Source organism: Streptomyces sp. NPDC055099, from assembly GCF_053607685.1.
Map to the genome: position 1 here is coordinate 54,936 of NZ_JBSGUA010000004.1, position 55,533 is coordinate 110,468.

54 protein-coding genes and 2 pseudogenes (2 of these 56 running past the window's edge) are annotated in these 55,533 nt (G+C 70.6%); 28 read left to right on the top strand and 28 right to left on the bottom strand.

The window, feature by feature from the left end:
* Positions 1–773, top strand: the 3' portion of a protein-coding gene (locus ACWFRU_RS11645; RefSeq protein ID WP_453685946.1) for an NADP-dependent succinic semialdehyde dehydrogenase. It extends 628 nt beyond the left edge of the window; the window shows 773 of its 1,401 coding nt (coding positions 629–1,401); the start codon falls outside the window, past its left edge; it ends in the stop codon at positions 771–773.
* Here the strand turns inward: ACWFRU_RS11645 and ACWFRU_RS11650 are convergent.
* A pseudogene (locus ACWFRU_RS11650) lies at positions 767–1,333 on the bottom strand (TetR/AcrR family transcriptional regulator); the annotation flags it as partial. The gene ACWFRU_RS11645 and the pseudogene ACWFRU_RS11650 overlap by 7 nt on opposite strands.
* On the opposite strand from ACWFRU_RS11650, the pseudogene ACWFRU_RS11655 reads away from it, so the two are divergent.
* A pseudogene (locus ACWFRU_RS11655) lies at positions 1,321–1,569 on the top strand (FAD-dependent oxidoreductase); the annotation flags it as partial. The pseudogenes ACWFRU_RS11650 and ACWFRU_RS11655 sit on opposite strands and share 13 nt — an antisense overlap.
* A gap of 25 nt (positions 1,570–1,594) precedes the next feature.
* On the opposite strand, the gene ACWFRU_RS11660 reads toward ACWFRU_RS11655, so the two are convergent.
* The 3 genes from ACWFRU_RS11660 to ACWFRU_RS11670 form a co-directional block, all read right to left on the bottom strand.
* Entirely contained in the window at positions 1,595–2,017 is a 423-nt protein-coding gene (locus ACWFRU_RS11660; RefSeq protein WP_453685947.1) for a hypothetical protein, read from the bottom strand.
* 78 nt (positions 2,018–2,095) lie between these two features.
* Positions 2,096–3,061, bottom strand: a complete 966-nt coding sequence (locus tag ACWFRU_RS11665; RefSeq protein ID WP_453685948.1) for an LLM class F420-dependent oxidoreductase — start codon at positions 3,059–3,061, stop codon at positions 2,096–2,098.
* Between the two features lie 108 nt (positions 3,062–3,169).
* Positions 3,170–3,868, bottom strand: coding sequence for a glycoside hydrolase family 16 protein (locus ACWFRU_RS11670; RefSeq protein ID WP_453685949.1), 699 nt, complete (start codon positions 3,866–3,868; stop codon positions 3,170–3,172).
* A gap of 498 nt (positions 3,869–4,366) precedes the next feature.
* Between ACWFRU_RS11670 and ACWFRU_RS11675 the strand changes: the two genes are divergently transcribed.
* The 4 genes from ACWFRU_RS11675 (at position 4,367) to ACWFRU_RS11690 (ending at position 9,031) form a co-directional block, all read left to right on the top strand.
* The gene (locus ACWFRU_RS11675; protein ID WP_453685950.1) at positions 4,367–5,182 is read left to right on the top strand and encodes an SAM-dependent methyltransferase; all 816 of its coding nucleotides are present in this window, start codon (positions 4,367–4,369) and stop codon (positions 5,180–5,182) included.
* Positions 5,183–5,332: 150 nt separating this feature from the next.
* Positions 5,333–5,866, top strand: a complete 534-nt coding sequence (locus tag ACWFRU_RS11680) for a 2Fe-2S iron-sulfur cluster-binding protein (RefSeq protein WP_453685951.1) — start codon at positions 5,333–5,335, stop codon at positions 5,864–5,866.
* Positions 5,863–6,858: an FAD binding domain-containing protein gene (locus tag ACWFRU_RS11685; RefSeq protein ID WP_453685952.1), complete on the top strand. Its 996-nt coding sequence runs from the start codon at positions 5,863–5,865 to the stop codon at positions 6,856–6,858. Before ACWFRU_RS11680 ends, ACWFRU_RS11685 begins: the two co-directional genes overlap by 4 nt.
* Before the next feature lie 76 nt (positions 6,859–6,934).
* Positions 6,935–9,031 carry a xanthine dehydrogenase family protein molybdopterin-binding subunit gene (locus tag ACWFRU_RS11690; protein WP_453685953.1) on the top strand — a complete coding sequence of 699 codons (2,097 nt, stop codon included), beginning with the start codon at positions 6,935–6,937 and terminating at the stop codon, positions 9,029–9,031.
* An 89-nt stretch (positions 9,032–9,120) separates the two neighbouring features.
* On the opposite strand, the gene ACWFRU_RS11695 is transcribed toward ACWFRU_RS11690, so the two are convergent.
* Both ACWFRU_RS11695 and ACWFRU_RS11700 read right to left on the bottom strand, forming a co-directional pair.
* Complete coding sequence (locus tag ACWFRU_RS11695; RefSeq protein WP_453685954.1) at positions 9,121–10,143, bottom strand: PHP domain-containing protein; 1,023 nt, start codon at positions 10,141–10,143, stop codon at positions 9,121–9,123.
* Positions 10,144–10,254: 111 nt separating this feature from the next.
* Positions 10,255–10,437, bottom strand: coding sequence for a hypothetical protein (locus tag ACWFRU_RS11700; protein WP_453685955.1), 183 nt, complete (start codon positions 10,435–10,437; stop codon positions 10,255–10,257).
* Positions 10,438–10,689: 252 nt separating this feature from the next.
* Here ACWFRU_RS11700 and ACWFRU_RS11705 point away from each other — a divergent pair, with 252 nt between their 5' ends.
* Positions 10,690–11,964, top strand: a complete 1,275-nt coding sequence (locus ACWFRU_RS11705) for a PP2C family protein-serine/threonine phosphatase (protein WP_453685956.1) — start codon at positions 10,690–10,692, stop codon at positions 11,962–11,964.
* Between the two features lie 129 nt (positions 11,965–12,093).
* Positions 12,094–12,585, top strand: a complete 492-nt coding sequence (locus tag ACWFRU_RS11710; RefSeq protein WP_453686761.1) for a DUF5709 domain-containing protein — start codon at positions 12,094–12,096, stop codon at positions 12,583–12,585.
* 75 nt (positions 12,586–12,660) lie between these two features.
* Here ACWFRU_RS11710 and ACWFRU_RS11715 read toward each other — a convergent pair whose 3' ends face one another.
* On the bottom strand, positions 12,661–13,233 hold the full coding sequence (locus ACWFRU_RS11715) for a GNAT family N-acetyltransferase (protein ID WP_453685957.1): 573 nt from the start codon (positions 13,231–13,233) through the stop codon (positions 12,661–12,663).
* 351 nt (positions 13,234–13,584) lie between these two features.
* On the opposite strand from ACWFRU_RS11715, the gene ACWFRU_RS11720 reads away from it, so the two are divergent.
* The 7 genes from ACWFRU_RS11720 (at position 13,585) to ACWFRU_RS11750 (ending at position 20,933) form a co-directional block, all read left to right on the top strand.
* Positions 13,585–14,235: a carbonic anhydrase gene (locus ACWFRU_RS11720; RefSeq protein ID WP_453685958.1), complete on the top strand. Its 651-nt coding sequence runs from the start codon at positions 13,585–13,587 to the stop codon at positions 14,233–14,235.
* A gap of 54 nt (positions 14,236–14,289) precedes the next feature.
* Positions 14,290–15,900, top strand: coding sequence for a SulP family inorganic anion transporter (locus tag ACWFRU_RS11725; protein WP_453685959.1), 1,611 nt, complete (start codon positions 14,290–14,292; stop codon positions 15,898–15,900).
* A 273-nt stretch (positions 15,901–16,173) separates the two neighbouring features.
* The gene (locus tag ACWFRU_RS11730) at positions 16,174–16,341 is read left to right on the top strand and encodes a hypothetical protein (RefSeq protein ID WP_453685960.1); all 168 of its coding nucleotides are present in this window, start codon (positions 16,174–16,176) and stop codon (positions 16,339–16,341) included.
* Between the two features lie 154 nt (positions 16,342–16,495).
* Positions 16,496–17,722 (top strand): hypothetical protein, encoded by a 1,227-nt coding sequence (locus ACWFRU_RS11735; protein WP_453685961.1) that lies wholly within the window; start codon positions 16,496–16,498, stop codon positions 17,720–17,722.
* Between the two features lie 54 nt (positions 17,723–17,776).
* Positions 17,777–18,352 (top strand): hypothetical protein, encoded by a 576-nt coding sequence (locus tag ACWFRU_RS11740; protein ID WP_453685962.1) that lies wholly within the window; start codon positions 17,777–17,779, stop codon positions 18,350–18,352.
* A gap of 40 nt (positions 18,353–18,392) precedes the next feature.
* Positions 18,393–19,736, top strand: a complete 1,344-nt coding sequence (locus ACWFRU_RS11745; protein ID WP_453685963.1) for an MFS transporter — start codon at positions 18,393–18,395, stop codon at positions 19,734–19,736.
* A 33-nt stretch (positions 19,737–19,769) separates the two neighbouring features.
* Positions 19,770–20,933 (top strand): ATP-grasp domain-containing protein, encoded by a 1,164-nt coding sequence (locus ACWFRU_RS11750; RefSeq protein WP_453685964.1) that lies wholly within the window; start codon positions 19,770–19,772, stop codon positions 20,931–20,933.
* A 124-nt stretch (positions 20,934–21,057) separates the two neighbouring features.
* Here the strand turns inward: ACWFRU_RS11750 and ACWFRU_RS11755 are convergent, their stop codons facing one another.
* The 4 genes from ACWFRU_RS11755 to ACWFRU_RS11770 all read right to left on the bottom strand — a co-directional run bounded on the left by ACWFRU_RS11755 (position 21,058) and on the right by ACWFRU_RS11770 (position 25,786).
* Positions 21,058–23,127: an iron ABC transporter permease gene (locus tag ACWFRU_RS11755; protein ID WP_453685965.1), complete on the bottom strand. Its 2,070-nt coding sequence runs from the start codon at positions 23,125–23,127 to the stop codon at positions 21,058–21,060.
* A gap of 6 nt (positions 23,128–23,133) precedes the next feature.
* The gene (locus tag ACWFRU_RS11760; protein WP_453685966.1) at positions 23,134–24,114 is read right to left on the bottom strand and encodes an ABC transporter substrate-binding protein; all 981 of its coding nucleotides are present in this window, start codon (positions 24,112–24,114) and stop codon (positions 23,134–23,136) included.
* Complete coding sequence (locus ACWFRU_RS11765) at positions 24,111–24,914, bottom strand: ABC transporter ATP-binding protein (protein WP_453686763.1); 804 nt, start codon at positions 24,912–24,914, stop codon at positions 24,111–24,113. The genes ACWFRU_RS11760 and ACWFRU_RS11765 overlap by 4 nt, the downstream gene beginning before the upstream one ends.
* Positions 24,915–25,192: 278 nt before the next feature.
* Positions 25,193–25,786, bottom strand: coding sequence for a hypothetical protein (locus ACWFRU_RS11770; RefSeq protein WP_453685967.1), 594 nt, complete (start codon positions 25,784–25,786; stop codon positions 25,193–25,195).
* A 329-nt stretch (positions 25,787–26,115) separates the two neighbouring features.
* Between ACWFRU_RS11770 and ACWFRU_RS11775 the strand changes: the two genes are divergently transcribed.
* The 5 genes from ACWFRU_RS11775 to ACWFRU_RS11795 all read left to right on the top strand — a co-directional run bounded on the left by ACWFRU_RS11775 (position 26,116) and on the right by ACWFRU_RS11795 (position 29,839).
* Positions 26,116–27,057, top strand: coding sequence for a YihY/virulence factor BrkB family protein (locus ACWFRU_RS11775; RefSeq protein ID WP_453685968.1), 942 nt, complete (start codon positions 26,116–26,118; stop codon positions 27,055–27,057).
* A 185-nt stretch (positions 27,058–27,242) separates the two neighbouring features.
* Positions 27,243–27,656 (top strand): hypothetical protein, encoded by a 414-nt coding sequence (locus ACWFRU_RS11780; RefSeq protein WP_453685969.1) that lies wholly within the window; start codon positions 27,243–27,245, stop codon positions 27,654–27,656.
* 235 nt (positions 27,657–27,891) lie between these two features.
* Complete coding sequence (locus ACWFRU_RS11785) at positions 27,892–28,779, top strand: DUF2382 domain-containing protein (RefSeq protein ID WP_453685970.1); 888 nt, start codon at positions 27,892–27,894, stop codon at positions 28,777–28,779.
* Between the two features lie 186 nt (positions 28,780–28,965).
* Positions 28,966–29,358 carry a helix-turn-helix domain-containing protein gene (locus ACWFRU_RS11790; RefSeq protein WP_453685971.1) on the top strand — a complete coding sequence of 131 codons (393 nt, stop codon included), beginning with the start codon at positions 28,966–28,968 and terminating at the stop codon, positions 29,356–29,358.
* 70 nt (positions 29,359–29,428) lie between these two features.
* A complete protein-coding gene (locus ACWFRU_RS11795; RefSeq protein ID WP_453685972.1) occupies positions 29,429–29,839 on the top strand; it encodes a VOC family protein in 411 nt (136 codons plus the stop codon).
* Between the two features lie 16 nt (positions 29,840–29,855).
* Here the strand turns inward: ACWFRU_RS11795 and ACWFRU_RS11800 are convergent, their stop codons facing one another.
* Positions 29,856–30,245 carry a hypothetical protein gene (locus ACWFRU_RS11800; RefSeq protein WP_453685973.1) on the bottom strand — a complete coding sequence of 130 codons (390 nt, stop codon included), beginning with the start codon at positions 30,243–30,245 and terminating at the stop codon, positions 29,856–29,858.
* Between the two features lie 133 nt (positions 30,246–30,378).
* Positions 30,379–30,795 carry a hypothetical protein gene (locus tag ACWFRU_RS11805; protein ID WP_453685974.1) on the bottom strand — a complete coding sequence of 139 codons (417 nt, stop codon included), beginning with the start codon at positions 30,793–30,795 and terminating at the stop codon, positions 30,379–30,381.
* Between the two features lie 329 nt (positions 30,796–31,124).
* On the opposite strand from ACWFRU_RS11805, the gene ACWFRU_RS11810 reads away from it, so the two are divergent.
* Positions 31,125–32,702 (top strand): carbohydrate-binding protein, encoded by a 1,578-nt coding sequence (locus ACWFRU_RS11810; RefSeq protein WP_453685975.1) that lies wholly within the window; start codon positions 31,125–31,127, stop codon positions 32,700–32,702.
* A 62-nt stretch (positions 32,703–32,764) separates the two neighbouring features.
* On the opposite strand, the gene ACWFRU_RS11815 is transcribed toward ACWFRU_RS11810, so the two are convergent.
* From ACWFRU_RS11815 to ACWFRU_RS11835, 5 genes are all read right to left on the bottom strand, one after another.
* Positions 32,765–33,964, bottom strand: coding sequence for an exo-alpha-sialidase (locus tag ACWFRU_RS11815; protein WP_453685976.1), 1,200 nt, complete (start codon positions 33,962–33,964; stop codon positions 32,765–32,767).
* Positions 33,965–34,012: 48 nt separating this feature from the next.
* The gene (gene arfA / locus ACWFRU_RS11820) at positions 34,013–35,533 is read right to left on the bottom strand and encodes an arabinosylfuranosidase ArfA (RefSeq protein ID WP_453685977.1); all 1,521 of its coding nucleotides are present in this window, start codon (positions 35,531–35,533) and stop codon (positions 34,013–34,015) included.
* A 53-nt stretch (positions 35,534–35,586) separates the two neighbouring features.
* Entirely contained in the window at positions 35,587–36,474 is an 888-nt protein-coding gene (locus ACWFRU_RS11825) for a carbohydrate ABC transporter permease (RefSeq protein ID WP_453685978.1), read from the bottom strand.
* 2 nt (positions 36,475–36,476) lie between these two features.
* Positions 36,477–37,385 carry a carbohydrate ABC transporter permease gene (locus tag ACWFRU_RS11830; RefSeq protein WP_453685979.1) on the bottom strand — a complete coding sequence of 303 codons (909 nt, stop codon included), beginning with the start codon at positions 37,383–37,385 and terminating at the stop codon, positions 36,477–36,479.
* A 102-nt stretch (positions 37,386–37,487) separates the two neighbouring features.
* Complete coding sequence (locus ACWFRU_RS11835; RefSeq protein WP_453685980.1) at positions 37,488–38,855, bottom strand: extracellular solute-binding protein; 1,368 nt, start codon at positions 38,853–38,855, stop codon at positions 37,488–37,490.
* 314 nt (positions 38,856–39,169) lie between these two features.
* On the opposite strand from ACWFRU_RS11835, the gene ACWFRU_RS11840 reads away from it, so the two are divergent.
* Positions 39,170–40,186, top strand: coding sequence for a LacI family DNA-binding transcriptional regulator (locus ACWFRU_RS11840; RefSeq protein ID WP_453685981.1), 1,017 nt, complete (start codon positions 39,170–39,172; stop codon positions 40,184–40,186).
* Positions 40,187–40,295: 109 nt separating this feature from the next.
* Positions 40,296–41,066 (top strand): NAD(P)H-dependent oxidoreductase, encoded by a 771-nt coding sequence (locus ACWFRU_RS11845; RefSeq protein ID WP_453685982.1) that lies wholly within the window; start codon positions 40,296–40,298, stop codon positions 41,064–41,066.
* Here ACWFRU_RS11845 and ACWFRU_RS11850 read toward each other — a convergent pair.
* Both ACWFRU_RS11850 and ACWFRU_RS11855 read right to left on the bottom strand, forming a co-directional pair.
* A complete protein-coding gene (locus ACWFRU_RS11850) occupies positions 41,055–41,648 on the bottom strand; it encodes a hypothetical protein (protein WP_453685983.1) in 594 nt (197 codons plus the stop codon). The two genes, ACWFRU_RS11845 and ACWFRU_RS11850, sit on opposite strands and share 12 nt — an antisense overlap.
* On the bottom strand, positions 41,645–42,280 hold the full coding sequence (locus tag ACWFRU_RS11855; RefSeq protein WP_453685984.1) for a TetR/AcrR family transcriptional regulator: 636 nt from the start codon (positions 42,278–42,280) through the stop codon (positions 41,645–41,647). Before ACWFRU_RS11855 ends, ACWFRU_RS11850 begins: the two co-directional genes overlap by 4 nt.
* Positions 42,281–42,375: 95 nt before the next feature.
* Here ACWFRU_RS11855 and ACWFRU_RS11860 point away from each other — a divergent pair, with 95 nt between their 5' ends.
* Positions 42,376–42,981, top strand: coding sequence for a GNAT family N-acetyltransferase (locus ACWFRU_RS11860; RefSeq protein WP_453685985.1), 606 nt, complete (start codon positions 42,376–42,378; stop codon positions 42,979–42,981).
* 10 nt (positions 42,982–42,991) lie between these two features.
* Here the strand turns inward: ACWFRU_RS11860 and ACWFRU_RS11865 are convergent, their stop codons facing one another.
* Complete coding sequence (locus tag ACWFRU_RS11865) at positions 42,992–43,612, bottom strand: LysE family translocator (RefSeq protein WP_453685986.1); 621 nt, start codon at positions 43,610–43,612, stop codon at positions 42,992–42,994.
* Positions 43,613–43,723: 111 nt separating this feature from the next.
* Between ACWFRU_RS11865 and ACWFRU_RS11870 the strand changes: the two genes are divergently transcribed.
* Positions 43,724–44,176, top strand: a complete 453-nt coding sequence (locus ACWFRU_RS11870) for an Lrp/AsnC family transcriptional regulator (protein WP_363206872.1) — start codon at positions 43,724–43,726, stop codon at positions 44,174–44,176.
* Positions 44,177–44,372: 196 nt separating this feature from the next.
* On the opposite strand, the gene ACWFRU_RS11875 is transcribed toward ACWFRU_RS11870, so the two are convergent.
* The 3 genes from ACWFRU_RS11875 to ACWFRU_RS11885 form a co-directional block, all read right to left on the bottom strand.
* Positions 44,373–45,224: a helix-turn-helix domain-containing protein gene (locus ACWFRU_RS11875; RefSeq protein WP_453686765.1), complete on the bottom strand. Its 852-nt coding sequence runs from the start codon at positions 45,222–45,224 to the stop codon at positions 44,373–44,375.
* A 104-nt stretch (positions 45,225–45,328) separates the two neighbouring features.
* Positions 45,329–46,474 carry a galactonate dehydratase gene (gene dgoD / locus ACWFRU_RS11880; protein WP_453685987.1) on the bottom strand — a complete coding sequence of 382 codons (1,146 nt, stop codon included), beginning with the start codon at positions 46,472–46,474 and terminating at the stop codon, positions 45,329–45,331.
* Between the two features lie 64 nt (positions 46,475–46,538).
* On the bottom strand, positions 46,539–47,315 hold the full coding sequence (locus ACWFRU_RS11885) for an SDR family NAD(P)-dependent oxidoreductase (RefSeq protein ID WP_453685988.1): 777 nt from the start codon (positions 47,313–47,315) through the stop codon (positions 46,539–46,541).
* Positions 47,316–47,581: 266 nt separating this feature from the next.
* Between ACWFRU_RS11885 and ACWFRU_RS11890 the strand changes: the two genes are divergently transcribed.
* Both ACWFRU_RS11890 and ACWFRU_RS11895 read left to right on the top strand, forming a co-directional pair.
* Positions 47,582–47,947, top strand: coding sequence for a hypothetical protein (locus tag ACWFRU_RS11890; RefSeq protein ID WP_453685989.1), 366 nt, complete (start codon positions 47,582–47,584; stop codon positions 47,945–47,947).
* Positions 47,948–47,991: 44 nt separating this feature from the next.
* On the top strand, positions 47,992–48,426 hold the full coding sequence (locus ACWFRU_RS11895) for an SMI1/KNR4 family protein (protein WP_453685990.1): 435 nt from the start codon (positions 47,992–47,994) through the stop codon (positions 48,424–48,426).
* Between the two features lie 25 nt (positions 48,427–48,451).
* Here the strand turns inward: ACWFRU_RS11895 and ACWFRU_RS11900 are convergent, their stop codons facing one another.
* The 4 genes from ACWFRU_RS11900 to ACWFRU_RS11915 all read right to left on the bottom strand — a co-directional run bounded on the left by ACWFRU_RS11900 (position 48,452) and on the right by ACWFRU_RS11915 (position 53,368).
* Positions 48,452–49,000 carry an N-acetyltransferase family protein gene (locus ACWFRU_RS11900; protein ID WP_453685991.1) on the bottom strand — a complete coding sequence of 183 codons (549 nt, stop codon included), beginning with the start codon at positions 48,998–49,000 and terminating at the stop codon, positions 48,452–48,454.
* Positions 49,001–49,105: 105 nt separating this feature from the next.
* A complete protein-coding gene (locus ACWFRU_RS11905; RefSeq protein ID WP_453685992.1) occupies positions 49,106–50,203 on the bottom strand; it encodes a hypothetical protein in 1,098 nt (365 codons plus the stop codon).
* A gap of 131 nt (positions 50,204–50,334) precedes the next feature.
* The gene (locus tag ACWFRU_RS11910; protein ID WP_453685993.1) at positions 50,335–52,341 is read right to left on the bottom strand and encodes an RICIN domain-containing protein; all 2,007 of its coding nucleotides are present in this window, start codon (positions 52,339–52,341) and stop codon (positions 50,335–50,337) included.
* A 397-nt stretch (positions 52,342–52,738) separates the two neighbouring features.
* Complete coding sequence (locus ACWFRU_RS11915; RefSeq protein ID WP_453685994.1) at positions 52,739–53,368, bottom strand: hypothetical protein; 630 nt, start codon at positions 53,366–53,368, stop codon at positions 52,739–52,741.
* 128 nt (positions 53,369–53,496) lie between these two features.
* Between ACWFRU_RS11915 and ACWFRU_RS11920 the strand changes: the two genes are divergently transcribed.
* Positions 53,497–55,533, top strand: partial view of a tetratricopeptide repeat protein gene (locus ACWFRU_RS11920; protein ID WP_453685995.1) — the 5' portion only. It continues 582 nt past the right edge of the window; the window shows 2,037 of its 2,619 coding nt (coding positions 1–2,037); it begins with the start codon at positions 53,497–53,499; the stop codon falls past the right edge of the window.

Consider the following 55,533-nt stretch of genomic DNA (forward strand, 5'->3'; position numbering starts at 1 on the left):
TCACCGGCAGCGAACCGGCAGGACGCTCGGTGGCCTCCACCGCGGGCGACGAGATCAAGAAGACCGTCCTGGAACTGGGCGGCAGCGACCCCTATCTCGTGCTGCCGAGCGCCGACGTCGAGCGTGCCGCCGCGACCGCGGTGACCGCCCGGGTGCAGAACAACGGCCAGTCCTGCATCGCCGCCAAGCGCTTCATCGTGCACACGGACGTCTATGACGCCTTCCGGGAGCGTTTCGTCGCGGGCATGCGGGAGTTGACCGTCGGTGACCCGGCGAGCGAGGACACGGACGTCGGTCCGCTCTCCACCGAACAGGGCCGCGCCGACCTGGAGGAACTCGTCGACGACGCGCTCACCCACGGCGCCACCGCGCTGTGCGGCGGCCAGCGCCCCAATGAGCAGGAGCGGGGCTGGTACTACTCCCCCACCGTCCTCGCCGACGTGACCGAGCAGATGCGCATCCACCGCGAGGAGGCGTTCGGCCCGGTCGCCACGCTCTACCGCGTGGCGGACCTGGACGAGGCCGTGACCCTGGCCAACGACTCGCCGTTCGGCCTCAGCTCGAATGTGTGGACGCGCGACGACGCGGACATCGAACGCTGCGTACGGGACCTCCAGGCAGGCGGCGTCTTCTTCAACGGCATGACCGCCTCCCACCCCGGCCTGCCCTTCGGCGGCATCAAGCGCTCGGGCTACGGACGCGAGCTGGCGGGCCACGGCATCCGCGAGTTCTGCAACGCCACGACGGTCTGGCACGGCCCGACCGATCAGTGACCGGCCGTGACGCCGGTCAGGATGAGGTCGATCCCGGCGAGGAACTCCGCCCGGTCGTCGTGCACGCGTAGCTGGTCCGCGACGCTGCGGAGGAACGCGTACTCCTCGGGGTCGAGGTCGGACCACGCGGCCGCGGCGGCGTCGAGGAAGTCGGTGCGGCTCGTGTCGGGTCGGCGTGCCTGGTGTGCGCGTGCGTCGGCCGCGTTCTGGCCGCCCACGCCGAGGATGTAGTTCAGGAACGCGGACGCGGCCGTGAACTGGGCCGGGCGAGGTACGTCGAGCGCCTGGGCCTGGCGTCCGATGTGTTCGAAGACCCGCAGCATCGGCGACTGCCCCGGGGCGCGGGAGAGTTGTGTACCGACCCACGGATGCGCCTCGATCGCGTCGAACACGCCGAGCGCGAGGGCGCGGATCGCCTCCTGCGGCGTCGCCTCGGTGGTGTCGGCGGCCACGGTGTCGGCGATGACGGCGTCGGTGGCGGCGTTGAGCAGCTCCTCCTTGCCCGCGACATGCCAGTAGATCGCGCCGGGTCCCGTGGCGAGGCGCCCTGCTCGGCGACGCCGCCCACCTCGCCGCGCCGACCGGCGAGGGCGCCAACCTGGCCATGTACGACGGCGCCGAACTCGGCAAGGCCATAGCCACGAACCCGCGAGACATAGAGGCCGCCCTCACCTCATACGAGCAGGCCATGTTCCCCCGCAGCGCCGCCGCCGCGGACGGCGCCCGGCTCCACGAGCTCCTCTTCGGCGACGACGCGCCGCACGGCCTGGTCGCCATGTTCGACGGAGGCGAGTGACCCCCGCCGGAGTACGCCCTGCCGCTCAGTGGCCCGGCAGCGGCGGCTCACCCTCTTCGGCGCCCGTCAGGCGCAGTTGGACCTGCACCTCCTGGTCACCCGACACGTTGCCCCGCGGCGAGACCACGAAGGCCGATTCGAGCGTGGACCGCAGCCGGTCCACCGCCACCGGGCTGCCCTGGAGGTCGGCGGTGACCGGCCCCGCGAGCAGCACACCGCGAACCGGTCCCGTACTTTCGGCGGCGAGGAAACCGCCGGTCCAGACGGCGGGGCGGGGCTGTTCCGTGCGGTGGGGCGCGTCCTCGCCGCGGTCGGAGGGGAAGTGGGTGCGCAGCACCCCGAAGACGGCGTCCGCGTCGGCCGCGGAGCACTCGCCGAGTACCACTTGCACCAGGTCCGGGGAGTCGGACTGGGCGGTGGGGGTTGCCGGGTCGGGTGTGTCGTTCACGCTGTGCTCCAGTGGGGTCGCGGGGCCTGATGTGTGATCACGGGTACCCGATGTGCGGGCAGGTATCTGAGGTGATGCTCAGAGCTCGCGCAGCGCGGGCAGCAGCTTCTTCTCCGCCCAGTCGATGAAGGGGCGCTGCTGGTCGCCGCCGACCTGGACGAGGGCGACTTCCGTGAAGCCCGCCTCGACGAAGGGGCGTACGGCCTCCACGAAGGTGTCGACGTCGTCGCCGCACGGGACCTGCTTCGCCATGTCCTCGCGGGTGACGAACTGGGTGGCGCCCGCGAAGCCGGAAGGACCGGGGAGTTCGGAGTTGACGGGCCAGCCGCCGACCGACCAGCGGAACTGGTCGTGCGCGCGGGCGATGGCCGCGTCCTTGTCGGTGTCGTAGCAGACGGGGAGCTGGCCGACGCGGGGCTTGCCGCTGCCGCCGTGCCGGTCGAAGGATTCGACCAGGTCGCCCTTGGGCTCGGTGGCGATGACCAGGTCGGCCTTGCGCCCGGCCAGCGCGCAGGACCGTCCGCCGGAAACGGCCACTCCAATGGGCGGCAGCTTGTCGGGGACATCCCACAGGCGGGCGTTCGACACGTCGAAGTGGGTGCCCTGGTGATTGACGTTGTCGCCGGTGAACAGCGCGCGGATGATGTCCACCGCCTCCTCCAGCATCTCCAGGCGCACCTGCGGCGACGGCCAGCCCGCGCCGACGACGTGCTCGTTGAGGTTCTCGCCCGAGCCGAGGCCGAGCCGGAAGCGGCCCTCGGAGAGGAGCTGCATCGTCGCGGCCTTCTGCGCCACCACGGCGGGGTGATATCGCACCGTCGGGCAGGTCACGTACGTCATGAGCGGAATCCGCGAGGTCGCCTGCGCCGCCGCGCCGAGCACGCTCCACGCGTAGGGCGCGTGTCCCTGCGAGTCGAGCCAGGGGAAGTAGTGGTCCGAGGTGACGGAGAAGTCGAACCCGGCCTGCTCCGCCGCGACGAGGTCGTCGACGAGGGCACGGGGGCCCGCCTGCTCGGTCATCATCGTGTAGCCGATTTGCACCATATTTGTACGCTTTGCCGAACTGCTCCCGCTGAAACCTCACCGTTCGCGCACGCGTAAGACCGCCACGCCCGCCCCACGGCAGCACTCGGGCTCGGGTGCCCTCCCGATCTACTTCCAGTCGTACGCGTAGGCGGCGACCCAGGTGATCTCCAGCTGCGCGCTGCTGCCGGGCGCCGCGCCCGGGCCTTCCAGCGCGCTCTCGTTCTGCAGGATCCAGGAGAGCGGCCGGTCGGGGACGCCCCGGGTGTCGTGTCCGGTCTCCCGTCCGTCCACGAAGAAGCGCACATGTCCCGGGGTCCATTCGGTCGACACCGTGTGCCATTCGGTCCACGTGTCGGCGCCGCGGAAGTAACCCTGTTCGCCGCCGCCGCACGGATGATGGAAGGCGGTGAGGGACCCCGACCAGTTCCCCTCGGGGTGGTCCATCTCGCAGCCTCCGCCGTAGTGCAGCCAGGCCGACTTGTAACCGGGGGCCGGCTTGGTCACCTTGATGCGGGCGCTGTACTTGCCGTACTTCATCTGCATGACAGCGCGCGGTACGACAGCGGCGGCGTGCACGGGACCTCCGTCGGCGGGCCGCCACATGCGGATGCGCATACGGCCGTCACCGTTCTCCGCAGGGCCCACGCTCACGGTGTCCTCCGGGTGGTAGACACCGACGACATCACGCCCGCGATCGTTGGAGGTGTCACGCCAACCGGTCGGGTAGGCCCACCAGTTGTCGCGATAGGCGCCGTCGAGGCCGTCGCAGTAGGCGGCGGAGGTATCGGCATGATGATCACAGTCACTGAATGCCCCCAGCGGCACCCGATCACCATTGAAGTCCTCGGCCACGACCTGCCAGAACGGCCCACAGTCGCCACGCGGCAGCTCGGTCCCGACGCTGCCACAAGCATCGGCCGAACGCGGCGCTCCCCCCGCACTCGGAATGGACAACAGGGCGGCGAGCATCGCGCCACCAAGCGCCACAACGATGACCGGCCTACGCCGCCGCCCGGCCGCCGCGTGTAATCCCATCGCGATGCCCTCCCTACCGGGCACCCAGACCCCACAGAGCCTGACGGGGCGCCCGCGCGAGGGAGACATCTTCGCGGAGGCGGCGGGGTCCCGCCATGGAGCCGACACGACCGGCTGCCGCAACGTCCGATTCTCCTGCTCGTCGTGCCCGGGATCGTGTTGGCCTGGGGAGAAACGGAACAGGCAGATGCCGCGCCGAGAGCATGAACTGGTGTACGCGTTCGTGCGGTTGGGACGTAGGTTGTGTGTTGAACAGTTCTCGCCTCGGTGGAAAGACGGACGCTACCCATGACCGACCACGCCACGACGCCCGGACCTGCGGCGCATCAGAAGATCGACTCATCGGTGCCGCACTCGGCCCGGATCTGGAACTACTGGCTTGGCGGGAAGGACAACTACCCCGTCGACGAAGAGGCCGGCGACGCCTACAGCGCTGTTTTCCCCGGCATCGTCACCGTTGCCCGCAGCAGCCGCGCCTTCCTGCGCCGCAACATCACCTATCTGGTGTCGGAGGCGGGCATCACGCAGTTCCTGGACATCGGGACCGGGCTGCCGACTGTAGACAACACCCATGAGGTGGCCCAGCGGCTCGATCCCAGCACCAGGATCGTGTACGTCGACCACGACCCGATGGTCCTCGCGCACGCCCGTGCCCTGCTGACCTCCACGCCCGAGGGCGCGACCGCGTACGTGGACGCCGATCTCTCCGACCCCGACCGCATCCTGGCGGCCGCTGCGGAGACGCTCGACCTCTCCCGCCCCACCGCGCTGATCCTCAGCAACATCCTGGGCCACGTCGCCGACTACGACCAGGCGCGTGCCATCGTCACCCGCCTGGTGGACGGCCTGCCCTCCGGCAGCTATCTCTCCATCAACGACGGCTCCCGAGGCACCGACACCGCCTACGAACAGGCCCAGGACGCCTACAACGAGACGGGCGCCGTCCCCTACTTCCTGCGCCCCGTCGAGCAGATCACGGCGTTCTTCGACGGCCTGGAACTCCTTGAGCCCGGTGTGGTCTCGGTTCCCTTCTGGCGCCCCGCCCCCGACTCCCCCACCCCGGAGCCCATCGGCGAGCACGGCGGCCTCGCCCGCAAGCCGTGACGTACGTGACGTGACGTGATGTGACGTGACGCGTCCGCGGGCCGTGAGCGGCGGCCCGCGGACGCGCACGACATGCCGGAACGTGTCTCCTGACCCAGGCTGGATACGCGGTCAACCGCAGATCCCGCTTCGACGAGGGAGCAGAGCGCCATGGGGACCGATGTGTACCGGTCGCAAGTGCCCCTGACGGTGAACGGCACGCCCTGCCGTCCCACCGTCGACCACCGTTCGACGCTGCTCGACGTCCTGCGCGAGCAGATGGGCCTGACCGGAGCCAAGAAGGGCTGCGATCACGGCCAGTGCGGTGCCTGCACCGTCCTCGTCGACGGGAGGCGCGCCAACAGCTGTCTGCTGCTTGCCGTCGCCCATGAGGGGTGCGAGATCACCACCGTCGAAGGGCTGCGCGACGGCGACGGCGAGGACGTGCACCCCGTACAGCGTGCCTTCCTAGAGCGCGATGCCTTCCAGTGCGGCTACTGCACACCGGGTCAGATCTGTTCCACCGTCGGCGTACTGGCAGAGGCCGCTGCCGGCCACCCCTCGCACGTGACCGATCCGGGCGCGGACACCGGCGCCCCCGTGGAGCTGACGCGGGACGAGATCCGTGAGCGGCTCAGCGGCAACCTGTGCCGCTGCGGCGCCTATCCGCACATCGTCGAGGCCGTCGAGGACGTGACCCGGTGAAGCCCTTCCGGTACGTGCGCGCCTACAGTGTCGAAGAGGCGACCGCCGCCCACGCGGGCCGCCCCGGCTCCCGTTACCTGGGTGGTGGCACCAATCTCGTCGACCTGATGAAGCTGGGCGTCGAACGCCCCGGGACGCTGATCGACGTCAGCAGGCTGCCGCTGGACGCGGTGGAGGAGCTGCCCGACGGGTCCGTCCGCGCCGGCGGGACGGTCCGCAACAGCGATCTCGCCGCCCACCCCCTGGTGCGCGAGCGCTATCCGGTGCTCTCCCAGGCCCTGCTCGCGGGAGCGTCGGGTCAGCTGCGCAACGTCGCCACGACCGGCGGTAATCTTCTCCAGCGCACCCGCTGCCCCTACTTCCAGGACCTGGGAAAACCGTGCAACAAGCGCGAGCCCGGCACCGGCTGCGGCGCACGCGACGGCGTCCACCGCGACCACGCGATCCTCGGCCATTCGCCGCAGTGCATCGCCACGCACCCCTCCGACATGGCGGTCGCGCTCGCCGCGCTCGACGCCCAGGTGGAACTGCACGGCGTGCGGGGCCGACGCACCCTGCCCGTCGCCGAGTTCCACCGCCTGCCCGGCGGCCGTCCGGAGCAGGACACCGAGATCGCGCCCGGCGAGCTGATCACCGGAGTGCTGCTCCCGCGCGCCACGGCGGGACTGCCCTCGGCCTACCGCAAGGCCCGCGACCGCGCCTCGTACGCCTTCGCGCTCGCCTCGGTGGCCGTGGTCCTGGACGTCGAGGACTCCGTCGTACGCGAGGCACGCATCGCGTTCGGCGGCCTGGCCCACCGGCCCTGGCGTGCCCGGCGCGCCGAGGAGGAACTGCGCGGCGGTGCGCCGAGCGACCAGGCGTTCTGGGCGGCCATGGACGCCGAACTCGCCGCGGCCGAGCCTTTGCACGACAACGCGTTCAAGGTGCGGCTGGCCCGCAACCTCGCGTGTGACGTCCTTCGGCACCTGGCGGACTCGCCTCCTGTCGCCTGAACCCAGCCCCGCCCGCGGACTCACCCCCGCCGCCTGACCCCAGCCCCGCCTGCCCTCCGCTTCCAGGGAGAATCCCATGCCGGACACCGTCAGCGCCCTCGGAGCGCCCGCCGAGCGCAGGGAGGGCCCCCTCAAGGTGACCGGGGCCGCCCGCTACGCCGCCGAGCACACCCCCGAAGGGTGCGCCTACGCCTGGCCGGTGCCGGCCACGGTGGCGCGCGGCTCGGTCAGCGCCGTGGACGACGCGGCGGCCCGGGAGGTGCCCGGCGTCGTCGAGGTCCTCACCCACCTGAACGCGCCTCGCCTGGAGAAGCCGGACGACGCGACGCTCGGCGTGCTGCAGGACGCGCGCGTGCCGCACCGGGGCTGGTACGTCGCGCTGGTCGTCGCCGACAGCCTGGAGGCGGCGCGCGAAGGCGCCGCGGCCCTCCGCGTCACCTACGCCGAGGAACCGCACGACGTCACCCTCAAGGCCGACCACCCCGAGGCCTTCGTGCCCGAGGACCAGGACGGCACATCGGGAGAACACGTGCGCGGCGACGCGGAAGGCGCCTTCGACTCCGCGCCCTCCCGCGTCGACGTCACCTACCGGGTGCCGCCGCTGCACAACCACCCCATGGAGCCGCACGCGGCCACCGCGCAGTGGCAAGACGGGCGGCTGACGGTGCACGACAGCAGCCAGGGCGCCACCACCGTCCGCGATGTCCTCGCGTCCTTGTTCGCGCTGCCCAAGGAGCAGATCACCGTCGTCTCCGAGCACGTCGGCGGCGGCTTCGGCTCCAAGGGCACGCCGCGCCCGCACGTGGTCCTTGCCTCCATGGCTGCCCGCGCGACCGGACGGCCCGTCAAACTCGTGCTGCCGCGGCGCCAGTTGGCGGCCGTGGTGGGCCACCGCTCGCCGACCCTGCACCGGCTGCGGCTGGGCGCGGAACGGGACGGGAGGCTCACCTCGGTGATCCACGAAGTGACCGCGCACACCTCCCGCATCAAGGAGTTCACGGAGACGGCCGCCGCCGCCACGCGCGTCATGTACCCCTCGCCGCACGCCCGCACCACCCACCGCGTGGTGCCCCTCGACGTGCCGAGCCCCTCCTGGATGCGCGCCCCCGGCGAGGCGCCCGGCATGTACGCCCTGGAGTCGGCGATGGACGAGCTGGCCGCGACCCTCGGCATGGACCCCGTCGAACTGCGCCTGCGCAACGACACCGACACCGAGCCCGACTCCGCCAAGCCGTTCAGCAGCCGTCACCTCGCCGAATGCCTGCGCGAGGGCGCCCGCCGCTTCGGCTGGTCCGAGCGCGACCCGGGCCTCCGCTCGCGCATGGAGGGCACCGTCCTCGTCGGCAGCGGGGTCGCCTCGGCCACCTACCCGGTGGTCGTCGCGCCGAGCCGGGCGAGCGCACACGCCTACCCCGACGGCAGCTTCGTGGTCCGCGTCAACGCGACCGACATCGGTACGGGCGCCCGCACCGTGCTCGCCCAGGTCGCCGCCGACGTGCTCGGCGTCCCGCTGGACTCCGTACGCACCGAGATCGGCAACAGCGACCTTCCCAACGCGCCGCTGGCGGGCGGCTCCTCCGGGACGGCCTCGTGGGGCTGGGCCGTCCACGAGGCCTGCACACGACTGGCCGCGCGCCTGGCCGGGCAGCGGGACCAGCAGCTGCCTCCGGAGGGCGTCGGGGCCACCGCCGACACCGCGGGCGACGCCGACGCGGACAGCGACTACGCCCGGCACGCGTTCGGTGCCCACTTCGCCGAGGTCGGCGTCGACACGGTGTCCGGGGAGGTCAGGGTGCGCCGGCTGCTCGGGGTGTACGCGGCCGGGCACATCCTCAACTCCCGTACCGCGCGCTCGCAGTTCATCGGGGCGATGACGATGGGCCTCGGCATGGCGCTGACCGAGGGCAGCACCATGGACGCGACCTTCGGCGACTTCACGGAGGCCGACCTCGCCGCCTACCACGTACCCGCCCACGCGGACGTGCCCGCCATCGAGGCGCACTGGATCGACGAGGACGACCCCCACCTCAACCCCATGGGCAGCAAGGGGATCGGGGAGATCGGCATCGTCGGGACGGCCGCGGCCATCGGCAACGCGGTGCACCACGCGACAGGTCTGCGGCTGCGCGAACTGCCCCTCACCCCGGACCGGCTGCTGGCGGCCGGCCTGTGAGCCGAAGGCTGCCGGCGGCCAGCTTGTGAACCGGAGGCTATTGGCGGCCCACCTGTAAAGCGCAGACACCCGGGGCCGTCGCGCCTCGCTCAGGCCGCCGCCCGCTTCTCCCGCGTCCAGGTCAGCAGTTTCTCCGCCGTCCAGGTCGTGACCACGCGTTCGGCGGGCACCCCGCACTCCTCGGCCCGCTCGCACCCGATCACCTGCCAGTCGAGCTGGCCGGGCGCGTGGGCGTCGGTGTCCACCGAGAACAGCACTCCGGCGTCCACGGCCCGGCGCAGCAGCCTGCGCGGCGGGTCGAGCCGTTCCGGGCGGCTGTTGATCTCCACCGCCGTGCCCGCTGCCGCGCACGCGGCGAACACCTCGTCCGCGTCGAACTGCGACTCCGGTCTGCCGCGCCCGGTGACCAGCCGGCCGGTGCAGTGGCCGAGCACGTCGGCCCGGGGGTTGCTGACGGCGGCGACCATGCGCCGGGTCATCGCGGCGGCGTCCATCCGCAGCTTGGAGTGCACGGAGACGACCACCACGTCCAGGCGGTCGAGCAGCTCCGGCTCCTGGTCGAGCGAACCGTCGTCCAGGATGTCGCACTCGATGCCGGTGAGCAGCCGGAAGGGCGCCCAGCGCTCGTTCAGGTCCGCCACCACCGCCAACTGCTCGCGCAGCCGCTCCGGCGAGAGGCCGCGCGCGATGGTCAGCCGTGGCGAGTGGTCGGTGAGCACGGCCCACTCGTGGCCGATCGCCTGGGCGGCACGGCCCATCTCCTCGATCGGGCTGCCGCCGTCGGACCAGTCGGAGTGCAGGTGACAGTCACCGCGCAGGAGTGCCCGCAGCTCGGCTCCGCCCCCGGTGAGCGGGGCGTCCGCCTCGCCTTCGAGCCGCTCCAGGTACGCCGGCACGGCGCCGCCCAGCGCCTCGCCGATCACACCTGCGGTCTTGGGGCCGATCCCCTTGAGCGACTCGAGGGTTCCGTCGGCGACGCGCCGCGCGGCCTCACCCTCGGCAAGACCGCCCACCACGGCGGCCGCGGTACGAAAGGCCCGCACCCGGTAGGTCGGGGCACGGCCGCGCTCCAGCAGGAAGGCGATCCGTTCCAGCGCCTCGACGGGATCCATCAGCACCTCCGGCCGTCAGGGACCACGACGGCATACGTGTGCTTCCAGCGTCGCCCACAAAGGACGGCGGGGCATGTGAGGGCCGGAGCCCTGCCCGCCCCGGAGTGACGTCTACGCCGCGGGTTCGGCGGACGGCTCGTCGGGCACGACCGTGATCGGCCCCCGGAAGTCCAGCACGGCCTCGGCTCTCTGCTGGGTTTCCTCGGCGGCCTTGCGGGCTGTCGCGAGGACGTCGCCGTGCTCCTGGACGAGGGTTTCGTAGATCGGCGCCTCAGCGGCGTCATTGGCTGGCATGACCAGCGGCTCCTTGTTCGGGTGGCGGTAATGGTTCAGAGCGGCCGCATGCGGCCGGTCCGCGACCTTACGCTGCCCGCGCGGGCCTCCGCGGACCGGGGTCGACCGCTGAGACGGCCTCCCCCGGGCCCCGCGGAAAGCCCGGGAAGGCCGGGATTCCGGCGGGTGTAGGCGAGATGGGCGCCCCGCACCGCTGAGGCCGGGCGGGATCAGCGGGCCGATGTGAGACTGCTGGTGAGGCGGTGATCACACATGGCGAGCCATTCCAGGGGACCCGGACCCGGGGTCCCGGGCCCCGGAGACCTCGGCCCGGGGAGCCCGGAGCCAGGAAAATCGAGTCCTCGGCAGCCCGGCCCCGGGGAGCAGCTCTTCGAGCAGTTGCTCGCCTCGGCGCACGCGGCGGCGCCGATGGAGCTCCCCGTCCTGGCGCGGCGCTTCGCCGACGCCGTGGGGCTCGACCGGATCGACGTCTACCTGGTGGACATCCAGCAGCGGGACCTGGTGCCGCTGGCCGACGGGCCGCCCACGCTCGGTGTGGACACCTCTGTCGCCGGTTCGGCCTATCGGGCGCACGCGCTGCGCGTCGAGGAACTGGACCACGGCAGCATCGTCGCCTGGCTGCCGCTGATCGACGGCGCAGAACGCCTCGGCGTGATCGGCGCCACGGCCTCGGTCCTCGATGTCGCGCTGCTGCGCCGCTGCCGCATGCTGGCGTCCGTACTGGCCATGACGATCACCTCGAAGCGGGCGTCGAGCGACAGCTTCGCGCGCCGGACCCGGTCCGAGCCCATGCGGCTTCCCGCCGAGATGCTCCGGGCCTTCCTGCCGCCCAGGACGATCGGCAACTCCCATGTGATCTCGACGGCAGTCCTCGAACCGGCGTACGAGATCGGCGGCGACGCCTTCGATCACTCGCTGACCCCCTCGACCCTGCACGTGACGATCCTGGACGCCATGGGCCACAACCTCGCGTCGGGTCTGACGACCGCCGTGGCCATGGCCGGCTGCCGCAACGCCCGGCGTGCGGGCGTCGATCTGCCCGAGCTGGTCGACACCGTCCAGCAGGCGCTGGCCCAGTGGCTGCCCGAGCAGTTCTGCACGGGGATCCTCGCCCAGGTCGACCTGGCCCGCGGGGTGCTGCGCTGGTGCAACTGCGGCCATCCGCCGCCCCTGCTGATCCGGGACCACCGGGTGCTCGACCGGGCCCTCGAGCGGCCGTCGCAGCCGCCCATGGGGACGCCCGCGCAGTTGGCCGGTGTGGAGTGGGAGGTCCACGAGCAGGCGCTCGAGCCGGGTGACCGGGTGCTGATGTATACCGACGGCGTCACCGAGCTGCGTACCGGTGGCGGGTCCCAGTTCGGCCTGGAACGGTTCACGGACAGCATCATCCGCGCGACCGCGGCGGGTGAACCGGCGCCCGAGGCCCTGCGTCAGCTCATCCACTCCATCCTCGACCGGCAGGACAACCAGTTGCGCGACGACGCGACGCTGCTGCTCCTTGAGTGGCGTCCACCGCGCACGCGCTGACTTGCCGCTGCTCCCCCGTTGCTCTCCCGCGTGCCGGAACGTGTGTTCTGGATCAGGGTGGATACACGGCAGGACACCAGCGACAGTCGCGCATGAAGGAGGACGAGCACCGTGGGAAACGACGAGGTCATGGGCGACGAGGTCTACCAGCCCGACACGGACGAGGCCGAGGTCCGCGAGGACGAGGGCATCCTCGACGCGGAGGACACGCTCAGCGATCGCGCGGCGGATCCGTACGACGAGGGCTGGTCGCCTCCCGAACGGCCTCTTGGAGTGGGCCACACGGGCACCACCGCTCAGGAGCAGCAGGAGGGCGAGAGCCTGGACGAGCGCCTCTCCGAGGAGCGGCCCGACCCCGCGCTGGAGGTTCCCGACCCCGCCGAGGAGGACGACGGCATCGGTGACACGACCGACACCGACGGCGAGCCGATCGAGGACGCTGAGGTGGGAGACGCCCGCGCCGGACGTCTGTTCGCGCCGGACGACGGGGCGGACGGGGACCCGGAGGACGACGCCGAGCAGGACATGATCGGCGAGGACATGGGCATCGACGGCGGGGCGGCGTCCGCCGAGGAAGCCGCGGTGCACGTCATCGACGAGGACGCCGACACGGCGCGGTGACCGCGTCCCGCACGGCTGACCGGCGGGGCAGTCCGGGCCGTTGTGCCCCTCCCCGCCGCAGCCGGTGATGTTCCGTCAGCGCAGATCGAGCCGCATCAGAACGCGGGGGTGACCGGCCAGCACGGAGGTCGTGTCGGCGGCGTGGACGAACCCGGCGCGCTCGAAGTTCTTGCGGATCCCCGCGTACGCCATCGTCAGGTCGACCTTGGCGTCACCGTTGTCGAGCGGATACGCCTCGACCGCCGGCGCCCCGTGGGAGCGGGCGAAGTCGACCGCGCCGGCGATGAGGGCATGCGAGATCCCCTGCTTCCGATGGCCCGGACGCACCCGAACGCACCACAGGGACCAGACGGGCAGATCGTCGACGTGGGGGATCTTGCGATTGCGCGCGAACGAAGTCTCCGAACGCGGCGCCACGGCGGCCCAGCCCACGGGTTCGTCCCCGTCGTAGGCGAGCACTCCCGGCGCGGGCCGCGCACGGCACAACTCGGCGACGTACTCCCCGCGCTCCGGCCCCCGCAAGGCGTTGTTGAGCTTGGACGGAACGCGATAGCTCAGACACCAGCACACATTGGCGCCGGGCGACTTGGGCCCCACCACGGCACGAACGTCCTCGAAGACCGAGGCGGGGCGCACTTGAACGGCCATGGCGACAGAGTGTCACGCGTGCAGAAGTTCCCGCATGTCGCGCCTGCAATGAATCGTGAACGGAACCGCCCCATGGGCTGCACATGATCTCCACGTGAACCCTTGACCAATGGTTGAGGTTTCGACTAACTCCCAGCTCAGGGGCACTTATTACTCATTCTTTGGCAGAATTTTGCTCTGTCATCCGAGGTTAATGCGATGGCAAAGTGAGAGACACAGCCGCCGTTCAGGCTGTTGCCGGGGCGACGCGGTGCCCGCTGTCCTTCAGCGGTCCGCGCCGCCTCACTGTCACCATCGACCCGACCACACCGCGTCCCGGCCCCGCCGCAGCGACGCAGGAGGCAGGCCAGCATGAAGTCCCTGATCGACAACGCCCGTTCCTTCGCCACGACACACGTCGCGGCCCCTCAGAACGCCGCGGCCTTCGAGGCCCTCGGCGCCGGGCAGTCGCCCGAAGTCCTGTTCGTCACGTGTTCCGACTCACGCGTCGTGCCGTCCCTGATCACCGGCGCACGCCCCGGCGAACTCTTCGAACTCCGTACGGCGGGCAACGTCGTACCGATCTACCCCGCCGGCAACGAAGCCGGCCGGGCCGACCACCCCATGAGCGAGGCGGCCACCATCGAGTACGCCGTACGCGTGCTCGGAGTCCGCGACATCGTCGTCTGCGGACACTCGCACTGCGGCGCGGTAGGCGCCCTGGTGCGGGGCGAAGACCTGTCGGCCGTACCGGCGGTGCGCGACTGGCTGAACCACTCCGTCGCCCCCGACGCCGCCCTGCGCTCCCTCGACGAGGCCTCCCAGGCCGCCGCGGACGTCGCCGAAGCCGTGCAGACGCACGTACTCGCCCAGGTGCAGAGGCTGCGCGCCTACCCCTGCGTGAGTGAGCGCCTCGCCGACGGCTCACTGAACCTGCACGCCTGGTACTACGAAGTACACACCGGCGCCGTCACCGCCCACGGTCAGTCGTTCGACGACCGGCCGGCGTTCGGTCCCTTGTGAGAGCTGCCACGCCCCACCGACCGGCCCGCTCCCACGACAGGACCCCCCACCCTCATGTCCTCTTCCTCTTCCTCTTCCCTCTCCTCCCTCCGCTCCTCCTTCGGCCCGCTACGTGAACCGGGCGTCCGGCGCAAGGACTTCCTCGCCTCTCTCGTCGTCTTCCTCGTCGCTTTGCCGCTGTGCGTCGGCGTGGCCGTCGCCTCCGGAGTGCCCGCCGAACTGGGTCTGGTCACCGGCATCGTCGGCGGTCTGGTCGTCGGCTTCCTGCCGGGCAGCGCCCTGCAGGTGAGCGGGCCCGCCGCCGGACTGACCGTCCTCGTCTTCGAGGCGGTACAGGAATTCGGGCTCGGCATGCTCGGCGCCATCGTGCTCCTCACCGGCGCCCTGCAGATCATCCTCGGCCTGCTGCGCTGCGGCCGGTGGTTCCGCGCCATCTCCGTGTCCGTCGTGCAGGGCATGCTGGCGGGCATCGGACTCGTCCTGATCCTCGGTCAGCTCTACACCATGGCCGGGGCCGAACAGCCGCGCTCCGGGATCGACAAGATCGCCGGGCTGCCCGGACTGCTGGTCGACGTGCTCGGCGACACCGCCGCACTGACCGCCGCCGCCCTGGGCATCGGCACCATCGCGGTGCTCATGCTCTGGCCGAAGCTGCCCGCCGCCGTACGCGTGGTGCCCGCCCCGCTGGCCGCCGTCGCCCTGGCCACCGCCGTGGCCGCCGGACTGCGCCTGGACGTGGCCAACGTGACGGTACGCGGCCTGGTCGACGCCATCCAGCCGCCGGGGCTCGGTGACCTGGCGGCCCTGGGCAGCGTGGCCGTGCTCGGCACGGTCCTCGCGTTCACCCTCATCGCATCGGCCGAATCGCTCTTCAGCGCCGCGGCCGTCGACCGCATGCATGACGGGCCCCGCACGCAGTACGACAAGGAACTCGTCGCCCAGGGCATCGGCAACGCCACCTGCGGCGTCCTCGGCGCGCTGCCGATGACGGCCGTCATCGTCCGCAGCTCCGCCAACGTCGAGGCCGGCGCGCGTACTCCGCTCTCCCGCATCCTGCACGGCGCGTGGCTGCTGCTGTTCGCCGTGCTGTTCCCGGCCGCGCTCGGCATCATCCCGCTGGCGGCGCTCGCCGGCGTCCTGGTCCACGCGGGCTTCAAGCTGATCCCCGTCAAGGAGATCGTCCCGCTCGCCCGCGCCCACCGGGGCGAAGCCCTGGTGCTTGCCACCACGGCGATCGCCATCGTGGTGACCAACATGTTCGAGGGCGTGGTCCTCGGTCTGGTGCTCGCGGTGATCAAGTCCGCCTGGGACACCTCGCATGTGCACCTGGACGTACGGGAGTTGACCGGCGGCCGGATGGTCGTCACCCTCACCGGCAACGCCACGTTCCTGCGGCTCCCCCGCATCCTGGAGACGCTGGAGGCCCTGCCCAAGGACCAGCCCATCGAGCTGGACCTGACGGCCGTACGGCATCTGGACCACGCCTGCCGCACGACGCTGGAGAACTGGGCGCTGCGGCACAACGACAGCGGCACGGAGGCGGTCCGCATGAAGACGCCTCCGGTGGCCTCTTCCGGGGCCGATGCCGGGACCCGTGCCGGAACCGAGGCCGGGACCGGCGCCGGAATCGAGAGCTCCGAAGCGCGAGCCCGCACGCGGCTCTGATTCCGGGCACCCACCGGCACTGACGCCGGACGCGCCCACCCCCGAACGCCGTCTGCCGCCCGCCCCGGCGGCAGACGGTGCGGGCCGGTGGGCCCGTCGGCGTGCCCATCACCGCGCAACAGCCGGGACCAGGCGTGCGGTTACGCCATCCAGTCCGCCCCCATTGACACTCCTTTGACCATCTCTTTACGTTCAAGGGGATGGGGCGAAAGCACATAGACCCGTCGATTCATCAGCTATTACCCAATAGCAACCACGCATGGAGGTTTCACCATGGAGCAGCTCATCAAGCGCATGACCGAGGAGTCCGTGTGGCAGAAGTGGGTCGACGCCAACTCCGCCCAGGCAGGCTCCGGGCAGGGCGCCAAGGAGGGCTGCATCAGCTCGTCGCCCAAGAGCGGATGCATCAGCGCCACCGGCAAGGGCGGCTGCATCTCTTGACCCGCTGTTCCCCTGAGCAGCTGAAGTCCTGAGCAGCTGAAGCTTGGAGCAGCTGATCTCCTGAGCCGCTGAGGCCGCGGGGCCGTCGCCGCACCCTTCTCGGCGGCGGCCCCGCCCCCGCTCACCCCCCACCCCCACCTGCACCGGAGCCGCCGTGAACCGCCTGCCGAGCGCCGACGTCCTGGACCGCGTACGCGACATCCCCCTCTACCGCGCGTCCGCCGAGCGCGGCGACTTCCCCGTCCTGGAGAAGCCGGACATCGCCCGGGGCTTCCCCGACAACTGGATGACTCCCGAGCTGGCCCGGGCCCTGGAGACGGGCGAAGCCGAGTTCGTGCTCTCCACCGGGACCAACCACGCCCGTATGCAGATCATCCGGCCGCCGTATTTCCTGCTCCGCTCCTACTACCGCCTGTGGAGCGAGCACCCCGACCTCGGCCCCTCCTGGCACAGCGGCGCCCGGCGGGTCTCGCTGACCACCGTCCTCGCCACCGAACACGTGGCGCGCGTCAATGCCCGCAAGCCTGGAGCCACTCCGGGCGAACGCTGGCTCGACGACCGCACCCTGTACCTCAACCAACGGCTCGATCCGGCCGGTTGGGAGCGTCCGGAGGTCGAGCCGATGCTCGCCGAGATCCGTGAGGTCAGCGCCGCACACCCCGACGGCTCATACCTCCTGGACTGCTCCGGCTATCACCTGGCGCATCTGGTCCGCAAAGTGACCAAGTGGGACCTGTGGGACGGCTTTCCGCAGCCGACCGGCATCGTGCACGCCTACGAGTACACGCCGTCGAACGTCCGCGACTACCTGCGCGCCCACTTCGACTGCCCCGTGGTCGACCTCTTCGGCAGCACGGAACTCGGTTACCTCTTCTACAGCGATGCCGAGGGCCGCTATCAGCCCTATCTGCACGACATGAGCGTGGAGTTGATCCCGGTGGAGGAGGGCAGCGGCATCCACAGCCTCATCGTCACCAGCATCCGCAACCCCTACATGCCGCTCGTGCGCTACCGCTCCGGGGACTGCGTGCGCACCCGCGACGGCAGCACCGACCCGCGGCAGATCGTCTCCTTCTGCGGCCGCGAGAAGGAACTCCTGCCCGCGCCCGGCGGCCCCGTCGCCCAGGCCGACCTCGACACCCGCATCGCAGCCGCCTGCCCCCGCGTCTTCCTGCACCAACTGCGGCTGACCGGCGACGACCAGTGCCGGCTGTGGTGCACCACGTTCGACGGCGCGCCCCTCACCCCCGGCGAGGAGAGCGAGTTGGCGGCCTCCGTCAGCGCCCTGACCGGCCGCTCCTGTCACGTCGAGCACCGCACCCACGTACCGATCGGCCGCTCGGGCAAATACGCCTGGCTGGCCACGCCCGGCCCCGCCTGACCTCCCGCTCTCCCCCACGCCCGCCCGCAGCGCCACCGCCGACAGGACAACGCCATGCACACACCCGCCGCCGCCCCCTCCTCTCCCGGAGACGGCACCGAAGCAGCCCCCACCGCCCGCGAGTTGCTCGGCAACGCTCTGCACGACGAGGTGGTGGCCCACTTCGCCGCGAAGCCCGGCGCATCGGCCGCCTCCGTCGTCACCCACCAGGTCCGCGAGTGTCTGCGGTATCTCTACCTGCTCTCGCGCCACCCCGACCGGCTCGGCGGCCTCTTCCTGCCCGTCGAGCAGGACATCGACGAGATCTGGCACTACCTCATCCTGCAGACGCGCGAGTACCGGCAGCTGTGCGAACAGCGGCTGCCCGGCGGCCACTTCATCCACCATCGCAGCATCTCGTACGACGCCTACCAGGCGGACCCGGGGCGCGAGACGGCCGCCGAGGAGGCCCTGCGGTGGATCCCCCTCTACACCGCCGCCTTCGGGCCCTTCGACGAGGCCGCGCTGCCGCACTGGACGGTCGTACGGTTCCTGCACGAGGAGTTGGAGCTGTCCCTGGAGCAGATCGCGGACCTCGACGCAGGCGAGCAGACCTCCGCGCCCAGCCCTCGCCCGCTCGCCACACCGTGACGGCCGCGCCAGCGACGAGACCGCCGGTGCGGGGAACGGCATGACCGCCGCCGTCACGCGCACCGGAGAAGAGGCCTCGCCCCGCGTGCTGCGGCGCGTGTTGGCCGTACTCGTCCTCTCGCAGGCACTGGGCGGCGCGGGCATGGCGGCGGGCATCACCGTCGGCGCGCTGCTCGCCGAGGATCTGCTGGGCTCCACCGGCCTCGCGGGCCTTCCGGTCGCCTTGTTCACCGCGGGCGCCGCCCTGGGGGCCGCGGTCATCGGGCGGGTCTCGCAACGCCTGGGCCGCCGCCCCGGCCTGGCGCTCGGGCACGCCGTCGCCGCGCTCGGCAGCGTCGGCGTCGTGGCGGCCGCTGCGGGCGCGTGGGCGGGGCTGCTGCTGTTCTCGCTCTTCGTGTACGGAGCGGGCACGGCCACCGGGCTGCTCGCCCGGTACGCGGGCGCCGACCTCGCCCCGCCCGAGCGGCGGGGCCGCGCCACCGGCACGGTGCTCCTGGCGACGACGCTGGGTGCGGTCGCGGGGCCCAACCTCGTCGGCCCGACCGGCGCACTCGCGCACGCGTACGGCATCCCGCGGCTGGCGGGCCCCTTCTTGCTGGCGGCTTTCGCCTATACGGCAGCGGGCCTTGTGCTGCTGGTGTGGCTGCGTCCCGATCCCTTGCACCTGGCCCGCCGCAGGCCGGGGCACGGCCCTCCGGCCGCGGCGACACAGTCGGCCACTGCTGCGGCACCGGGGACAAGGGAGGCGCGAGAGCGCTTCTCCCCCGGTGTCGTCACGGGCGCCACCGTGATGATCACGGCCCAGCTCGTGATGATCGCCGTGATGACGATGACTCCCCCGCACATGACCGGGCACGGCCACAGCACGCAGGCGGCGGGCTTCGTGATCGCCCTGCACGTGGGCGCGATGTTCCTGCCCTCGCCGCTCAGCGGTCTGCTCACCGACCGGCTCGGACGGCTGCCCGTGGCGGCCGCTTCCGGGGCCGTCCTGCTGAGCGCGGGTGTGCTCGCCGGCCTCGCCCCGCCGGACAGCGTGCCGCTGCTGTCCTGCGCCCTGGTCCTGCTCGGCCTGGGCTGGAACCTCGCGCTGGTCAGCGGCACCGCCCTGATCACGGATGCCGCCCCCGCCGACAGCCGTGCCTCGGTGCAGGGCCTGGCCGACGTCGGCATGTCCCTGGCGGGCGCGACGGGCGGCATGGCCTCGGGTCTGGTGGTGGCGGGCGGCGGTTATCCGCTCCTGGCGGTGGCCGCGGGCACGCTGGCCGTCGCAGTGATCCCCGTCATGGCCCGTTTTCCCATGGTGGCCCGTTGGGAGAATCGAGCAACCGTGCAACGATGCCCGCGAGTTGACCTCGGTCACAGCGACAGACCGCGAGACGTGTGACGCACATCCGGGCCCTCACGCATGGAGACGTAAATGCCGACCATGGTTGTCATCGGATACAGACCGGATCTCGACCAGGCTCTGCGACGCCGGGGACTGAGCCCCTATTACCTCGCACAGGCACCGTCGGTTCCGCCCGCCGACCGAAGACGCACGCTCGTCGCCGACATGGAGAACGCCCAGGAGATAGCGCGCGCCGTACTCGTCGCGCGCCTCGATGATGTGGCAGGTGTTCTCACCGTCCACGAGATGGGTGTCTTCGGGGCGGCCTATCTGCGAAAGGAATTCGGTCTTCCCGGGAACGCGGACCCGAAGTCCACGCTCTGCTTCCGGGACAAGTTCCTGCAGAAGAGCCGACTGCCGCCCCATGTGCGACGCGCGCGCTGCCGGTACGCGTCACACGAGACGTCCTTCGCGGATCTCGCCCGTGATCTGGGCGAGGTCTTCGTGGTCAAACCGGCGACCGGAGCCGGCTCCCTTCGCACGAACATCGTCCGTTCCGCGGAGGAGTACGCGCGAGCGCTGGAACTGTTCTCCGGCCGGTCGGACGTCGAGGTCGTCGCCGAGTCCTTCGTCGATGCCCCGGAGGTCTACATGGACGGCATCTGGCACAACGGCTCTCTTCGATGGTCGTCCATGACCCGCTATCACCTGTCGCCGCTCAGCGCGGCACAAGGCGGCGTCCTGGCCGCGCACTTGCTGGACCGGAGAAGGCACCCGGACCTCTTCGCCCGCATGGAGACGCTCGCCGGAGACGTTCTCGCAAGCCTCGGCGCACCCGACTGTGTCTTCCATCTGGAGGCATTCGTGGAAGAAGCGGGGCTGACCTTCGGCGAGTGCGCGATCCGCCTCCCCGGCGCGCTGTCGCCGCAGATCAACCAACTGACCTACGGTGTGGACCTGTTCGACGCCGAGATCAGCCTCGCGCTCAGGGAGGAGCTCGCCCAGCCCCTGGAGCACATCCCCCCGCAGCGCCTGCACGGCTACATCCTTCTCCGCAGGCCCGCCGACGGGACGCTGACGCGGGAGGACTTCGAACGCCGCTTCTCCTTCGACGACATCGCGTACTCCTCGTCGCCCCACACACCACCGGGGCCGTACGGCAAGGTGGGGCACGCGATCGTCTCCGACCCCGACGAGCTCGAACTCCAGAAGACGATCGAGGAGATCGTGCGCTTCAACGAGCTGGGCGTCTGATCGTCGGCGAGCGCGGCTGATCGTCGGCGAACGCGGCGGAATCCGGATGCGTGACATGCGTTTTCCGGGGCACCCGCTTCCTAGGTCCCGCCGCGTCCCCCCGTCGCGGCGGGGCCGCTGTCCGTCATCGGCGGCTGCGCACCAGCAGGTACACGAAGTACGGCGTTCCGACGGCCGCCGTCATGAGGCCCGCGCCCAGTTGCGCCGGGGCGATCACGGTCCGGCCCAGCAGGTCCGCGAGGCAGACGAGCGTCGCGCCCAGCATGATCGCCACCGGGACCACCCGCAGGTGGCGCCTGCCCACCAGCGCGCGGGCCGCGTGCGGCGCCACGAGTCCCACGAAGCCGATCGTGCCGGCCGCGGCCACCGCGGTGGCGCTGAGCAGCACGCTCAGGACGAGGAAGCCGAGGCGTCCACGGGCCAGATTGAGGCCCAACAGCCGCGGGGTGTCCTCGTCGAGCGACACCAGGTCCAGTTCCTTGCGGCGCGAGACCGCCACGACCGTCGCGGCCACGAGCACGGCCGCGACCGGCAGGACGTCGGTGCCGGAGCGTCCGTAGGTGGAGCCCGAGAGCCAGATCAGGGCCTTGGTCGCGCTGAACCGGTCGGTGAGCACGATGACCAGGCTGATCAGCGCCAGGGAGCCCGAGGACACACCCATGCCGACGAGGACGAGCCTGCTGTTCTGGAAGCCGCCCTTCGCCGCGAGCCCGAAGACGATCAGGGAGCTGACCATGGCGCCCGCGAACGCGGCGCCCGCGATGCCCCACGAGCCGACGCCCGGTGCCGAGGTGACGAGGATGATGGCGCCCAGCGCCGCTCCTCCGGACACGCCGAGGGTGCCGGGTTCCGCGAGCGGATTGCGGGTCACGGACTGCACGAGCGTGCCGGCCAGCGCGAGCGCGGCGCCCGCGAAGAGCGCGGCGAACACGCGGGGCACACGGGTGTCGAGGATGAAGGTGATGGCCTGACCCGACTGGCCCCGGACCCAGTTGACGACGTCGCCCAGCAGGAACGTGCTGTCGCCGACGAGCACCGCGGCGATCGTGACGCCGACCAGCGCGGCGACCAGGAGCAGCACGGTGACGGCGTAGGCCGTGCGGCTCGGGATGCGCAGCTTGTCCGGCGCGCTGGCGTTGGCGCCGTCGCGGGTGCGCATCGCCATGACGACGAGGAACACGGCGCCGACGACGCTCGTGATGACGCCCGTGGGCACGGTGACGGCGGTCTGGGCGGAGGTCACCGCGCGCAGGAGCACGTCGGAACCGAGCACGAGGGCGGCGCCCACGAGACCTGCCACGGGGATACGGATGCGGTGGCGCACCAGGGCGCGGAAACGGCCGGCCAGCGGCCGCACGAGAGCCGGGGCGCACAGTCCCACGAAGGCGATCGGCCCCGCGAGGGTCACCGTCGCGGCGGCGAGCAACGAGGCGAGGACGACGGACGTGACGCGCGTTCCGCGGACCGGGACACCGAGTCCGTGCGCGGCGTCGTCGCCGAGGGCCAGGGCGTCGATGCGGCGGGCGATCAGCAGGAGGCCGGCGAGCGCGGCCACGATGACGGGCGCCATCTGGATGACGCCGTCGAAGCCGTTCTGGCTGATGCTTCCCTGGCCCCACTGGTAGAGGCCCTCGGTCCGTTCGGGGAAGAGCAGGAGCAACGCCTCGGTGATGGCGTTGAGTCCAAGGGCGAGCGCGCTGCCCGCCAGGACGAGGCGTACGGTTCCGGCGCCCCGTCCCGACACCGCGAGCACGACGGCGGCGGCCGCGAGACCGCCGAGGAACGCCACTCCCGATGAGGCGAGCAGCGGAGCCGTGGCGCCGCTGGCGACCAGGATGGTCACCGCGAGGTACGCACCGGTGTTGACGGCGAGGGTGTCCGGCGCGGCGAGCACGTTGCGGGTGACGGCCTGCAGGGTGGCGCCCGCCGCGCCGAGCGCGACGCCGATGAGTATCCCGGCGACCATGCGCGGCATGCGTGAGGCGATGACGACGGAGGAGTCGCCCTGCTCGGCCTGGCCGGTGAAGGCCTTCCACACCTGGCCGGGGCCGACGGACGCGGTGCCTTGCGTGATGTCGATGACGGCGAGAACGGCGACCAGAAGAACCAGACCGGCCGTCACCGCGACCGCGCCCGTCGGGGAGGTCCCGACGGTGCGCTCGGGTGTGGCTGAGGGTGTTGCGGTGACGGCCACGGTCTCCTACTTCTTCAGGCTGTCGATGAGGGCGTCGATGTACGCCTCCATCGCCTGCGGGCCACCGAACATCCAGATGCCGTCGGGCAGACGGTGGACCTCGTCGTCCTTGACGAACGGCAGCGACTTCCACACGGAGTTGTCGGCGAGTTCGTCGGTGAACACGTCGGAGCTGTCGTCGCCCTTGTTGCCGATGTAGACGAACTTGACGTCGTCGGGGAGCTCGGTGAGGCCCTCGACGTCGGTGGTGGCGAGGCCGTAATCCTTGTCGCCCTTGATCTTCCAGGCGTTCTTGAGGCCGAGGTCCTCGTTGACGGCGCCGAGCAGGGAGTTGCTGGTGTAGCCGCGCAGGGAGACCTGGTTGGAGGCGGCGTAGCCGTCGGCCATGGCGATCTTCGAGCCGTCGAGCTTGGATTCCTTCAGCGCCTTCTTGCCTTCGGCGACCTTCGCCTCGTACGACTCCTTGGCCTTCTTGGCCTCGGCGGTCGTGCCGGTGGCCTTGGCGATGACGTCGAGCGTGTCCATCATCTGGCCGACCTGGTCGGAGCCGTCGGCGGCCTTGACCTGGAGGACGGGGCCGACCTTCTTCATCTGCTTCACCGCGGAGGCCGACATGTCGGTCGTGGTGACGATGAGGTCCGGGGTGAGGCCCGCGAGCGTGTCCATGCTCGGCTCACCGCGGGTGCCGATGTCCTTGGGGTCGTTCTTGAGCGGGACGGCGGAGTCCCACGCCTTGTAGCCCTTGACGTCGGCGACGCCGACCGGGTCCACGCCAAGCGTGACCATGGACTCGACGACGTTCCACTCGGTGCCGACGACCTTCTTGGCCGGTCCGTCGAGCTTCACCTCGGCGCCGTTGGCGTCGGTGACGGTGATCGGTTCGGCCTTCTTGTCCGAGCTGGTCTTGGCGGGCTCGGAGGTACCGCAGCCGGACAGGACGAGGGCTACGGCGCCGGCGGCCGCCGCGGCGATGAGGGGGCGTCTCATGAGGAGTGGAGCCTTTCACTTCTGCTGTGGTGGCGGCCTATCGCGCGGGTGCGCAGCCGGCCGGTGAGGGGGTCTGTGTCGACCTCGATGCGGATGCCGTACGTCTCGGTGAGGCGCTCGGGACGCAGGACGCCCTCGGGGGCGCCGTCGGCGACGATGCGCCCGGCGTCGAGCAGGGCGATCCGGTCGGCGACGGCTGCCGCCTGGTCGAGGTCGTGCAGGACGACGCCGACGGCGATGCCGCCGTCGTCCGCGAGGTCACGCATGAGGTCGAGGAGTTCGATCTGGTAGCGCAGGTCGAGGTAGGTGGTCGGCTCGTCGAGGAGGAGCACGCCGGTCTCCTGGGCGAGACAGCTGGCGAGCCAGACCCGCTGCAGCTGTCCGCCGGAGAGCTGATCGACGGCGCGCTCGGCGAGGCCTTCGACGCCGGTCATGGTGAGCACGCGCTCCACCACGGCCGCGCCCCCGGCGTCGGCCTGGCCCCAGCGCCCCCGGTAGGGGTAGCGGCCGAACTCCACGACGTCACGGACGGTCAGACCGCCGGGCGTGGGGCGTCCTTGGGTCAGGAGCGCGACGCGCCGGGCGAACTGGCGCGCGGTGAGGTCGAAGCCGTCGGCGGCCTCGGTCGTGCCGGAGTCGAGGGTCAGCGTGCCGAGCCGGGCGCCCTGCAGACGGGCGACGCTGCGCAGCAGAGTCGACTTGCCGCTCCCGTTCGGGCCGACGAGTGCGGTCACTTCGCCGGGCCTGAGCTGGATGGCGGCGTCGTGCACGACGTCGACGCCGTCGTACGCCACGGTCATGTGCTCGGCGGACAATTCGTGACCGCGCGGACGTGTTGCGCTACCTGCGCGTTCACCTGATCTCACGGCGTGCAGGTTAGCCTAACCTTAGTCTGGCTGGAAGTAGGGGGTACCGACCCGGACGAAAAGCACGGGCGGCCCTTCTCCGGTGCCGGCCGCGACCAACACCCCCCTTCACCCTCAACCGGCCTGCGCGGCAGCCCTGTTGCACGGCGATGCCGCCCATCGATGGAGCTGATGGACGGCATCACTGATGGCGCCGAAGCGCCCTCGCCCGCTCAGTAGAGCTTCGCGACGGCCTTGATGGTCGTGGTCTTGAAGTCGCCTACCTGCGCGTGGGCGAAATTGCCCATCTGTCCCCACTGGACGACCGTCACCGTGGTGCCGTCACGGCCGACCGAGAACATGTTGATGTCGGAGGAGCCCGTCGTGGCCTCGGTGTGCACGCCGTAGACGTGGGCGCCCTCCTCGATGTTCAGCTTTCCGTAGTACTTCTGGGTCGCGGTGACGTCGGGGTTCTCCTTCATCACCTTGTCCGAGCAGCCCTGGAGGTTCTTGCGCAGCAGGGCCGCGAAGTCCTTGGCGCGCTGCTCGCTGCGCTCGACCACCGTCACCTGGAGGGCGCCGGTGTCGTACTCCGTGCGGTAGGCGCGGTGCACAGAGATCGAGGGCAGGGCCTCCCCCACGCACATCGGCAGCGGGTCGGGCTGCCCCGCCGTCACCGGCCCCGCGGTCCACGCCGACGACGCGTGCGGCGGCAGTTCGGCCGGGGCCAGAAACCGGGGCGAACCGGCGGCGGCCGCCGGACTCGTACCGGCCACCACACCCGCCACGGCCACCGCGGCACCCAGCGCACACAGTCCTCGGTTCATGCGAACACTCGTCATCGTCATCTCCCCGTTTCGAGAGGGTCAGCTTGCCTGCCCTCACACCACATACGACCCGCGACACCCCGTGGCCGTTGCCCCCGCCCACGTCACAGCCCTGTCCGCGATGTCACCGAACGGCAACCTCCGCTAACGACCGGGCCTACACGGACCCGCGCCCACGGGCGGCCCCGCCGTGAGCCACGGGTGACGGGAAGGGGAGGATTGCTTTCCGCCCGCTTCCGCGTGCCGGACCCGGGCAACACGTGTCCAAGGGGTCGAACCGGGAAGACGGCGCAGTGCGCCGTCCGCAGCAGACAACGAGGAGTAGCCCCATGGACAGTTCCGCTGCGCCCGGAGGTGCGGGGCACACCCCCATGTCGGGCGGGCCGGAGGCGCTCGTGGCCCCCGCCGGGCCGACCGCGGCAAGTTCGGCATGGGCGCGACGGGGTGAGGCGCTGCGACGCACCCCGGTGGCGATGTGGAACGACGACGTCTCGGACTGGGCCGCGGCCCTGACGTACTACGCGATCCTCGCCCTGCTGCCCGCGCTCCTCGTCACGGTCAGCCTGATCAGTCTGGTCAGCCCCGGCACCACGCAGGAACTCATCGCCGAGGTCACCGACTGGGCGCCCGCGCAGTCGGGCAGCGCCTTGAACGAGGCGCTGACGGAGATGGCCGACGCGCATGCGGCCGCCGTGACGGTGGTGATTGGTGGTGGGGTCAGCGCGCTGTGGTCCGCGTCCAGTTACGCGGCCGTCTTCCGGCGGGCCCTGCACGCGATGCACGGCGTGAAGGACACCCGGCCCGTGTGGCGCAAGGCGCACCGGGTCCTGGTGACCGCCCTCGCGCTGCTCGCGCTGCTGGCCGCCAGCGCGCTCCTGCTCGTGGTGAGCGGCTCACTCGTCCAGACGGTCGGGCAGCGCATCGGGGTCGGCGATGCCGGACAAACCGCATGGAACATCATGAAATGGCCCGCTCTGGTCTGCCTGGTGGTCCTGCTCGTCCTCGTGCTCTTCCGCAACGCGCCCCCCTCGGAGCGCGGATGGCGCCGCAGCCTGCCGGGAGGCCTGCTCGCCGCGCTCCTGTGGCTCCTGTCCTCGGGCCTCTTCACCTTGTACGCCACGGGGTTCGGCACCTACGGCAAGCTCTACGGCTCACTGGCCGGAGTGGTCGTCTTCCTGGTGTGGCTCTGGGTGTCCAACCTGGCACTGCTGGCCGGAGCCCAGTTCACGGTGGAAATGGCACGCGCCCCTGCCGGGGTGGCCCGGACCTGAGGCCGGCCCGCGTTGTGCGCCCCCGGGCGGAAAACCGGGGCGCCGCGCCCGTGTTCATTCTTCTCTGCGCGCCGCGTGCGCTCCCCCCGCGGGGGTTCGGGCACGGCACGCACCGGTGATACGCCTGAAGGACGAACTACTCGTGTGCGTGTTCCCCCCACGCGGCATCGAAGAGGAGTCATCCCATGGCCTCGTTCGACACGGGACGGTTGTGCGCGATCGTCAAAATCCTTGATCAGGCAAGCACCCACCTCCGGCTGGCCGCCCGCGAGCACTCTGTCGCGGGCACCGCGCCCGGTATCACGTCAGCCGGACTGACCGAGTCCGGCATCACCGCGCTCCTGAGCGTCTCGGAACAGGCGTCGGGCAGCGTCCGGCGCGCCCTCGTCCACATCCGCAACGGCGAGGACCAGCGCGCCCAGCACGAACTGGACTGGGCCAGGTCCCAGCCGCCGTGTGTGGCGGCCCTCGCCACGCCCGCGGGACTCCCGCGGCCCCTCCCCCGGCGCGTGAGCACGGCGCTGCGCCTCATGCAGGGCATCACGAACTTCTTCCCCTCCGAGACGGAGCAGGTCCTGGTTCGGGCGGCCTTGCCGTAGCGACCCCGCGCATTCCACGGGTCACCCGAATGGGCTAGCACGGGGAGCGGTGGGCGAAATCGCCTCGATCGCCCCAACCAGCCCGTTCAAGGGCCTCGGCCAAGCTCTCCGCACACGCTCAGTGACTCTCCTGGTTGCGTCACCCGCCGGTCCGGAGCGGGATGGAGGGGACGCGTGCGGCGTCCGTGGCGAGATTCGATTCTGCCCGTCGCGCGCTGCGAGGGAGTGATCACCCATGACTCAGGGCGAGGCCTTCACCAGCGCCGACGGGCTCGCGGGCCTTACGGCCTACGACCGTACCGGCGAGAAGATCGGCAGCGTCGAGCAGGTGTATCTCGACGACCGAACTGGGCGTCCCGAGTGGGTGACCGTCAAGACCGGTCTCTTCGGCATGAAGCAGAGCTTCGTGCCGCTCGCCGGAGCCCGCCGCCAGCAGGACGAGCTGCACGTGACGGCCACCAAGGAGGCCGTCAAGGACGCTCCGCGCGTGGACGCCGACCAGCACCTCGAGCCGGGTGAGGAGCAGGAGCTCTACGCCCACTACGGGCTCACCCGGCCCACCGGCACCCCCCGCTCCGCCCCGGCGGCCGGTGGCCGTGCCGGTGCGGCGGGCATGGCCGGAGCCGGCGCGGGTGCCGGCATGGGCGCCGGCGAGGGACGCAACGCGGGCGCGCGTGAGTTCGCCACGCGCTCCGGCATGGGCGACGACAGCAAGCACGACGAGATGATCCGCTCGGAGGAGCGCCTCCGCGTCGGGACGGAAGAGCAGGAGGTCGGGCACGCCCGCCTGCGCAAGGTGGTCGTCAACGAAGACGTGAAGACCTCCGTCCCCGTCTCCCACGAGGAGGTTCGCGTCGTACGCGAGCCCATCCGCGAGGGTGACCGCACGCGGGCCAACATCGGTGAGGAGCAGACCGAGGTGACCCTGCACGCCGAGAGGGCGGTGGTCAGCAAGGAGTCCGTGCCGGTCGAGCGGGTCCGCCTGGAGACCGAGAAGGTCACCGAGACCCAGGAGGTCTCCGACACGGTGCGCAAGGAGCAGATCGAGTTCGACGACGCCAAGGGCGAGCGCGGCGCGAAGGGCGAGAACTGGCGTGACCGGAAGCAGGGTCCGCGCCACTGACGCCCCTCAGGGCGCCCCGTCCGCGGGCAACTGACGGTGGAGGGAGGGAGCACTCGCCCCGAGTGCTCCCTCCCTCCACGTCCGGTTCTTCCGGCATTCCGGTTCGTCGACATTCCGGTTCTTCCGGCATGGCGGCAAAACCACCGACCGGTGGATCATCGCGAACGGAACTGCTTTGCTGGGCCCGTGAGCCGCGCCGCCGAAGAGACCAACCGCCGCATGCTGCGTGCCCGGGACGCGATGGACCGCTCCTACGCGCAACCGCTCGACGTCCCCGCCCTGGCCCGCGTCGCCCATGTGTCGCAGGCGCACTTCACGCGCACGTTCCGGGCCACGTTCGGCGAGACCCCGCACCGCTATCTGCAGCGCCGCCGGGTCGAACGCGCGATGTTCCTGCTGCGGGAGACCGACCACAGCGTGACGGACATCTGCTTCCAGGTCGGCTTCGGCAGCCCGGGAACCTTCAGCCGCACCTTCCGCGACATCGTCGGCCGTTCGCCGCGGCAGTACCGCAAGGAGGCGACGGCCGTGAACGTACCGACGTGCTTCACGATGGCCTGGACCCGCCCCAACACCTGATCCGCCGCCGCCCGTTGACCGAGCAGTTTTGGATAAGTTTCCGTCCGGCCCGCCCAGTAGCGTGATGGACATGTTCAACGCCATCACGCACTCGCAGATTTACGTACTCGACCAGGACGAGGCCCTCGATTTCTACGTCGGCAAGCTCGGCCTTGAGGTCAACGCCGACGTCGACTTGGGCTTCATGCGCTGGCTGACCGTCAACGTCCCCGGTAATCCGGAACGCCAGGTCCTGCTGGAAAAGCCCGGCCCGCCGGCTATGTCAGAGGAGACGGCACAGCAGGTCCGTGAGCTGGTGACGAAGGGCGCGACGGGCGGTTCGCTCATCTTCAGCACCGACGACTGCCGCAAGACGTACGAGACGCTGCTCGCCCGGGGCGTCGAGTTCACCGAGGAGCCCACCGACCGCCCGTACGGCATCGACTGCGGCCTCCGCGACCCCTTCGGCAACAGCATCCGCTTCACTCAGCCGAAGAACTGAGGGGCACGCGCCCGCTCTAATCGCGGCCGGCGTCCTCGCACGCGAGGCAGGCCGGCCTGCCGTCGATCAACACCCCGTTCTCCGACGCCGCTTCACAGATCCCGGGACGGTCGGGGTGGTTGGCCTGGCAGTGGCAGGTGCAGGTGTCGGTGACCGCTGCCAGGGAGGGGCCACGTTGGGGTGCCAGGCCCATGCGGATGTCGTGGCAGTTGCGGCACATCGGCACGTGCCGGGAGTCGCCGGTGGGCGAGTCGAGAACGCCGGTGAAGCCTGGCTCGGCATGACCGCTGCATGTCCCGGGGAACTCGGGTTGCGCGTCGCACGGACAGTGGCAGGCGCCGGGCCGGGGATGTCGGACAGAGGCTGGGAACTGCTCTGCGTTCGTGGCGGCTGCAGGCTTGGTCATACGTTCATTGTCCAGCCACGTCGCGACTGACCGTCAGGCGAACGTGTGGTGATCCCCCCGAAGGGGCTGTCGGGGCGCGATCCTGGCCGACCGGCGCAGTGCCCCCGTCCGCCGGGAGGGGGCACTGCGCCGCTCAGGCGCCGGTTTCGGCCAGCATGCTTTCGCCCGTCCGGCACGCCGTCGCCGCTGTCGTGACGACTTCCTCGTACAGCTCGTCGTCGAGCAGGACGGTGAGCCCGCAGGCGATCCCCCACGCGACGTGCGCGGCGTCCTCACCGAGGGTCTGTTCCCGCTCGTGGAGCTCCCGGCCGAGGTAGTGGCTGTGGAGGTCCTTCGGGCCTTGGCTCTCCGCGCGCCGTCGGACGGCTTCGACGGCGCTCTCCGTGAACGTCTCGTAGTCGGTGTCACCGAGCAGTCTGCGCAGTTGCTCGAGCTGGGCGTGCGCGGCACGCAGCCGCAGCGGCCAGTCCCGGCTGTTGCCGAACCGCTCTTCCATGGCCTGCGTCAGGTCGATCCGCCGGAACATCTCGTCGAGTGGGTCGTAGGTCATGATCCCTCGGTAGCGGCTGCCGGGGCCCGGGCAGCGAAGGCTCGCTGCGCGCTCCCCCGTGTGGCCGCACATCGACCGCTCGGGCGCCGCGGGCCCGGCCGCGCCCCTCGCACGCACGCCTCGCAGGACGCCACAGACGCTGCCTGTTCGCATCCATGATGAAGAATCATGTACATGACCATTGACGCGCCCGCAGCGTGGCAATAGCTTCCACGAAAGCGCTTTCCCCCAGCAGATGCAAGGGCCGGTCGTCCGGCTGATTCATCATGCCGAACCGCCGCATCCTCACTTGATCTGGTCAGACGAGCCAATCAACCTGGAGACCCCCGATGCGAACAAGACCCCTCACCGCGTGCGTCGGCTTACTCGCCGGCACACTCGTCGCGCTGTCCGGCCACGCCGCACAGGCCGCGCCCATCCTGTACGAGGCCGAGAACTCCCCCGCGGTCTGCACCGGCAGCGTCGACTCCGACTGGGCCGGCTACTCCGGCAGCGGCTTCTGCAACGCCACCAACGCGACCGGCGCCTACGTGCAGTTCACCGTGAACGCACCCGCCGCCGGCACCGCGACACTGAAGGTCCGCTTCGCCAACGGAACCACCGCCGCACGGCCCGCGGACATCACGGTGAACGGTTCGGCGGCCGCCTCGGCGTCGTTCGAGAGCACCGGCACGTGGGGGACATGGGCGACGAAGACGCTCACGGTGCCGGTCAAGGCCGGCGCCAACACCGTCCGGTTCAACCCCACCTCCTCAGCGGGGCTGCCCAACATCGACTATCTCGACGCCGACGCGGGCGACGGCACCACTCCCCCGCCCTCGGCCTCCGCGCTGTACGTGGCGCCGAACGGAACCGACGGCGCGAGCGGCACGCAAGCAGATCCCACCACGCTCACCTCCGCCATCACCCGCATCACACCGGGCGGAACGATCTACCTGCGCGGCGGGACCTACCGTCACTCGCAGACGATCACCATCCCGCAGGGCAACAACGGCACCGCGAGCGACCGCACCGAGCTGGCCGCCTACCCGGGTGAGACGCCGGTCCTGAACTTCTCGGCCCAGAGCGAGGACCCCGCGAACCGCGGGCTCGCCGTCAACGGGTCGTACTGGCACGTCAAGGGCATCGTCGTCGAGCGGGCCGGTGACAACGGCATCTTCGTCGGCGGCAGCAACAACGTCTTCGAGCGCACGGTCACCCGCCACAACCGCGACACCGGCCTGCAGCTGTCCCGCATGCTCTCCAGCACGCCCAGCAGCCAGTGGCCGTCCAACAACCTCATCCTGAGCGCGGAGTCGCACGACAACGCCGACTCCGACGGGGAGGACGCCGACGGCTTCGCCGCGAAGCTCACGTCCGGGCCCGGGAACGTCTTCCGCTACGCCGTGGCCCACAACAACATCGACGACGGCTGGGACCTCTACACCAAGTCAGACACCGGGCCCATCGGCGCGGTGACCATCGAGGACTCGCTCGCCCACGGCAACGGCACCCTCAGCGACGGCTCCCAGGCCGGTAACGGCGACCGCAACGGCTACAAGCTCGGCGGCGAGGACATCAAGGTCAACCACGTCATCCGGCGCAACATCGCCTACGACAACGGCAAGCACGGATTCACGTACAACAGGAACCTCGGGTCGATGACGGTGTCGGACAACGTCAGCATCGACAACGCCGAACGCAACTACTCCTTCGACGGGGGCACCTCGGTGTTCCGGAACAACACCTCCTGCCGCAGCGGCAGCGGGACGAACGACAAGATCGTCGGCAACTCCGACAGCTCGAACCAGTTCTGGTCCGGCTCGAACGGGTCGCGCTGCTCCTCGTACGCCGGGGCGCTCAAGTGGTTCTACGCGGCGGACGGGCGCCTCGTCGTGACCTTCGGCGGCAACGCGATCACCCCGTAACGACCGACGGGAGCCCCGCGTGTGCGACGTGGTCATCGCGCACACGCGGGGCACCTGCGTGCTCAGGCGCCCGGCACCGAACCGGTGGCGAAGTACGGCTTGCAGACCGAGCCGGACCAGTCCGTCGCGATTTCAAGGAGCCTGTTCCCGTCGGCCGAGGGCAGCAGGCTCGAGCTGTAGTTGGGGCAGTAGTCGACAGTCGTCGACTCGACCGCGACCGGCGCCGGGATCTCCCGCCACCTCCCCGCGCCGCCCGCGCTGTTGACCCAGACAGTGCGTCCGCTCGCGGCCGCCTTGCTGCCGTCGCGGTTGAACATGACCTGGCCGACGAGGAAGAGCCTGCCCTTGGGGTTGCCCGCCTCCGGCGCCCACGCCAGGTTCGGCGCGTGCTTGAAGTACTTGCCGTCGGCGGTCTCCGGGCGGATGCCCAGGTAGGTGGGAGAGCCCCAGTTCCAGCCGTCGGAGGAGGTCCGGTAGTGCACGACGCACTGGAACTGGCCCGCGGCCGCGCAGATCTCGAACGACATGAAGTAGGTTCCGTCGCCCATCTTGCGCACCACCGCCATGCCGGGCCGGTCCGAGGCGAGGGTGCTGGCGACGGTGTCGTGGTGGCCCGTCCAGGTCACCCCGTTCGCGGTGCGGGCGGCCACCAGCTTCTGGCTGTGCCCGGCGTCGGTCTCGTCGGAGTAGTGCGCCACGAGCTGACCGGAGGCATCGACGGAGAACTCCGGCTCCCACAGTCCCTTGTCGTTCGAGGCCGTGGCGATCGTGGAGAGGTAGCTCCAACTGCGGCCCACGTCCGTGCTCTTGAAGACCCGCAGGGCCATCCGCCGGTTCGGCTCGTCCTGCCCGACCGACGCCGCCCACAGCAGTGTCCCCGCGGGCAGCTTGCCGATGCGCCGCGGGAGTTCGTACAGCGTCGCGCAGCACAGCCCCTGCCCGCCCGTGGCCTCGGGGTCGCGCACCGTGCCGACCTCACGGAACGAAGCGCCGCCGTCCGTGCTCTCGTGGATGGCGCCGAGTCCGTTGTTCCCGTCGAACGTGACCACGGTGGCCAGGACGCGGCCGTTGGCGTCGCCGTGGTGGGCGAGTCTGACGGCGCGTGGGTACAGGCCGGTGCCATCACGCAGCAACGTGCCGGTCGCGGCGTCGGCCGGTGTCCCGGACTGCGTGACGAACAGCGCCGCCACAAGGGCGAGCAGCAGGGGGATCAAAGCGGTGGGGCGGAGGAGACGTGGTCGTGCGGGGTGGTGCGCTGACATGGGCCTCTCCTGACTCTGCGGTGGTGGGGAGCGAACGGCGTGCTGTCGTCAGTCCTGTCGGGGGGCGAGCCGGATGACGTTCCAGGAGACCGGCGGCAGCTCGGCCGTCAGCGCGCCCTCGCCGGTGATGTGTGTTCCGGACGCGGGGCGCGGCACCACTCGGTCCGGTTCCGCCTCGGTGTTGACCGCGTCCGGGTCCTGGTCGGCCAGGACGAGGTGCTCCACGACGCGGTATCCGGCGGCTTCCCCGCGCAGCGCGGCCTCAAGGAGCAGGGGCTGCGCCTGGTCGCGGTTGACGGCCAGGACGGTGAGCGCGCCGGTCTCCTCGTCGTGCGTCACCACGGTGTCAAGCGCCGACACGTCCCCGTACTGCGGTGTGTCGATGCGCGGACCGGTGGCGTCGGTGCGCAGCACGCGACCGGTGGCGAAGCGGGCCGCCTGGGCGAAGGGGTGGAAGATGGTCTGGCGCCAGCTCGCGCCGCCGGGCTCGGTGCGGATGGGCGCGATGACGTTCACCAGCTGAGCCAGGCAGGCGATGGCCACCCGGTCGGCGTTGCGCAGCAGCGTGATGAGCAGCGAGCCGACCACTGCCGCATCGGTCACGCTGTACGTGTCCTCGATGAGGCGGGGTGTCTCGGCGGTCTCCAGGTTGCGCTCACCGACGAAGCGGGCGGCGTACCAGACGTTCCATTCGTCGAAGGAGAGCTTGATGTGCTTCTTGGCGCCCCGCACCGCCCGCACATGGTCGGCGGTCGACACCACGTCGCGGATGTACTGGTCCATGTGCGCGCCCGAGGCGAGGAAGCTGGCGCGGTCGCCGTCGAACTCCTCGTAGTAGGCGTGCAGGGAGAGGTAGTCGACCTCGTCGTAGGTCTGCTCCAGGACCTCGCGCTCCCAGGTGCCGAAGGTCGGCATCCGCGAGTTGGAGCTGCCGCAGGCGACCAGCTCGATGGACGGGTCGACCTGGCGCATGGCCTTGCCGGCCTCGGCCGCGAGCCGTCCGTACTCGGTGGCCGACTTGTGGCCCGTCTGCCACGGCCCGTCCATCTCGTTGCCCAGGCACCACAGCTTCACGCCGTGCGGGTCACTCACGCCGTGCTTGATGCGCAGGTCCGACCAGGCGGTACCACCGGGGTGGTTGCAGTACTCGACCAGGGCGCGGGCGGCGTCGATGCCGCGCGTCCCGAGGTTCACCGCCATCATGGGGTCGAGGCCCAACTGGCTTGCCCAGCCAAGGAATTCGTTGGTGCCGACGCGGTTGGTCTCGATGGAGCGCCAGGCCAGGTCGAGGCGGCGCGGACGGTCGGCGACCGGGCCGACGCCGTCCTCCCAGTGGTAGCCCGAGACGAAGTTGCCGCCGGGGTAGCGCACGAGCCCGGTGCCCAGTTCGCGGACGAGATCAGCGACGTCACCGCGGAAGCCGTCGGCGTCGGCGGTGGGGTGCCCGGGGTCGTGGATGCCGGTGTAGACGCAGCGTCCCATGTGCTCGACGAAGGTTCCGTACAGGCGCGGGTCGACGTCTCCGACGCTGAACTCCGGGTCGATGACGAACCGTGCGGTGTGCGGCATGTTCGGGTGCCTCTCTGTGGTGCGGTCTGCTGACTTGGCGGTGCGGAGGTGGGCTATTTGAGGCCGGTGCCGGCGATGCCCTCGACGATGCGGCGCTGGAACAGCGCGAAGACGGCGAGCAGCGGGATCGCGCCGAGCACGGCGGACGCCATGAGCTGGGCGTAGGGCACGCCGAAGACGTCCTGGACGGAGGTGAGTCCGACGGGCAGCGTCATCATCTCGGGGTCGGTCACCACGAGCAGGGGCCACAGGAAGTTGTTCCAGACGCCGACGAACACGAAGATCGTGACCGCGGAGACGGCCGGGCGGGAGATCGGCATCACGATCTGCCAGTAGGTGCGCAGCCAGCCCGCGCCGTCCGCGCGCGCCGCGTCGATCAGCTCCCGCGGGATGCCGTCGAAGAACTGCTTGAAGACGAACACGGCCACCACGTTGGGAACTTGGGGCAGCACGACACCCCAGTAGGTGTTCAGCAGGCCCGCCGACTGGAGGGCGAGGAACTGCGGGATCATCAGGACCTGCCCCGGAATCATGATCCCGGCGAGCAGCATCACGAACGCGACGCGACGCAGCCGGAACCGGGTCTGCGACAGGGCGAACGCCGCGAGCGACGCCATGATCACCGTGAGGACCGTGGTGAGGGCCGAGGTGATGAAGCTGTTGGCGTACCAGTAGGGCAGCTTGCCCCCGTCGAAGATCTCGCCGTACGCGTCCAGGGTCGGATGTGCGGTGAACCACGCGGTGGGATCGGTGACGACCTCCTGTGCGGGGCGTATCGAGGTGGCCAGCGCCCACGCCAGCGGCACGAGCCACAGCAGCGCGAGGGCGATGAGCGTGCCGAGCGCCACCCGGTCGAAGAGGCGCTCCGAGTCGCGGCGTCGGTCCTGCGGGGCGGTGGTGTCGCGGGATTCGGTCTCGGGGCGCGTGGCGATCGCGGTCATGGTCAGCTCTCCTTCTCGGCGCGGCGTACGAGGGCGAACCAGACGAGGGAGACGAACAGGATCACCAGGAACAGCAGCAGCGACACGGTCGAGGCGTAGCCCACGCGGCCCTCGACGAAGCCGGTGTCGTAGATGAGCTGCAGCGAGGGGCGGGTGCTGCCGTCGGGGCCGCCGCTGGTCATCATGTAGATCTGGTCGAAGACCTTCAGCGAGGCGATGACCTGCAACACCGTCACCAGCGTCGTCGTACGGCCGAGCATCGGCACGACCACGTGCCGGATGCGCTGCCAGGGCCCGGCCCCGTCGATGGCGGCGGCCTCGTGCACCTCGCGCGGCACGTCCTGCAGTCCGGCCAGGTAGAGCACGAAGTTGAAGCCGATCGTCCACCACACCGTGGCCGCCGCGATGGATATCATCGCCCAGTCCGGGTCACCGAGCCAGGACGGCGGGGTGTCGACGCCGAACCATGTCACCACCTCCTGGGCCAGGCCCAGTTGGTCGGCGTAGATGAACATGAAGAGCAGCGAGATGACGGCTGAGGGCAGCACGAACGGCGCGAAGAACGCGAACCGGAAGAACCAGCGGCCGCGCACGAACCGGTCGGCGAGCAGGGCGAGGGCCAGGCTGAGCAGCACCAGGGGCACGGTCGTCAGGACGGTGAACCACAGCGTGTTGCGCAGGGTCCGCCAGAACTCCGCGTCGCCGAGCACCGCCGTGTAGTTCGACAGGCCCGCGAATTCACCGAGTCCGCTCTTGAGCAGGCTCGTCTCGAAGAATCCGGCGACCACGGTGTAGATGAGCGGCCCCACCAGGAACACCAGATAGAAGAGGGCGAAGGGCAGCAGCATCCCCGGTCCTGCCCAGCGGTCGCCTCTGCTGGACGTCGGGGTGGGAGCGGTCGTCGTGGCCACGGTTCGGCCTTTCGGTCAAGGCGTACGGGATCCAGGGGCAGGTGGGGCAGGTGGAGCAGACGGAGCCGAGCGGCGGGCAGGGGCGGGCAGGGGCGGGCCGGGTCACACCGGAGCGGGGCGCGAGGCCAGGGTCCGCAGGTCGCGGCGCAGCCGTGCGGCGCCCGCGGTGGGGCTGGTGTCTCCGGTGAAGACGGAGGTCACGGCATCGCCCACCACGTTCTGCAGGGTGCTTCCCGCGCCGCCGTACCAGGCGGCCGGGTCGTAGACCGCGCCGTCGGCGGCCGTGGCGTAGTGCGATTGCGGGACGAGTTCCTTGTACGCGCGTGAACGCTGGGTCGGCAGCCACGCCGGGACATGGCCGCCCTCCGACCACAACTTGCTGGAGTGCAGCATCGACGCGACGAACCCGAGCGAGAGGTCGAGACGCTGGGCGCTCTCGGTGGGAGCCTTCGGCAGCACCAGGGCGTGTGAGTCGGCGGCACAGGCGTAGGGCGCGTCCTTGAAGACGCGCGGCAGCGGCCGCATGTCGAACTTCACCTTCGCCGACTGGACCGCGAGCACCTGCCAGACGCCGTCCATCAGGAACCCGGCCTTGCCGGTGGTCAGCAGCGTGATGGCGCCCTTCCCGTCGGTGTTCGCCGGGATCACCTTCTCCGCGCTGAGCCGGCGGATGTAGGCGAGTGCCTCGGCCGCAGCGGCGGTGTCGATGACCACGCGCTTGCCCTGGTCGGCGACGAGATCCCCGCCGCCGACCTGCCGGTAGAACGACCAGAAGAGGCGGAACTGCATCGAGGCCTCCTTCACCGAGGCGACCGAACCGCCCCAGGCGCCGGTCACCTCCTTCGCCGCGCGCAGCGCGTCGATGAACGCGTCGGGCCCGTCCACGTCCACCAACTGGCCCTGCCCGTCCAGCAGTCCGGCCTTCTTAGCGATGTCCGTGCGGAAGAAGAGCACGAAGGGGTGCGTGTCCAGCGGCACGGCGTGCGGGGCACCGCCGAACTGGGACTTCCGCCACGGCCGTGCGTCGAACTTGTCCTCGGTCAGTCCGTGCCGCGCCAGATCCTCGGTGCGCAGCTCGGTGAGCAGGCCCGCCTCGGCGAGTGTGGGCAGCTTCGACAGATGGATCACCGCGACCTGCGGCGGCCGGTCGCCGAGCGTGGCCAGGGTGAGCTTCGTGTAGTACGGGTTGCCCCACAGGAACGTCGCCGATTTCAGCTCGGTCGAGCGGTGCGCGGCCCGGTAGACGTCCTGCATCGCCAGCATTCGCTCGCCGTCGCCGCCGGTGAACGGGTTCCAGAAGTTCAGCCGCGACGGCGAGGGCGCACCGCCGGTGAACCCCTGCGCGAGGGTGCTGCCGCAGCCGCCGACGGCGAGGGCGGCGGCACCGGACGCACCGAGCGCAAGCCCTCCGCGCAGCAGTCGGCGGCGGGACGGGGCGGGCGGCGACGGGGTCGGTATGCGGTCCCGCATGGGCATGCGTCCTTCCACGGCGAACAAGACGAACAAAACGAACGAGACGAACGAGAGGGGCGGGCAAGGCGAACAAGGCTGGTACGAGTGCAACGTTGGAACAGGCACCGATGGCTACCGCACTTCGTGGCTGCCCGCTGCGTTTACAACGTTGTACTCAGCTGGCAATACGGCGTCAACACCTAGGCACGCATTACCTGTTCACGTACGCGCCCTATTCCCCGGCCGACGTACATCGACTTCCCCCGGTTACAACGTTGGACCATGACGTACGCTGCTGCTGTCGGGGGAGGTCAGGGGGAGGGAGAAACACCGTGGCAGGCACCCGTCTGAAGGACGTCGCGGAGCGCGCCGGGGTATCGATCAAGACGGTGTCCAACGTCGTCCGGGGCGAGACCAGAGTCGCCGACCGGACACGCGAGCGCGTCCTGCGCGCCATCGCCGACCTCGACTACCAACCCAACGCCTCCGCACGCCACTTGCGCACCGGACGCAGCGGCATCATCGCCCTCGCCGTGCCCGAACTCGTCGCGCCGTACTTCGCCGAACTGGCCGCGCAGGTCATCGCCGCCGCGAAGAAACGCGGCTGCACGGTGCTCATCGAGGACACCGGCGGCAGCGCGGACGAGGAGTTGCGGATCGCCTCCGGGCTCAGCGACCCGCTCATCGACGGCGTCCTGCTCAGCCCGCTCCGCCTCGACGAACAGGTCCTGGCCGCCCGCGAACGCCGCGTACCCCTCGTCCTCCTGGGCGAGCAGTCGTATGAGATCCCCGCCGACCACGTCCTGATCGACAACTCGGCGGCGGCACGCGAGGCCACCGAACACCTCCTGTCCCTCGGCCGGCGCCGCGTCGCCGTCATCGGACAGCCCTCGGGCCCCTCCCACGCGACGACGGTCCAGCGCATGCACGGCTATCTGACCGCACTGCACGCGGCGGGCGTTCCCCATGACCCACAACTCGCCCCGAACACACGGTCCTTCACCCGCGCCTCGGGAGCCGACGCGATGCGCGCGCTGCTCACCCTCGACGACCCGCCGGACGCCGTCTTCTGCTTCAACGACCTGCTGGCCTCCGGCGCACTGCGGGTGGCGCACGAGCACGGGCTGCGGGTCCCGCACGATCTGGCCGTCGTCGGCTTCGACGACGTGGAGGAATCCCGCTACAGCGTGCCCAGCCTGACCACCGTCGCCCCCGACAAACGAGGCATCGCGGAACTGGCCGTGGACGCCCTGCTCCGCAGGATCGAGAAGGGCGCGATGGCCCCGCACTCGCGGCTCACCGCGGGCTACGAACTGGTGGTGCGGGAGAGCACGCGTACGACCGGCTGAAACCGCCCAGGGTTACCGCAGCACGGCCGCAAACGCTGGCCAGATCCTTGCACTCCCTGACCATCTGGCCACTCGTCCCCCCACCTGATCGCGGCGCAGGATCGATGGCATGAAGATTCTTTGGGTATTCGCACACCCCGAACCGCAGTCACTCAACGGCTCCCTGCGCACCGACGGGATCGCGGAACTGCGCGATCTCGGGCACGAGGTCCGCGAGTCCGATCTCTACGCGATGGACTGGAAACCCGTGGTGGACTCCGCCGACTTCCACCGCGAGACGGTCGGCCGGCTGCGGGTCGGCGCCGCACAGGAACACGCCTATGGCGCGGCCAAACTGACGGATGACATCGCCGCCGAGCAGGAGAAGATCGCCTGGGCCGACGCGCTGGTGTTCCAGTTCCCGCTGTGGTGGTTCGGGCCGCCCGCCATCCTCAAGGGGTGGTTCGACCGGGTGCTCGTGCAGGGCTTCGCCTTCGGGCTCCAGGACCAAGCGGGGCGGACCCTGCGCTACGGGGACGGCGGGCTCGCGGGCAAGCGCGCCATGGTCATCACCACGGTCGGCGCGCGAGAGTCGGGCTTCGGGCCGCGCGGCATCCACGGACAACTGGACGAGGTGCTGTTCCCGGTGCTCCACGGCACCTTCTGGTACACGGGGATGGACGCACTCCCGCCTTACGTCGTCTACGGAGCCGACCGCCTGGACGCGGCCGGCTACGACGACCGCGCGGCCGAACTGCGCGAGCGGCTCCGCGCCCTGCCGGTCACCGAGCCGCTCCCCTACCGCCACGAGCACGGCGGCGACTACGACGACGCGCTCGTCCTGCACCCCGCGATCGAACCCGCCCTCACCGGCGTCGCGGCCCACCGCTCACATTGCTGACGTGGGATCAGGCCCACGAGACGCTCGCGTCGTCGCGTCACTGTCGCCGTCGGGCCCGTCCAGCGCGGCGAGCAGCGCGTAGGCGCATCGCCTCAGAAGGGCCGGGTCGGCCGGGGCCACGTCCTGGAATTCCAGATATGCCGTGCCGAAGGAGTTGCGGTAGAGGGGTTCACCGCTCGGGGAGCGGCCGACGAAGTCCTGCGCGGGGTCGAAGGCGACTCCGGCGGTGAAGTACAGCTCGTCGCCGTCGTACCCGACGGTCATCTGCGCTTCCGCGTAGCCGTCGTCGTAGAGGGTGAAGTCCGGTTCGCCCGAACCCCGTTCGAGGGTGTCCAGGATTCCCTCGGCCAGCGCGCGTACATCGGCGGGACGCGCGATCCCCAGCAGATGGGGGCCCAACTCGATGAGCCATGTGCCGTGCTGTGTGTGCTGCTGAGAGTCCTGCCGTGTGCCCTGCGGGGGATGGTGCCGTACGGCGAAGCGGACCGGTTCGCCTCTCAGGTCCGCGAGCCCGGGGAACTCCGCGACGACGACGCTCGCATCCCGCACCGCCTTTGCGGTCCTGCCCTCGGGGCTGGTCACGCGGACACGCCGGCCGCCCCCTGGGCGCCGCCTCCGAGCCCCGTCAAGTACGCGTCGACCAGGGCGATCTGCCGCTCCGCGGGAAACTCCCGGGGAGCGAACAGCGCCTGGACCACCAGGCCGAGCACGAGACTCTGGGCCGCGGCAGCGGTGTCCTCGGGCCGTGCGTCGGGCGGCAGTTCACCCGTCTCCTGGGCTTGCGCGATGTAAACGGTCATCCGCTCGCGCGCACGGCGGTAACGCTCGGCGTGCTCCTGAGCCAGCTCCGGGTCGGCGAGCGCGACGTCCCAGGAGGCCACCCAGATGCGGTTGCTCGCGGCGCTCGCGGCGTCCAGCGGGAGGATGTCCAGCAGCGTCGCCCGCAGCATCACCAGGTCGGACGCCTGCCCGGCCCGCTCCGCCGCGGGGCGCGGGCGGTCGGCCGAGTGCCGGTCGAGCACCTCGAGGGCGTGCCTCAGCAGCGCGCGTTTGCTGGGGAAGTAGTGCGTGAGCAGGCCGGTGGTGGCCCCCATCTCCGCGGCGACAGCACGCAAGGTGAGGCCGCCGAAGCCATGGGCGGCGAGCACCCGCCAGACCGCTTGGGAGACCTCGGTCCTGCGGGCGTCATGATCTGTACGGGCCGGCGGCGTCATAGCGGCTAGAGTACATACCCAACGTTCGTTACGTACTTGGCCGTGCCGGCCCACTGCCCGCGCGCGGCCGTCCGGACAACCGCCTAGGACCAGCCATGTACGCCATATCGCTGACCGAGAATGCCGAGCTCCGCACGCTGGAGCCCTGGCAGGACGCCGAGTTCCTGACCCACATCGACCGGGCCCGCTCCCACACCGACCCGTGGATTCCGTGGGCCTCGTTCTCCACCGACCTGGAATCCGCCCGTGCCACCCTCCAGAAGTACGCGGACAAGCAGGCCGCCGACGCCGGGCGGATCTACGGGATCTGGCGGGACGGCGTCCTGATCGGCGGCGTGATGTTCGTGCGGTTCGACGCCAAGGCAGGCACCTGCGAGATCGGCGTGTGGGCGGAGCCCGCGGGAGAGGGCCACGGTCTGATCAGCGCCGCGGTCCGGCACTTGATCTCGTACGCGTTCGGCGAGCGCGGCATGCACCGCATCGAGTGGTGGAACAGCGCAGGCAACGCCCGCAGCCGGGCGGTCGCCCAGCGCATGGGCATGCACCTGGACGGCACACTGCGCGAACAGTCGCTGTACAAGGGCGTCCGCCACGACATGGAGATCTGGTCCCTCCTGGCGCACGAGTGGAGGCGCGAAGAGGGCGAAGTCGACGACGGCGAAGTCGTCGAGGGTGCGGCCACTCAGCAGGGCGCCGCCTGACGCGCGCGCCTCAGGCCGCAAGGCGTTCCGCGATCAGGAGCACACCGATCACGATCATGGCAGCGCCCGAGACGCGGGTGACAGCGCGCGCGGCCGCGGGGCGCGCCCGCAGAATGGTGCGGGCCAGCACGCCCACGCTCAGATAGATCGCGGCGCAGCTGAGCGTGTGGACCAGGCCGAGCGTGCCGATCTGGGCCGCCAGCGGCCAACTGCCGTGCGGGGCGGTGAACTGCGGCAGCAGGGCCAGGAAGAGCAGCAGCGCCTTGGGGTTGAGGCCGCTGATCCCCACCCCCTTGAGGACCCGCGCCCCGACCGCCGCACCGTCCCCCTCCTCTGACGCGGTCCCGGCGACGGCGGGCCGGGCCAGCGTGGTGGCACCGAGCCACACCAGGTAGAGGGCGCCGAGCAGGGTCAGGGCGGTGAGGACGGACGGTGTGCTCGCCACCACTGCCGCCACTCCGGCAGCGACGACGGCGGTCAGTGCCAGGTAGCCGAGCAGCAGGCCGCCGACGGCCGGGACCACGGACCGGTCGCGCAGTCCGGCGTTGATCGCGTAGGCCCAGTCCGCTCCCGGCACGAGAATGAGCAGGACTGAGACCGCCCAGAAGGCGGTGATGGAGCTGACGGCCACGACGAACTTCTCCCTCTCAAACAGGTTCCGAGTAGGAGATTAGTTCCGAGGAGGCCAAAGGTGTTTCCAAGTATTGCCAGCTCAGACGGTTGCAGTGGCAGAATCTTCCCCATGGATGATGTGGACAGGAAGATTCTTGCGGAGCTCCAGGACGACGGCCGTCTGACGGTCACGGAACTGGCGGCCCGCGTGCGGCTGAGCCTCTCCCCCTGCCACCGACGGCTGCGCGAACTCGAACGCAGCGGGGCCATCCGCGGATACCGCGCGATCCTGGACGCGGGGGTCGTGGGTCTGAGCTTCGAGGCGCTGGTCTTCGTCACCATGCGCCAGGAGGACCGCGACACCGTCTCCGCCTTCGAGCACGCCCTCACCGAGATCCCCGAGATCCTGCAGGCCGAGCGCCTTTTCGGGGATCCGGACTATCTCGTACGCATCGTCAGCAGGGATCTGCCCGCTTTCCAGCGGCTCTACGACGACAAGCTGGCCACCTTGCCGGGCGTGCAGCGCCTGAGTTCCACGCTCGTCATGAAACACGTGGTGAACGAGCGCGCGCTGCCCCTGTGAGCGCCGGCAACGGTTCCGCGGCGGGGGCGCCCGCAGGGGCAGCGCGGGCTCTCGCCCTGGTCAGCAGCAAAACCAACGGGTTCCATGTGGCTGTTGGGGCGGCGTATCCGTGAATCAGCACCAGGGCGGGCGCGCCGGGCTTCGTCCCCGCGGGGTCATGGCTGGGCATGGCCCCACCCTCACCGACGGCGGCACGTCACGTCTTGTACGAATGTTCCCCGCTCTGCCGGGTGTCCGCGGGCGGCCCGAGCGCACCCGGCGTGCAGCCGGCGAAGGCCAGGACGTCGCGATGCAGGTGGGACTGGTCGGCGTAGCCGCACGCCACGGCGACCTCGACGGCGTCACGGCCCGCCGAGAGGCCGCGGACGGCGCGGTCGAAGCGTACGAGCATCGCGGCGCGCTTGGGCGTCAGACCGACCTGGGCGGTGAACCGCGACCACAGGCGCTTGCGACTCCACCCGCACGACGCCGCCAGATCGGCGACCCGCACCTGGCCCCGGCGGGCGACGATGCGCTCCCAGCTCGCGACGACCTCGGCGTCCATCGACGGCGCCGACGCCTGGCGGCGCACCAGAAACTCGTGCATCAGCGCGAAACGGTCGTCCCACTCGACAGCACACGTCAACTGCTCGCGCAGGCGCGGCTCATGGCGCCCCCACAGCTCCTCCAGGCCGAACACGGCGCCGTCCAGCTCGGCGGGCGAGACGCCGAGCAGTGAGTAGGCGCTCACCGGAGACATACGTACCTCCACGCAGTCCACGCGCTCGGCACGAATGCGGGTCTCCCCCGGCGCGAGACCGGCGGCGAGACTCCTCAACGCCCGGCTGCCGCCCATGTTCTCGACGGCCAGTGCGCCGTCCCCGAGTTCGACCACGACCGTCACGCTGGGCTGCGGGATGACCCGCATGTCCAGGCCTGCCGCCGACCGGTCACGGAAGCCGGCGAGCAGCACGCCGTCGAGCGGCGCCGCGTGACGTGAAAACGCGTGACGCGGGAACGCGACTTCCCATCCGCGCATGCGGTCGTGCTCGTGCAGACCCGATTCCACGTCGTCCAAAGTACCGGCTCCACCTCCGCGCCCCACCTCCGCGGCGCGCTTGCCGCCCTCTCCCTCCGGACCTCTTGCCGTCCGAATCTCTCACCGTCCCGCGCTCACCACTCGGCGAACGAGCCGTCCTCGTGCCGCCACACGGGGTTGTGCCAGTCGGCCTGGCTGTCGTCGGCCGCACGCACCGCCGCCTCGTCGATCTCGATGCCGAGCCCCGGCCCGGTCGGGCGCAGGATGTGCCCCTGATGGAAGCGGAACACCTCGGTGTCGGCGAGATAGGAGAGGACATCGGCTCCCTTGTTGTAGTGGATGCCGATCGACTGTTCCTGGATGAGGAAGTTGGGGACGCTGACCGCGATCTGGAGGCTGGCGGCCAGCGCCACGGGACCCAGCGGGCAGTGCGGCGCGACGAGGGTGTCGAAGGTCTCGGCGAGAGAGGCAATGCGGCGGACCTCGGAGATGCCGCCCGCGTGGGACAGGTCGGGCTGCAGGACCGCGACGCCTGCCTGAAGGGCGGGCAGCACGTCCTGCCGCGAGTACAGACGCTCGCCGGTGGCGATCGGCACGGGTGAGGAGTTGACCAGGGCGGGCAGCAGGTGACCGTACTCGGGCAGGAGCGGTTCCTCGACGAACATCGGCGCGAGCGGGGCCAGGTGCGGCAGCAACTGACGGGCGTTGGCGGCGTGGAAGCGTCCGTGGAAGTCCAGCGCGAAGTCCCTGCGCGGGCCGAGGACTTCACGGGCCGCCGCGGCGCGACTGACGATCTCGTCGACGTCGGCGACGGTGGCCAGGCGGTTCATGCGCCCGCTCGCGTTCATCTTCACCGCGGTGAAGCCCGCCTCGACCTGCGCCGTCACCTGCTCGGTGATGTGGGCGGGGCTGTCACCACCGACCCAGCTGTAGGCCCGTACCCGCTCGCGGACCGGACCGCCCAGCAGGACGTGCGCGGGTACGCCGAGCCGCTTGCCCGCGATGTCCCACAGCGCCTGGTCGAGCCCGGCCACCGCGCTGGAGAGGACCGGGCCGCCCCGGTAGAACGAGCCCTTCGTCATCACCTGCCAGTGGTCCTCGATGCCCGCCGGGTCCTTGCCGACGAGCAGTTCGGCCAGCTCACCGACGGCCGTACGGACGGTGGCCGCGCGCCCTTCGACCACCGGCTCACCCCACCCGACCACTCCCTCGTCCGTCTCCACGCGACAGAGCAGCCAGCGCGGCGGCACTGCGAACGTCTCGATACGGGTGATCTTCACCGGATGAACCTCCTTGTGCGGCACGGCAGATGACGGCCGGTGGGGGGCGCGGGCGTTGTTCGGCTCAGGCGGACGTCTTGTACACGCTCCAGCCGCCGTCCACCACGAGGCTGGCCCCGGTGACGAAGGACGCCTCGTCGCTCAGCAGGAAAGCGGCGCTCGCGGCGACTTCGTCCGGGCGGCCCAGGCGGCCCGCGGGGGTCTGCTCGATACTGCGCGCCCGGTCGTCCGCGCCGATCGAGTCCCAGGCGCGGGTCAGGATGGGGCCCGGGAGAAGGGCGTTGACCCGTACGACGGGCGCGTACTCCACCGCGAGCTGGCGCGCGAGGCCGGTCAGGCCCGCCTTCGCCGCCGCGTAGGCGGGGCGGCCGGGCAGGCCCATGACGGCGTGCACGGACGACACGAAGACGATCGCGCCGTGCGTGGCGCGCAGGTCGTCCAGACAGGCTCGTACGCCGAGGAACGCACCGGTCAGCATGACCGACAACTGGAGGTTCCAGTCCGCCGGTCCGATCGCGTCGGCAGCGCCTCCGCGCACCGCGTAGGCGCTGCTGAACAGGCCGGACACCGGGCCGAAGCGGACGCGAGCGGCCGCCACCGCCCGGGCCCAGGACTCCTCGTCCGCCACATCGCACGCCTCGAAGACCGCACGTCCACCGCTCTCACGGATGGCCCGTGCGGTGCGTTCCCCCTCCTCGACGTCCACATCGGCGATGACCACCCCGGCCCCTTCGGCCGCGAGCCGCCGGGCGGTCGCCGCGCCGATCCCGTGGGCTCCCCCGCTGACGACGACGCAACGGTCGACGAAGCGCCGACCGGGACTTGCCGCCGCGCTGTCCAAGGAGGGGGAGGTACCGGGCCCTCCGGACAAGCTCGGCTCCCCACCCGAGCCCGACAACTGCGACGGCTCCCCTGACTCCGGCTCCGGCGAACCCAACGACTCAGCGCCCACAGGCAACTCAACTCCCGCCCCTCGCACGGCAGACACGCCCTGACCACAGCAGGCACCTCCCCGCCAACACCCCCTCCCTAACCCCTCCTTACGCGGGCCCGGCCGCGGAACGAAAGGCGTGGACGAGGCCCTGCCACGTGCTGGACGATCACCGGGTGAAGCGACTCATCGATCTCGACCAGGCAGCCGCCCAGATCAGTTCCCGCCGCCGACGGTGGACCGCCGCGGGCCTCGTGGTCGGGCCGCTCACCTGGCGGGACGGGGAGGCGGCCTGGCCGCAGCGGCTGGAGACGAGCCGTTCAGAGGTGCGGGACCCGGACTCCGTCGGCATCCACATCACCGGCCCCGCGGACGCCGAACTGCTCGTGGTGCTGTTCCGGGGAGGCTGGGCCGACGCGGACTTCGTCGTAAGCCTCGACGGGGACGAGGAGTTGGTGAGCGAGGCCCCTGACGTCCTTTCGCCGCAGGTGTTCGGACAGCTCCTTGACGGCTATGTGCTCCGGGCGTTCGGTGCTCAGTGAGGCTCGACTTCCTGGGTGCCCCCGGGGCTGTCTAGGCTGCCGGCATGTGGAGAGAAGTTGCGGAGCTGGCGTTTCCGGAGGCCGGGTTCAGCGCGCCGGTCGACCCAGCGGGCGCGGCCGCCGCTGAACAGCGGCTGGGGAGCTCACTGCCTGCGAGCCTCGTGAGCCTGCTGCAAGAGACCGACGGCATCGTGGGGCACTACGGCACCGACACGGTCTGGCCCCTGGAGCGAATCGTCGAGGACAATCTGCGCTTCTGGTCGGACGCTTCTTTCGCCGACCTCTACATGCCCTTCGACGCGCTCCTCTTCTTCGGTGACAACGGCGGCGGTGATCAGTTCGCGTTCGTACGGAGGCCCGCGCGCGACGACATCTTCGTATGGCAGCACGAGGACGACAGCTGCCGCTGGGTCGCCCGCGATCTGGCGGACTATCTGAGGCGGTCGCTCACGGACGGGGACGACGACTGGTACGAGTAGGCGCGCGCATGCGGCCGGGCGAGGGTCACTCGGTGGTCTCGGGGTGGTTCCGATGCTCGGCAAGGTCGAGCGTGAACGTCACCCGGTCGAGGCCGGGGCCGTCGTAGTCCGGCTTCAGGTTCGAGACCGTGAAGCCGAGCTTGGCATGGAAAGCCTGCGACGCGGAGTTCTGCGGGCTGGTGATGCAGTGCACGTACCGGCGGCCGTGTGAGCGGGCGAGAGCGAAGAAGGCCCGGTACAGGGCTCGCCCCACGCCTTGCCCGTGCAGTCGCGGGTCGACGCCGACGAAGTGCACGTAGGCGGCGTCGGGTTGGGTCTGGGACAGGAAGCCGACCAGGAAGGCCGCGACCTGTCCCCCGTCAGCGGCTTCCGCCTGCTCTCCGGCGTGTTCGACCACGAAGCTGGTGGTGGTGAAGTGCTGGAAGTACAGCCGGGGCAGAAGCAAAGAGCGCTCCAGCGCACCCGCCGGTCCTTTCATGCCGCCCCACCACGCGTCCAGCACCGCGAGCACCTGTGGATGGTCGTCCTCGGCAAGGTGTCGTGCCGTCAGGCCATCAGGAAGAGCGTCGATCATCGGTGCAGTCTGTCACCGGCGCCACGCGCGCCGCTACGGCCGTGATGGCCGTGATGGCCGAGCTGGCCGATGCGCCCATCACGCGACCGGGTTCCGCCCCGGCACCTACTGAACGCTCCAGCGATGCGGGTGGTCTGGGTCGGCGGGGCACGCGAAGATGTTGACCTGGCCGGCGCGGCCCACGATGACCTTGGTGGGCGTGGCGAACGGGTGCGGAGGCAGGCCTGCTTCCTCGACGGGTTTCCAGCTACCGCTGCCGCCGTCCCACTCGGAGCTGGCGATGGTCAGCAGCAGGCGCATGGGGGTCGTACAGGTCAGGCAGTCCATGGGGGACGCGTCGGTGGTGTGCCAGGAGGCGAAGCCGCCGACGCGCCAACCGGGCGGGATGGACAGGTCGTACTGGTAGTACACCTGCCTGTCAGCGCCGTTCTCCGCGGCTGGCTCGTCCTCGCCCTTCTCCCCGGAATGTGCACGCTCGTCCGAGTCCCACGGCGTGTCCCACTCGTCGTCGGCCTCTTCGTCGAGTGCCTCCTCGCGGGCGTAGATCCTGTCGCACAGATCCTGCGGCAAGAGCCCCGCGAAGGGATACGTGACCACCTGCTCCGGATGCAGCACGCAGGGCTCGGGCACGTATCCGTCGTAGCCGACGACTTGCGGCTGAGGCGGCGTGGCCAGCACCTCGTCGACCTCCTCCGACCTGCGCCAGCGCAGGTGGAGCAGCATGCCGTAGCGGGTCGGGCCGTGCGCGTCGAAGGGGCAGCAGAACACCTGGAGCAGGTCGCAGCCGTCCGGTCCGGCGGGCAGGTCGGGGATGTCGCGCCGGTACAGCTGCGCGAGCGCCACCATCGGCAGCGGGTCGGTGTCGGCGATGTCGGGGATCCGGTGCCGCCGGTTCAGCTCGTCCAGGAGCTCCCTTTCCGCTGCCGTGGGGCCCGAAGAGGGTGCGCGGTCCCACGCCTCTTCCAGGACCTTGCGACTTCGGCGGATGTCGGCGGGCCGTCGGCCACTCCTGCGACGGTGGGCCTCGGTGCACACCGGCCACGGCTCGTCCGCAGGCCACAGCAGCGGGCCGCCCACGGAGCTGGCCGACACGTCGGGGTTTCCCGGCCTCGGGTGCAGTCGGGTCGTGGTTCCCCGGTATGCGGCGAGCTCAGGGAACAGCTCCTCGACATCCAGCGGCCGGGGCGGAGTGGTCCTCGTCATGGCACGACCCTAAGCATCTGGCGGTCTGGCTGAACCGGCGCCCCCTCCCATGACTGAGGCACCAACTGAGGACACCAACTGACGCTCATTGACACCCATTGGCACCCATTGACCGCCACTGACACCACTGGTCAGCGCGGCCGAGCCGGACCTCCGCCCGTCATGTCGTCGCGCCCTCCCGGGGGACGGGGGCCCTCACCAAAACCCTCACCAGGAACCTCCCGAGGAAGCCTCGGCCCGACCGGCAGCGGGGCGGCGGCGCAGCAACCGGCTTCGGCGTACCGCTCCGCGTCATCACCGCGCCGGGTCGAGTCAGTTGAGGGCTCCCGGTTCTTGCCCTTCGCCCCGTGGTCCTTCTCCTTGGCGTCCATGGGCGGCCCCGGCCTCTGCTCACGGGGTGAGGACGGCTCGCAGGTCGCATCCGCGCAGGCTTGACCGCTGCCCCCGCCCCCACTCTTACGAGGCGCGTCACCACCGCCCTTGGCGCCCCGGACGCCCTTGACCTTCTCCTCTCCCTCCGAGCCCCCCGCACCCTCCTCGTCCTCCCCGCCCTCTTCGCCCTCTTCACCCTCTTCGCCCTTCGAGGACGGCTCACCCCCGCCCTTGATCGAGCGGGATTTCGGGTCAGCCGACGACGAGCCGAGCATCCACCGCTGCTCCGGAGATCCGTCGCGGACCTTGACCACGGCCTCCGCGCCCTTGCGCGCGGAGGCAGGCGCGACCGCCAGCCGTTCGTGCCACCGGGGCAGCAACTCCCCCTGCACGGTCAGGTCGTAGCGCACCTCGTCGGCGTGCTCGGCCGAAGGCGCGACACATGCGCCGAGGACGAGCACACCGTCCTCCCGGTGGGAGTCGAGGCAGAGGTCGGGACGGGCGACGGTGCTCAGCAGTCCCTTCTTGTCGTACGACCACTGCTGGCTCGCCGCGTCCGAACACTTCGCCAGCCTCGTCTCCGCGCCGGGCTTCGTCTTCCCCCGGATGTCGAGGCACAGGTCTGCCGCGGCATTGCGGAGCCTGCCCTGCTCGGACCTGTCGGGGTATCCCGCTGAAGTGGGCGTGGGAGTCACGGTGGGCGGCGTCTCTCCACCCGCGCTCGGACCGGTGTCATGGCTTCCTGTCATGCCGGTCGGGGGCATGGCATCACCGCTGTCGCCGTCGCCGTCGCCCGACGAGAGGGCCATGACGAGCACGGTCGCGAGCAGGGCAGCTGACCCCAGGGCCGCTCCAGTGCGCAGCGCCCTGGAGTGTGCGCGCGCCTGCGCGAGCGGGCCGCCCGCCGAGGGGTTGAAGGACGACGGGCGATGGCGCCCGCCGCCGCCCGCGCGCCTGCCGCTCTGCGCGGGGGCTCCCGCGCCGCGCTTCGCCACGCCTCCGCGCCCCGGGCGCGACTCCAGATAGCGGCGTGCACCCCAGCCGAGTACCGCTTCGGCGAGCAACGTCCCCAACTCCTTGTCCACATGGACAAGTTGGTCGGTCACGTCCCGGCAGTGGCGGCATTCCGACAAGTGGTGTTGCGCATCGGGAAGCAACGTGCCGCCGCGGCGAATCGTGACATCGAGGATTCGGTTGTAAAGGGGGCATTCTTTGGTCGGCGCGAGTTCGCGGTGACCGCGGACGATGCCTGCCCGGAATTGTTCACGCGCCTGCGCGAGTGCGTCGGCCGCGAGGTCCAGGCTCAAGCCCGACATACCTGCGGGTATGGATATGTGCTCGGCCTCTGCCGCGGTGTGCCACAGCAGACATTGGGCGTCCGCGGGAAGGTCCCAGAAGGAGCGCGCGGCGAGTTGCCGCTTTTCGGGTGTCATGGAGGTCGCCGCACGCATGCCGCGGCCGCCGGTCGGTTTGCGGAGTTCCGGCATGACGGTGGATATGCGCTCGTCGACGGTCCACCCCCTGACCGTCTCCCTGACGGTCACCAGGAGGTACGGGCGCAGGGCCCCGCCCGGCTCGGCGCCCGCCAGGTGTTCGAGCATCTGGTGGAAGGACGCCGTGGCGACCATGGAGGCCGAACTCGACCAAGCGGCCAGGCAGATGGCGGCGTAGTCGTACGTGGCCTGCCAGTGCCGTGCGAGCAGCAGCGCGATGGGTTGGTCGGACTCACCTTCCGACCGGCCGCGCAGTCGGGCGGCGAGATTCATGTCTGATTCTTCGGGGGTCACACCGGGATGAGGGGCATGGGTCGGACGTGGGGGGTGAGGGGATTGCACAGAACCTTTTCCTTCCGAGCCGATGGACGGCGCACGGAAAACACACCCACCGAAATGGGCCGTCTGATTGGTGCATACCTAAGGCTTACCGGGGCGGGAAAACGGATCAACAAACCGCGGGATCGCCCGAATGCGGCCGGCTGAAGACCTTTTGGGTCGGCGGCACGAATCCCGAACGAGAAAGGCGATCCTGATCATTGCCTCAGCGCGCGAGGAAGCTCACCTTGGCACAGCCGACTCGCGGGAAACAAGAAGTTCGAGGGACTTCCATTCGGGAAGAGAGAGGATCCTCGGCGTTACCAGCGGTACTCGCACCTGTTTTCGAAGCCTACGGCGAATCGCACAGCGGAGCGGATACGGCGAAGCCTTCGTCGAGGGCCGCGACCAGGGCGCCCGCGACAGGCGCGAAGCCACAACAAGAAGCCCACCGCGCAACGGACTTCAGGAAACCGGCGAGGTCGTCCTGGACGGAGCCCAGCAGGTCCCGCAACTGCTCCCGGGGAATCTCGATGGGCCGCCCCTCCTGCCGGGCCACGTCAGACCACAGCCGGATGGTCGCGCCCACGAACTCGGCACACGGCCCGGGTTCGTGGCCGAGCCATGGCTCCTCCCCCTCCAACAGGAGTTGCCAATCACGCCAGTTCTCCAGCCCGAAGCAGCAACCAGGCTCCACCGTGACCCCGCTGTCGGTGTCCCTGACCCGCAGCCCGCCGGGCGCGACCACGCATTCGGCGGTCAGCAGCCGGTTCACCTGCGCATGGCTGTCCACGCTTTGCCGTTCACTGCGCCTGCGAGGCCTGTTGTTGTATTCCGTCAGCACCGCCATGGCCGTGCCGACCTGACGTGACGACAACTCACCGGACAACAGCAGAAACCGCTCCCCGGCGGCATCGGAGACGGGCCACAGCGTGAAGTCTCTGGCCTCGTAGGTCTCCAGCACGGCACCCATGATCAGCACACCCCCAGTCTCCCGCACCGGCCTCCGCGCACGCCTGCCCATTTCCTTCTGCCCGCCCGGCCCGGCCGTTGATGCCCGCGACGGCACACGATCCGACATGCTGTAGGGCAGGTGGGGAGGAGAACGCGATGGCAGAGGGGCCGGTGTCAAGGCAGGAACTGATCCGTCGACGGCGCGGCGGTGGTTTCGTCGGGCGGCGGCGCGAGCTGGCGGTGTTCCGGGAGAACCTGGTGCAAGGAATCGGCGCCGACTCCTATCAGTTCCTCTTCCACGTCCACGGTCTCGCCGGGGTGGGCAAGTCGACACTCATCCGACGGTGGGAGGCGACGGCACGCGAGGAGGGAGCGGTGACCGCCCTCGTCGGGGACGACGTACACAGCGCGGTCGAGGCGATGGCGGCGATCGGCGAGCAACTGGCGCGACAGGGCTCCCCGTTGAAGCAGTTCGAAAAGCACCTGTCCGCCTATCGGCAGAAGTGCCACGAGGCCGATGCCGCGTTCACGGAACAACTGATGTGCGAGGGCGACCGCGGGCCGGCGCCCTCGAACCAGGCAAACCCTTCCCCCTCCAGCACGTTCGCGGCGCAGATCGGCGTGGCCGGGCTCAGCCTCGTGCCGGGTATCGGCGCGTTGAGCGGTGCCGTCCGCCCGGAACACGTCGCCTCCGGCCTCGATCGGGCGCGTACGGCGCTCAGTTCACGACTGCGCAGCCACGAGGACGTGCAGCTGGTCCTGTCACCGCTCAAGGTACTGACACCGCAGTTCCTCGCCGATCTGGGTGATGTCGCAAAACGCCGACCGTGGGTGGTGCTGTTCTTCGACACCTACGAACGTACGGCGCCACTGCTGGATGTCTGGCTGCGGGACATGCTGGTCAGCGAGGCGTACGGGCCGGTGCCGGTCAACGTGCAGGCGGCACTCGCGGGGCAGGGGCCCCTGAACTCCGCGTGCTGGGGCGACAGCCTTGACCTGGTCACCGAAGTCGCGCTCGAACCGTTCTCCGAGGACGAGGCACGTGCGCTGCTCGCCGCCCGCGGTGTGACCGACGCACACGTGGTCGACGTGGTCCTGCGCCTGTCCGGTCGGCTCCCGGTACTCCTCGACGCTTTGGCCAGGAGCCGCCCTCAGCAGGTGGACGCGGTCGGCGACCCGTCCGACACAGCCGTCGAGCGCTTCCTCAAGTGGGAGACGGATCCGGCCCGCCGGGAGACGATCATTGCCTGCGCACTTCCCCTGCGCGTCGACGAGGACATCTACCGGGCGCTCGCGCCCGCCTCCGACGCCGACGGTTTCGAATGGCTGCGCGGGCTCCCCTTCCTCACCGGTCAGACGGGACGCCACCGCTACCACGACGTGATCCGCACCCCGATGCTGCGATTTCAGCGCTCCCGCTCCCCCGTTCAATGGCGACGCACCCACGCCCACCTCGCCTCGGTCTTCCGCACATGGCGCCGCGAGCGGGAGGAGAGGCTGTCGCCCGACGACTACTGGGACGACTCCGCCTGGCGGGGCCATCGGCTCGACGAGACGTATCACCTGCTCTGCGCGCAGGAACGCGGCGCGCTGTCCGAAGCGCTGCGCGACGCTGTACTCGCGTGCGGACACACCACCGAATCCCTGCGCCGCTGGGGCCAGTTGCTCGTACAGGCCGGGACGGACAGCGACAGCTCCGGCGACACCGCCGACCTCGTCCGCACCGGGCAGCGCCTGCTGGAGTTCGCCGGGCGAGATTCCGGCGTCGCGGAGGCGCTGACCTCCCTACTGACCGTGCCTGGCCTCGGCACAGAGGGGCGGGCGCTGGCCCACGCGCTCCGCGGCCGCGAGTACCGGCGCGGCGGCCTGCACAGCCAGGCGCTCGCCGACTACACGGCAGCACTGACCCTGGACCCAGACCTTCCTCGGGCCTATGCGGGCCGGGGGCACACTCACCTTGCCATGCGCCGCTTCGAGGCTGCGCTGGCCGACCACAGCGATGCCGTCCGGCTCGCTCCGCGCTCCCCGACCCACCGGATCAACCGCGCCACCGTCTACTTCCGCATGCGCCGCAGCGAGGAAGCCATGGCGGATCTCGACCACGCCCTGGCTCTCGATCGCCACAACACCTGGGCGCTGGAGTTCCGCGGCTTGCTCCACCACCAGATGGGTCACCACGACAAAGCGCTGACA

What these genes read in the sequence shown, in the direction of transcription:
- ACWFRU_RS11665 (WP_453685948.1), bottom strand. Translation starts at nt 3,061, where the DNA reads ATGGTGCAAATCGGCTACACGATGATGACCGAGCAGGCGGGCCCCCGT.
- ACWFRU_RS11675 (WP_453685950.1), top strand. Translation starts at nt 4,367, where the DNA reads ATGACCGACCACGCCACGACGCCCGGACCTGCGGCGCATCAGAAGATC.
- ACWFRU_RS11680 (WP_453685951.1), top strand. Translation starts at nt 5,333, where the DNA reads ATGGGGACCGATGTGTACCGGTCGCAAGTGCCCCTGACGGTGAACGGC.
- ACWFRU_RS11690 (WP_453685953.1), top strand. Translation starts at nt 6,935, where the DNA reads ATGCCGGACACCGTCAGCGCCCTCGGAGCGCCCGCCGAGCGCAGGGAG.
- ACWFRU_RS11695 (WP_453685954.1), bottom strand. Translation starts at nt 10,143, where the DNA reads ATGGATCCCGTCGAGGCGCTGGAACGGATCGCCTTCCTGCTGGAGCGC.
- ACWFRU_RS11700 (WP_453685955.1), bottom strand. Translation starts at nt 10,437, where the DNA reads ATGCCAGCCAATGACGCCGCTGAGGCGCCGATCTACGAAACCCTCGTC.
- ACWFRU_RS11705 (WP_453685956.1), top strand. Translation starts at nt 10,690, where the DNA reads ATGGCGAGCCATTCCAGGGGACCCGGACCCGGGGTCCCGGGCCCCGGA.
- ACWFRU_RS11710 (WP_453686761.1), top strand. Translation starts at nt 12,094, where the DNA reads ATGGGCGACGAGGTCTACCAGCCCGACACGGACGAGGCCGAGGTCCGC.
- ACWFRU_RS11715 (WP_453685957.1), bottom strand. Translation starts at nt 13,233, where the DNA reads ATGGCCGTTCAAGTGCGCCCCGCCTCGGTCTTCGAGGACGTTCGTGCC.
- ACWFRU_RS11720 (WP_453685958.1), top strand. Translation starts at nt 13,585, where the DNA reads ATGAAGTCCCTGATCGACAACGCCCGTTCCTTCGCCACGACACACGTC.
- ACWFRU_RS11725 (WP_453685959.1), top strand. Translation starts at nt 14,290, where the DNA reads ATGTCCTCTTCCTCTTCCTCTTCCCTCTCCTCCCTCCGCTCCTCCTTC.
- ACWFRU_RS11730 (WP_453685960.1), top strand. Translation starts at nt 16,174, where the DNA reads ATGGAGCAGCTCATCAAGCGCATGACCGAGGAGTCCGTGTGGCAGAAG.
- ACWFRU_RS11740 (WP_453685962.1), top strand. Translation starts at nt 17,777, where the DNA reads ATGCACACACCCGCCGCCGCCCCCTCCTCTCCCGGAGACGGCACCGAA.
- ACWFRU_RS11745 (WP_453685963.1), top strand. Translation starts at nt 18,393, where the DNA reads ATGACCGCCGCCGTCACGCGCACCGGAGAAGAGGCCTCGCCCCGCGTG.
- ACWFRU_RS11750 (WP_453685964.1), top strand. Translation starts at nt 19,770, where the DNA reads ATGCCGACCATGGTTGTCATCGGATACAGACCGGATCTCGACCAGGCT.
- ACWFRU_RS11760 (WP_453685966.1), bottom strand. Translation starts at nt 24,114, where the DNA reads ATGAGACGCCCCCTCATCGCCGCGGCGGCCGCCGGCGCCGTAGCCCTC.
- ACWFRU_RS11765 (WP_453686763.1), bottom strand. Translation starts at nt 24,914, where the DNA reads ATGACCGTGGCGTACGACGGCGTCGACGTCGTGCACGACGCCGCCATC.
- ACWFRU_RS11770 (WP_453685967.1), bottom strand. Translation starts at nt 25,786, where the DNA reads ATGAACCGAGGACTGTGTGCGCTGGGTGCCGCGGTGGCCGTGGCGGGT.
- ACWFRU_RS11775 (WP_453685968.1), top strand. Translation starts at nt 26,116, where the DNA reads ATGGACAGTTCCGCTGCGCCCGGAGGTGCGGGGCACACCCCCATGTCG.
- ACWFRU_RS11780 (WP_453685969.1), top strand. Translation starts at nt 27,243, where the DNA reads ATGGCCTCGTTCGACACGGGACGGTTGTGCGCGATCGTCAAAATCCTT.
- ACWFRU_RS11785 (WP_453685970.1), top strand. Translation starts at nt 27,892, where the DNA reads ATGACTCAGGGCGAGGCCTTCACCAGCGCCGACGGGCTCGCGGGCCTT.
- ACWFRU_RS11795 (WP_453685972.1), top strand. Translation starts at nt 29,429, where the DNA reads ATGTTCAACGCCATCACGCACTCGCAGATTTACGTACTCGACCAGGAC.
- ACWFRU_RS11800 (WP_453685973.1), bottom strand. Translation starts at nt 30,245, where the DNA reads ATGACCAAGCCTGCAGCCGCCACGAACGCAGAGCAGTTCCCAGCCTCT.
- ACWFRU_RS11805 (WP_453685974.1), bottom strand. Translation starts at nt 30,795, where the DNA reads ATGACCTACGACCCACTCGACGAGATGTTCCGGCGGATCGACCTGACG.
- ACWFRU_RS11810 (WP_453685975.1), top strand. Translation starts at nt 31,125, where the DNA reads ATGCGAACAAGACCCCTCACCGCGTGCGTCGGCTTACTCGCCGGCACA.
- ACWFRU_RS11815 (WP_453685976.1), bottom strand. Translation starts at nt 33,964, where the DNA reads ATGTCAGCGCACCACCCCGCACGACCACGTCTCCTCCGCCCCACCGCT.
- arfA (WP_453685977.1), bottom strand. Translation starts at nt 35,533, where the DNA reads ATGCCGCACACCGCACGGTTCGTCATCGACCCGGAGTTCAGCGTCGGA.
- ACWFRU_RS11825 (WP_453685978.1), bottom strand. Translation starts at nt 36,474, where the DNA reads ATGACCGCGATCGCCACGCGCCCCGAGACCGAATCCCGCGACACCACC.
- ACWFRU_RS11835 (WP_453685980.1), bottom strand. Translation starts at nt 38,855, where the DNA reads ATGCGGGACCGCATACCGACCCCGTCGCCGCCCGCCCCGTCCCGCCGC.
- ACWFRU_RS11845 (WP_453685982.1), top strand. Translation starts at nt 40,296, where the DNA reads ATGAAGATTCTTTGGGTATTCGCACACCCCGAACCGCAGTCACTCAAC.
- ACWFRU_RS11855 (WP_453685984.1), bottom strand. Translation starts at nt 42,280, where the DNA reads ATGACGCCGCCGGCCCGTACAGATCATGACGCCCGCAGGACCGAGGTC.
- ACWFRU_RS11860 (WP_453685985.1), top strand. Translation starts at nt 42,376, where the DNA reads ATGTACGCCATATCGCTGACCGAGAATGCCGAGCTCCGCACGCTGGAG.
- ACWFRU_RS11870 (WP_363206872.1), top strand. Translation starts at nt 43,724, where the DNA reads ATGGATGATGTGGACAGGAAGATTCTTGCGGAGCTCCAGGACGACGGC.
- ACWFRU_RS11895 (WP_453685990.1), top strand. Translation starts at nt 47,992, where the DNA reads ATGTGGAGAGAAGTTGCGGAGCTGGCGTTTCCGGAGGCCGGGTTCAGC.
- ACWFRU_RS11900 (WP_453685991.1), bottom strand. Translation starts at nt 49,000, where the DNA reads ATGATCGACGCTCTTCCTGATGGCCTGACGGCACGACACCTTGCCGAG.
- ACWFRU_RS11905 (WP_453685992.1), bottom strand. Translation starts at nt 50,203, where the DNA reads ATGACGAGGACCACTCCGCCCCGGCCGCTGGATGTCGAGGAGCTGTTC.
- ACWFRU_RS11910 (WP_453685993.1), bottom strand. Translation starts at nt 52,341, where the DNA reads ATGAATCTCGCCGCCCGACTGCGCGGCCGGTCGGAAGGTGAGTCCGAC.